We start from the raw sequence: 57,671 nt of genomic DNA on the forward strand, positions 1-57,671 counted from the left end.
CAATCTAGATCACTTAAATTTGCTTGATAACTCTATCTTATCTGCTCTTTTGGTTAAATTTAAACCGGACACTAGTGAAGTGACGGATAAATATTGGAGTGTTGGAGCTGAATTAAGATGGGATCAAAGAGGTTATTTTGCTTTTCCCGATCGTAAAGTTATGCTTAAGTTGGACAGAAGCCAGTAAAAGGATGGGTCAGGGGAAAAAGATTATTCTGGTAGGGATAGATTTTGATAAAGAAAATAGGTAAGTGAAGGAAATGTTAAGTTTTTGCAAATATCCAAACTATATAACTCTTCTCTAATATCAAAGGTCTGGCTTTGTTCGGGCCTTTCTTTTTTTAAAACAAAAAACATGCCACTTTCTTGACTAGCTGTTTTTTGTACTTATTTTTTTAGAGCTTTTAAACAAAATCTCAAAGGAGAGCCGCTGAAAATGGAATATAAGGACTATTACAAGATTTTAGGTGTAGATAAAAATGCTTCCAAAGAAGAGATCTCAAAGGCCTTTAAAAAGCTGGCCAAAAAATATCATCCGGATTTAAACCCCGATAATCCTGAAGCGGAAAGCAAATTCAAAGAAATCAATGAAGCCTACGAGGTATTGAAGGATCCTGAAAAAAGAAAACTCTATGATTCTTTAGGTCCAAACTGGCAACATGGTCAGAATTTTCAGCCGCCACCAGGCTATGAAAATATTCGTTTTGAGTTTGGCGGACAAGGAGCTGATTTTGATCTGGGAGGATTTAGCGAATTCTTCAAGGCCTTTTTTGGTGGCGCGGGAGCGGATTTTGGAAGTGGTTCCGGGTTCAGGCAAACCTCATTTACAGGTGGTGGATTCGCGGCAAGAGGTCAGGATGCAGAGGCGACCATTGAACTGACACTGGAAGAGGCCTATCGCGGCGGTCAAAAGAGTATTTCCTTGCAGGAGCAGGTTGTGGGACCGGATGGTGTACCAAGACTGCAGAGAAAGACCTTGCAGGTAAATATTCCTGCTGGAATAAAAGACGGGAGTAAAATAAGACTGGCTGGTCAGGGTAGTCCAGGACTAGGTGGAGGACCGGCCGGAGATTTATATCTGAAAGTTAAAATTTTGCCCCATACTCAGTTCAAGTTAGATGGAAATAATGTTATCTATGATCTGCCCCTTGCCCCGTGGGAGGCTGTTCTGGGAGCCAGAGTCAGGGTCCCGACTCTGGAGGGGCAAGTAGAGCTGCGTATTCCCCCGGGAATAAGTAGCGGACAGAAACTACGCATCAAGGGGAAAGGATTGGGTCGTGGAGCACGAAAAGGTGATCAATTGGTGCGGATAGTGATTAAATCACCAAAAAGTTTGTCGCCCCGAGAAAAAGAGTTGTGGGAGAAGTTGGCCAGGGAGTCGAACTTTAATCCCCGCCAATAATTTTGAGCAAATCAGGATTCATGTGTAATAAATCGTTTTTACACAGAATCTTGGTTTTTTGGTTAGCCAACTAGAAGGGGAGGTTTTCAAAAAAAATGACAAAAATTAAGGTAAAAGAAGAGTCTTCACCGGTTTGCTCGAACCTGATCCATTGGAGTCAATTTGTGCACAAAACCGGAATCAGTCCATATAGACTTGCTGAACTGGTAGATATGGGGTGGGTGCATTATGTTTGCACACAAAACGATAATTATCTGTTTCCCCACAGTGAAATTTTTCGGGTACAAAAACTGGTGCGTATTTGTAAAGATTTTGAATTGTCAACCTTAGCCGGAATGATCATAGTAGATTTGGTGGACAGGGTTGAGCAGTTAGAGAAAAAAATCAAACAGTTACAAGCTCTTACTTAATAACTTGCCGCTCGATTCCAGGTAGAGCTTGGGAACGAGCGATTTACGAATCACGAAACAAAGGAGGAATGTTTTATGGATATAAGTAAATTTACCCAAAAGTCGCAGGAAGCAATCTCTGATGCTCAAAATATAGCTTTAAGACACGGGCATCAGCAGATTGATGCAGAACATTTATTTAAGGCCCTGGTTGACCAGGAAAACGGTCTGGTTCCCAGGATTCTGGAACGGGCCGGTTACGATATATCAGCTATCAGCCAGGATATTGAGCGCCAGCTTGAGAAATTGCCCAAGGTAAGTGGGCCCGGTGCGCAGCCCGGCCAGATTTATGTCACCGGAAGGGTGAATAACATCCTGTTGAAGGCCCAGGACTTGGCCAAAAACATGCAGGATGAATATGTCAGTGTAGAACATATTTTTTTAACTCTTCTGGACGAGTCTCCGTCCACTGGCGTGGGCAAAGTTTGTCAGGCCTTTAAGCTGGATAAGGATAAGATATTGTCTGTCCTAACAGAAATACGGGGTAATCAGAGAGTGACCTCGGCTAATCCTGAAGATACCTATGATGCCCTGAAGAAGTATGGTCGCGACCTGGTGGAAGAAGCCAGGCAGGGTAAACTGGACCCGGTAATCGGTCGGGACAGTGAGATTAGGCGGTGTATTCGTATTTTGTCCAGACGGACAAAAAATAACCCGGTTTTAATAGGTGAGGCCGGTGTAGGTAAGACCGCCATTGTTGAAGGACTGGCCCAGAGAATTCTGAAACAGGATGTCCCTGAAGGGTTAAAAGACAAAACCATCTTTGCCCTGGATATGGGGGCTTTGATTGCCGGAGCTAAGTATCGGGGTGAATTTGAAGAGCGCCTTAAAGCCGTTTTAAAAGAGGTTCAGAAATCGGAAGGCAGAATCATTCTTTTTATCGACGAGATTCACACCATTGTTGGCGCAGGCAAAACCGAAGGGGCTATGGATGCGGGCAATCTGCTCAAGCCCATGCTGGCCAGGGGAGAGTTGCACTGTATTGGCGCTACAACCATTGATGAATACCGCAAATATATTGAAAAGGATCCGGCCCTGGAAAGACGTTTTCAGCCGGTTCTGGTGGAAGAACCCAGTGTTGAGGACACTATTTCCATTTTACGCGGCCTTAGAGAGCGCTTTGAAGTGCACCATGGTGTGCGCATAAGCGACAGTGCCCTGGTTACGGCAGCAATGCTTTCTCATCGTTATATTACGGACAGGCAACTGCCAGATAAGGCTATTGACCTTATTGATGAAGCAGCAGCCAAGATTCGCACGGAAATCGATTCCATGCCTACAGAGCTGGATGAGATCAACCGCAAGGTCATGCAGTTAGAAATTGAACAGGAGGCTCTCAAGAGAGAAAAAGATCCGGCATCTAAGGAACGCCTTGAAAAGCTGGCCAAAGAACTGGCTGACCTGAAAGAACAACAGGCAGCGCTCATGGCCCAGTGGGAGAAGGAAAAACATGCTATCAATTCCTTGCGCAGCCTAAAAGAGGAGATAGAAAAGACAAGGCTGGAAATTGAGGCTGCTGAAAGGGCCTATGATCTCAACAAGGCTGCAGAACTACGTTATGGGAAACTGGCGCAGCTTGAGCAGGAACTGACCGAGAAAGAGGCCAAGCTTGTTGAGGCCAGTTCAGGCAAAACCCTGGTCAAGGAAGAGGTCGGCCCGGATGATGTTGCAGAAATAGTCTCCAAGTGGACTGGCATCCCTGTTGCCAAGCTCATGGAAGGAGAACGTGAAAAGCTGTTAAAACTATCCGAGGTGTTGCATGAGAGGGTTATTGGTCAGGACGAGGCTGTGGACGCTGTTGCCAATGCAGTCATAAGAGCCAGAGCCGGTCTCAAGGATCCTAACCGGCCCATTGGCTCCTTTTTGTTCCTTGGTCCAACCGGTGTGGGAAAAACAGAATTATGCAAGACCCTGGCCCGGACCCTTTTTGACACAGAAGAGAACATGATCCGCATTGATATGTCTGAATACATGGAAAAGCATACCGTAGCCAGGCTTATTGGTGCTCCTCCGGGATATGTGGGCTATGATGAGGGTGGACAGCTTACCGAGGCTGTGCGACGCAAACCGTATTCGGTTATCCTCTTTGATGAGGTCGAAAAGGCTCATCCGGATGTGTTCAACATCCTGTTGCAGATTATGGATGATGGTCGCCTTACAGACAGTCATGGCCGCACTGTTGATTTTAAAAATACCATTATCATTATGACTTCAAACCTCGGTTCACAATATCTGCTTGAAGGGATCACAGAAGCAGGCGAGTTAAAGCCTGGTGTGCGTGAACAGGTAATGAGTGTTGTGCGCGGTCATTTCAGGCCGGAGTTCCTGAACCGGATTGACGAGATAGTCCTGTTTAAACCTCTGCTTCTTGAGGAGATCAAAAAGATTATCGACCTGTTGCTTAATGATTTAAGAAAACGTCTTGAAGAGCGCAAAATCAAACTTGAGTTAACACCACAGGCCAGGGAATTCATTGCAAGAGAAGCCTATGATCCCGTCTATGGAGCAAGACCTTTGCGCAGGTACCTGCAGCATAACATAGAGACCAGACTGGCCAAGGAACTCATTGCCGGACGTTTGAATGACGGCCAGAAAGTGGTTGTGGATGTAGTTGATGGCAGCCTGGGATTTAACATAGATTAAGGTATAGACAAAATAGGCATAAAAAGGGCAGGATTAATCCTGCCCTTTTTATATGTAAGGGTAAAAGCTGGATTCGACAAATGTGGCTGGCGGGATAGTGATTTTTCAAAAGATTAACCGCAAAAAAGGAATTTGAAGGAAACAGCTATGCAAAAAGTGTTATGCCTGGATATAGGCAGTGGTACTCAGGACGTCTTGTATTATATTCCTGATCGGGAGATTGAGAACTGCCCGAAATTTATTCTTCCCTCGCCTGCTGTTATTGTTGGTCAGAGGATTGCACAACTGACAAAACAGGGAAAAAATATCTATCTTTATGGTCAAAACATGGGTGGAGGATTCAAGTTTGCTTTGAAAGGCCATTTAAAAAAGGGCCTGGAAGTAGCAGCACATCCACAGGCGGCCCTGGCCATTTCTGATGATATGCGAAAGGTGAAAGGTATGGGTATTAATATAACTGAAAACTGTCCGCCCGGGTTTTGCCCTGTGTATTTGACTGATTTTGATCCGGGGTTCTGGCAGTCTTTTTTAGCCTTGAGCGGGCTTGATTATCCTGATTTTGTCCTGGCCTGTGTCCAGGATCATGGTTTTCACCCAGGAACAAGCAACCGCCGCGGACGGTTTGAACTTTGGGAAGACTTTTTGCGTAACTCGCAAGGACGCTTAGAAGAGCTTATATTTTCTGAACCACCACAGCAGCTTACTCGCTTAAAAAGTTTAAAAAATATGATTGGAGCTGGCATGGTCGCAGATACGGGGTCTGCTGCCATACTGGGGGCCTTGTTCGTCCCGGAAGTAGAGGAAATGACTTCCTCTCAGGGTATTTGTGTGGTTAATGTCGGTAACAGTCATACCATTGCTTTTTTAGTCTATAAGCAAAAGGTATGGGGGATCTATGAACATCATACCGGGTTATTAGATGGGCAAAAGCTTATGCAGCAACTAGAACGGTTCCGACAGGGCAGCCTGACCAATGACCAGGTTTTTGCAGACAATGGGCATGGCTGTCTGGTTCTTGACTTGCCGACTGAAGCCAAAGGGTTCGAGCCTATTTTTGTCCTCGGGCCTAAACGGAAAATGCTTAAGGGTTTTGATGTCCATTTTTTGAGCCCCGGCGGAGATATGATGTTGGCAGGCTGTTTCGGGCTGCTTAAGGGAATGAACTACAGAGCCTGTGGCCAAACCCAATTTTAAGCGCTGATTGAAAGCCTTGGTTTCTGAAATGCATTACAAATGGCTTGGGTAACCCATCTTAGAGAAGCTTGCGGAAAAACAGAGCATCGTGATGGATGGGCTACACATTTTGCGATGTTGACCATAACTATCGATAATAAAAAGAATGTTTGTTTACCCAAAATATCCCATTATGCTCTGTCCGCAAGCAAGTTTTAGATGTGTCCAAGTCTTTGTACCAGCATGAAAGAAATCAAGACTGGAATAAACCATGGAAACTATGTCGATAAAAAGGTTTGCCCACAGGCTCTATAAATAAGATGAAATGGTGAAGCTGAGAAATGGGAAAGCGTGAAAGCGGTGATTAGGAGAAATGGGAGAAGAAACCAAGCTAGTGTTTTTGTATGATAGAAGGGAAGTAAAAATATGTCTCAAAAAATAGGTTTGGCTTTGGGTAGTGGGTCAGCCAGGGGTTGGGCCCATATTGGAGTTATAGAGGCCTTGCATGAAGATGGTATAGATATTGATGTTGTGGCTGGCACGAGTATTGGTGCCCTGGTTGGAGCAGTGTTTGCCGCTGGCAAGATCATGGAATTCAAAGAAGTTATCCTGGATTTGGACTGGAAAAAAATACTGTCCATGCTCGATGTGGTCTTCCCCAAGACAGGACTTTTAGATGGGAAGAAGGTAGCTGAATTTGTTCAGAACTATGTTCAAGACAGGGAAATAGACGATTTTTTATTGCCTTTTTGTGCGGTATGCACTGATTTAAAGACCGGAGAGGAGGTGCGCATTTTTCAGGGTGGAGTGATTGAGGCTGTAAGGGCAAGCATTGCTGTGCCGGGAATTTTTACCCCCGTAATGATGGGAAAGAGATGCTTGGTCGATGGGGGGTTGGTTAATCCTGTGCCCGTAAGTGTGGTCAGGAAAATGGGAGCGGACCTGGTTATTGCCGTGGACTTAAACCATGATATTGTTGGTAGAAATTTAAATATAGGTTCCAAAGAGAGAGATAAATCCTGCCACAAGAAAGAGAAGCCCAGGAATAAGGTTTCAGTAAAGGACAGGGTCTTTCAGGAGCTAAAGGAAAAGATAAAAAATATAGATGTACCTTTGTTTGACTCCATGAGACAATGGATGGTCAGAGAACATATGCCTAATATTTTTGATATTATACTGACATCCATAAACATTATGGAAAACCAGATTACCCAGGCTAACTTGCGACTTGAACCGCCAGACATCTTAATTCGGCCCAGCCTAGGCCATATCAAGTTCATGGACTTTCATCGCGCAGAAGAGGCTATTTATGAAGGGTATCAGGCAGCAAAAAAAGAACTTTCTAACTGGAAAAGGTTGAAAGAAGTGTAACAGTGTTTGCTGATTTTTTTATGGTTGGTAATAGCTCTTTAATGATGATAATTTTTGTCTAAGATTTTAGAATGTAGTATAAAAAATAGTTAAAATTTTATTTCTCCTTTCAACTCGGTGTTGTCCGGAATTGCCACCTGTTTTTGCTTTTCATTAACCAGACTCGTCTCACCTTTGACCACTATGTTTGCCCCAAATTTTATATCGCCCTGAACTTCAAAGAGAAGGCATTCGGACAATTTGGGTGAACCATAGGGAAAGCGTTCTTCATAATCATCAATTTTTTTATAAAAATTTTCATCGAGATTAACCTGAGGTTGGTGGTTTTTTAGACTCGGGTTGGGAATAATCGTACTTTCATCACTGGTAATGAAACAATCAGACTGGACCAGTAATAGATCGTTGGTGGTCTTGACCGGTGCAAAACGCTCTCTGGGCACGATTAGGGCTTCAGCTCTATCAAACGCTGAAATAGCAGAGCCCATTGCGGTTTCCAACTGGTAAACTTTTGGGGAAGAAGGAACGCGTGGGTCAAGGTGTTTGGGATTGATAATAAGATCCAGGGGCATCATTTTGTGGCGTAGAAAGACTTTTTCCAATGCCTCAAGGTTTAGCCAGATGGAGTTTGTGTTGAAAAAATTATACTTATTATAATCCATGAACTCATTCAGTTCGTTATCAGGGCACTGGGCGATTTCCCGCAAAGCCAGACGATTGTTTTTGAGCAGACGACATAAATGGCCGCCTTTGCGGTCCGACTTGGTTCTGGGGGTTACTTCCATTAAGAAAGTCAGATTTTTCTTGACCAGGTAGCCCAAGATGCGTTTATCAATTGTTGCCCCTAAATTGTCTGAGTTGGAGATAAAACCGTATTTATAACCTTTATCAAGCAATGTTTTTAGAATTCCGGAAGTAATCAGGGCGGTATAAAAGTCTCCATGCCCTGGCGGGTTCCATTCCAACTCAGGATTTTGGGGCCATTTGGCAGGACTTAAGTCATTGACCATAACTTTGGGAAATTTGTGTTGCACAAAAGCCAGGGGTATATGATCTGGATTTTCAAAATCCTGTACATGGAGCATGGTGTCCAAGTGGGTTTTGAAACTGTTCATCAGGACCAGGGGTAAGGGACAATTATATTTTTGGCGCAGCTTAGTGGTTTGCTCCAAAATCAGGTCTAAAAAGGTCTTATCTTCTTTAATTTTTATTAAAGACTTGGCTTTTTCAAGGCCCATACTTGTGCCCAGACCGCCATTTAATTTGAAATAAACCAGTTTGGGGATAGCTTTTTGCCCGACCGGAGCAAAGCTAGCCAAATCTTCCAGGCGACGTAGCTCAGATTGATCGACAGGCAAAATTTCCTTTTTAGACAGTTTACCCTGATTATTATAGACAAGCTGGGAGAAATAACATTTGAATAGGTTTATAATAATAGGAGGCAGTACTTGTTCTTCCATTTTCAGGGCAAAGGGACGAAACAAGTCGATCAGGTCAGAGTCACTTATTGAAACGCAACTTAAGGATTTAGCTCTCATCTCTTTTTCCCTCCAGCCTTTGAGCTTGAAGATAGAATTAGATACTTTGCCCGGTTGAGGCCAAAACAGCACACCAATAATTTGATTTAGGATTTAGTTTGCGCCGTTTTTTGGTCACTAGATTTAAAGGTACATAAACGAATTTGTCCTGTAACATACTGACCAGCATATTTGTTTTACCGGCTATTCCTGCGTGCACTGCATGCTGTCCCAGAAATCCGCAATAGACTCGGTCGTTGGCATTGGCCGGTATGGAGCGGATAATATAGCTGGGGTCAATGAATTTCATGGTATATGGAAAATTTTTGGCCTGAAAATATTTTTTTATTTCCTCGCGCAGAACCCCACAAATATCACCCAGGATTTTATTTCCTGAAGCGTCTGTTCCCTGGTGGTCAAAAAGTTCTTGTCCGGCACCTTCGGCGACAACAATGACAGCATGTCCGCGCTTTCGCAGTCTATTTTCCAAATGAACAAGAAGTCCGTTTTCGCCGTGCAGTTTAAAGGGAACTTCTGGAATGAGTAGAAAATTGACTTCCTTAAGGGCTAGAGTGGCCTGAGCAGCAATAAAACCTGACTCGCGGCCCATAAGCTTGACCATGCCAATGCCGTTGGGAGCCCCGATGGCTTCTGTATGCGCACAACGGATGGCTTCCGTAGCCTTTTCAACAGCCGTATCAAAGCCAAAAGTCTTGGAGATCAGATAGATGTCGTTATCAATAGTTTTTGGTATGCCAATCACACTGATTTTAAGTCCGCGTTTAGTTATCTCTTGACCAATGGCCTGGGCCGCTTTCATTGTACCGTCGCCGCCAATCATAAATAAGATGTTCACATTTAGTCTTTCCAGCGCGTCAACGAGCTCATCGGGTGGTTGTGGGCCGCGTGACGAGCCCAGGATAGTCCCTCCGAATTCGTAAATATTACTCACTTTTGCCGGGGTTAATTCCCATATCTCGTGGCCATACTTGGGGATAAGCCCTTGTAAACCATAGCGGATACCAATGACTGAGGAGATATGGTAGTTATGATAGGCTTCCATAACAATAGATCGGATGACATCGTTAATACCAGGACAGAGGCCTCCACAGGTCACGATGGCGCACTTGGTTTTGGGAGGATCAAAATAGATATTTTTTCGCGGTCCTGCTTCTTCAAAGTCCAGATAAAAGGGATGTTGTGCTTCATCTTCTAACAATATTTCCGGCGAGATATGTAAGTGTAATCGCTCTTGTTCATTAATAAAACGGCAAAGGTTTAAAGGCGACTTGATTTTGGCTGGCCCAAGGGTTTGGATTTTAGTATCAATGTCCAACGCGGGCATGAGTCCTCCATTTGGTGGGGAATTTTGGATTATAAAAGAATGTTAGGTTATTTTGCTTGTTGGCTTAGTGTTGATAAAAGTTAATTTGCTTTTGCAGTCAATTTTTATACACTTAGCTTATTATACAATTTAATGCAAGAATTTGATGGAACTTTTGGGGCTAGTTGATTAGCAGTTGACTTGATGCAACTTATGGTTATTAGTTAAACGCAAATTTATAAAGTAAAAGGAGAAGAGAATGGGCAAGTATTCCATTAACCCCTGGTTAGAGATTCAGAATATGCGCGAGGAAATTAGCAAAATGATGGACGAGGCTCTGAACTGGGGACAGGGGAAGTTGAAGCAGAATGAGAGAGTGGCCTTGTGGCAACCATTGGCTGACGTTTATGAAACCCAAGAGCAATTTGTCATAGAGATAGAACTGCCTGGGATCGATAGGGACAAGGTTAACCTGGAAATTAAGGGCCATCAGCTTTTGGTATATGGAGAGCGAAGACTGGAAAAGGATGCAACAGGAAGCGTGTATCAGATGTTGGAACGCTCTTACGGACCTTTTGCCAGGAATTTTTTTCTGCCCGAAAACGTGGATACTTCTGGTATCAGAGCCATGTTTAAAAATGGGGTATTGACGATTACTATCCCGAAAAAGAGGGTCCAGTCATCAGGAGTGCGTATAGAAATTAGTTAATGGGAGTTTTTGACTTATTGCCTGCGTATTTATATGTCCTTAATTTTTGATCTCGGTAGTATTGTACTTGTTGATGTTTTTTTTCGATCTAGGCAGAAAGTTCTTCCTAAAAATTTCCTGCCGTTGGTGGCCAGATCGGTTAATAGAAGGTTGAATTTTTGGAAAAAATCAGTTATTTTAATTGGTTGCAATGATAACAATTTAATGTGCCGTTAACTGGGAAAGTTGAGTAAGACACTATATACTTACTCAACATGATGTTAAATAAATTTAACAATTGATATCCAGTATTCAAAATTTTATTCGAAAAGAAGGAGTCAAAAGTTATGAGCAGTCAAATCAAGACTGGTCTTTTACTAGGACTTTTAACCGTAATAATTCTTTTATTTGGACGTATGATAGGCGGTCATAGCGGGCTGGTGGTAGCTTTTGTCCTGGCTCTGGTTATGAATGTGGGCAGCTATTGGTTTTCTGATCGTATTATTTTGGCCATGTACAGGGCCCAGGAGATAAGCCCTGACGATGCCCCTTATTTGCATGGTATCGTTTCTGAGTTGGCCAGGAAAGCCAACATACCCAAACCAAGGATATATCTTATCCCTCAGGATACTCCAAATGCCTTTGCCACGGGTCGAAATCCCAATCATGGTGTCGTGGCTGTGACTCACGGCATTTTAAATCTGCTTTCACCTGAAGAGTTAAAAGGAGTTTTGGCTCATGAAATAGGCCATATCCGCAATCGTGACATACTAATCCAGACTGTGGCTGCAACTCTGGCAGGAGCCATAATGTTTGTAGCCGATATGGTTAAGTGGACGGCTATTTTTGGTTTAGGTCGGAGCGATGATGAAGAGGGTGGAAATCCCATTGTGGCCTTGGTCATGGCTATTGTTGCTCCTATTGCGGCTATGCTTATTCAAATGGCCATTTCTCGCTCCAGAGAGTATCTGGCTGATGAAACCGGAGCTTATCTGGCAGGCAATCCTGAATTTTTGGCCAGTGCTTTAGAAAAGCTAGAGGCTTATGCCCGCAGCATGCCCATTTATGGAGCGAATCCTGCCACAGCCCACATGTTTATTGTTAACCCCTTGACAGGAGAGTCTCTACTTAGCTTATTTAGCACGCATCCGCCTACTTCTGAGAGGGTGCGGCGGCTTAGAGAAATGGCTTACACTATACGCTCTTGATGCTTGAGTATTGCTAAAATTAACGCTAGAAATTCAGGTGACAATTAGAGAGTAGTAGAATAATAGCGCCAAAGGCGTCGAAGCTTAATGTTCACAGCAACTATCTTTAGCCACTGGACTTTCATTACCTTTCAGCTCTGAGCTGACTAACTTAAAACTTAAGATGTAATAAAAATGAGATTATCGAGAGCCTTACTTCTTCTTTGTTTTTTTTGTTGCCCTCATTTGCTCTGGGCTGGTGGTACGGACAATGCTTTGCGTTACACACCTGTTGTTCGAGCTGTGCAAAAAGTAGCTCCTGCTGTAGTCAATATTCACACCAAAAGGATAGTAGAGCAGAAAGTTAATCCTTTTCGTTCTTTTTTTGGCGAAAGTTTTCCATTATGGGAGGAATTTTTGGGACCTGGATTTACCAGGCGTTATGTACAGAAAAGCTTGGGGTCAGGAGTCATAATTGACCATAAAGAGCGTCTTATTTTAACCAATGCGCATGTTATAGAGGGAGCGTCAAGCATAACGGCTCGCCTTCTGGATGGGAGGGAGTTCAAGGCCGAACTTGTAGGCTCTGACCCGGATTTTGACTTGGCTATCTTGCGTCTGGACGGCAAATCAGACTTACCCCAGGTGGAAATGGGTAACTCAGATGGTCTCATGATAGGTGAAACCGTCATTGCCATAGGCAATCCTTTCGGCTTCAGCCATACCGTAACCACGGGAGTTATCTCTGCCCTACATAGAAGTATTAAGACCAAACATGGTTTGTTTACCGACTTCATCCAAACCGACGCAGCTATTAATCCCGGCAATAGCGGGGGGCCATTGTTAAATATTCTTGGTCAATTAATTGGGCTGAATACAGCTATCTATGCCGAGGCCCAGGGCATTGGTTTTGCCATCCCCATAAACAAGGCCAAAAGGGTTAAAGATGAGTTGATCCACTTTGGGCGCATTCAACCCGTCTGGTTGGGTCTGTGTGCTCAAAGTATGGACCAGCAAATGGCCAGTTATTTTGGACTGGATCGGATCCATGGGTTGGTCATAACTGAAGTTTTTGCCAACACTCCTGCACAGGAGGCAGGGTTAAAGCCAGGCGATGTGTTGCTTAAATTGGATGAGTATCCGGTTGAGGATAAGGATCAATATTTACAACTGCTCAAAAATTATACTCAGGGTCAAAAGATCGCTTTGACAATTTTGCGTCAGGGCAAGGAACTGATTGTCTCGGTTAAAACGAGCAGGTTTTTGGATAAACAGGCACTTGAGCTGGCTTACTTGCGTTGGGGTATAAAGGGCGTAAAAGATTATTCCGGCCATGGAATCAGAGTGCAAGAAATTCGACCCAGAAGTCCTGCAGCCAAACTAGGGTTGGCTCCTGGAGATATTCTGGTCAAGATTGGGGGGGTGGCCGTGAAAAATGTTCAAGACTTGGCTAGAGCTTTCAAGCGTTATCGTCTAAAAAATACAATTTTGCTTTTAGTTATAAGAGCAGGGCAAGGATATTATGTCCGTTTGCGCGTTTAATTTATTATTGTTTACTGTAATAGAAGATTGAGATTTGCAATGTTGACATAATATTATTTTATTCAATCGACTTAAAAAATCAGAATTAAAATCTCCAGTATCTCTTTTTAGCGGTATTGTAGCCGCGCTCTTTTGTCTTTTCTCAACCCTAATCGCCTTTTTCCTATTCATTACTCATTTATGCTGTTGTTAAGTTTTTCTTAAATTATCTTGACGATAAATTTATGCTAGTTTAATAAGGCTCAAATTCAAGTGGCCATAATTTACGTCAACTAACAGCTAACTTTTTGGGTTTATTATGTCTTTAGAACAATTACTTAGGGAAAAAAGGACTCAGATCATCAATGCTTGGTTCAATAAACTATTAGATACCTATCCGGAGCAGTCAGCCAAATTTTTCGGCCAGAAAAAAAATCAATTCTCCAACCCCGTAGGTCATACCTTTAGAACCAATTTGGAGAAGATTTTTGATGAAATTTTAAAGGAGAAGTGCTCTGAGGATATCAAGGACTATGTTGATGCCATTACCAGGATCAGGGCTGTCCAGGGTTTTCTGCCATCAGAGGCAGTGGCTTATGTGTATCTCTTAAAGGACTCAATTTTGGAAGTCTTAAACAAGGAGATAAATGAAAGGGGATTGTACCAGAAATTGGCTCAATTTCAGTATAAATTGGATCAGCTTACCGCTTTGACCTTTGATATTTATATGCAATGCCGTGAGCAACTCTGGGAGCAGCGGGCAAATTTTTTAAATTCTAGGACCCACAAGCTCTTAGAAAGGGCTAATCTTATTAAAGAGGTGGAGGAGTAATTTTTTAAAAGTTCAAGTTTAAGTGAGGTAACGGTACATGAAAGCGATTTACTCTCTTTTTCTGGTCTTTGCCTTGGTTCTGGTCGCCTTGCTAGGAGCAGGCGCGGGAGGGATGCATTACCTTTTTGGGGTAATCATTCCTTATGTGGCAGTGGTTTTATTTGTGGTCGGTTTTGTCTTACGGGTCATCAGGTGGGGGAAATCCCCTGTACCATTTAGGATTCCGACAACTTGTGGTCAGGAATTCTCCCTGCCCTGGATCAAGCAGAACAAAATCGATAACCCTTCAACAACATGGGGTGTTATCTTACGCATGTTCTTCGAAGTGGTGTTGTTTCGTTCTCTTTTTCGAAACACCAAGGTGGAACTGCACGATGGCCCCAAACTGGCTTATGCATCCAACAAGTGGTTATGGCTCTTTGCCTTGCTCTTCCATTACTCTTTTTTGACTATCTTTTTGAGACATATGCGTTTTTTTACTGAGCCTGTCCCGGGATTTTTTCAGATGTTGGACAGTATTGATGGCATGTTGCAAATTGGAGCACCTACCCTATATCTGACCGATGTCGTTATCGTGGTTGCGGTAACTTATCTGTTCATGAGAAGAGTTGTTAACCCTCAGGTCAGGTACGTTTCCCTGCCTGCTGATTATTTCCCCTTGTTCCTGATTTTAGGTATAGTTCTTTCTGGAATTTTCATGCGCTATTTTATCAAAACAGATATAGTTGCTGTAAAAGAATTGACCATGGGCCTGGTTACCTTCAATCCCAAGGTACCTGAAGGTGTGGGAACTATTTTTTACATCCATGTCTTTTTAGTTTCTGTGCTCCTCATTTACTTCCCTCTGAGTAAGCTTATGCACATGGGGGGAGTATTTTTAAGTCCAACCAGAAATCTAGCTAATAATAGCAGGATGAAAACACATGTTAATCCGTGGAATTATCCTGTAAAGATTCATACTTACGAGGCCTATGAGGATGAGTTTAGAGAAAGAATGGTAGAGGCAGGATTACCAGTGGAAAAGCCTTTAGAACAGCCAGTTGAGAATAAGGAGTAGAGAGTATGGCTACACCAAAACCACAAGAATTATTCGCAAGTATAAACCACAGGCCGCCCAAAAAGGACTGGATGGATGTGCCTGTGGAGATTAAGCCTGGTAGGTACTGTTATGCCGCCAACCCCAAGAGCCTGGAGGCGGTTGGTATGCCACATGCCAGGCAGTGGAATCCTTTAGATGATGACTGGAAGCTTCCTGAAAATTGGAAGGAAATTATAATCCAGGGAATCAGAGAGCGGCTTGAGAAGTTTAGGTCATTTAAAGTTTTCATGGACATTTGCGTACGTTGTGGCGCGTGTGCTGATAAATGTCATTATTTCATTGGTTCTGGTGACCCAAAGAATATGCCTGTTTTACGCGCTGAATTATTACGCTCCATTTATCGTGGTGAGTTTACCAAAGCAGGCAAGATTCTGGGCAGGTTTGCTGGTGCTCGCAAGCTTACTCCCGAAGTAATCAAAGAATGGTGGTATTACTTTTTTCAATGTTCTGAGTGTCGCCGTTGCTCTGTCTTCTGTCCTTACGGTATTGATACGGCTGAAATAACAATTTTAGGCCGCGAGTTGCTTAACCTTTTAGGCCTAAATATCGACTGGATTGCAACTCCTGTGGCCAATTGTTACAGGACAGGTAACCACCTGGGTATTCAGCCACACGCCTTTAAAGACATGATAGATTTTTTCTGTGATGACATTGAAGAAATCACAGGTATCCGTCCAGAGCCTTCCTTCAATAAGAAGGGAGCAGATATTTTGTTTATCACGCCTTCTGGTGATGTCTTTGCCGATCCAGGTACATACACCTGTATGGGTTACCTGATGCTTTTCCATTATTTGAAGGAAGAGTATGGGTTAGAAGTTACCTGGAGCACCTATGCTTCTGAGGGAGGTAACTTTGGCTTCTTTACATCCCATGAAATGATGAAAAGGCTTAATGCCAAGATGTATTTAGAGGCCAAGAGGTTGGGCGTGAAATGGATCCTTGGTGGTGAGTGCGGCCATATGTGGCGTGTCATTCATCAGTACATGGCTACCATGCAACAGGATATGGTGGGCGATCTAGATTTTCTAGAAGAGCCCGTATCTCCTATCACTGGCACCAAGTTTGAGAATGCCAAAGCAACCAAGATGGTCCATATTGTTGAGTTTACAGCTGATCTTATCAAGCACGGCAAACTTAAATTGGATAAGAGCCGCAATGACAATCTGATCATGACCTTTCATGATTCCTGTAATCCTTCTCGCGGGATGGGTTTTCATGAAGAGCCAAGATATATCATAAAAAATACCTGTAACCACTTCTATGACATGCCCGAAAATACAATTCGCGAGCAGACTTTCTGCTGTGGTGGCGGAGCAGGTCTCAATGCGGGTGAAAATGAAGAATTGAGGATGATGGGAGGACTGCCAAGGGCGAACGCAGTCAAGTATGTCCATGAGAAGTACGGTGTGAATATGCTTGGATGTATTTGCGCTATTGATAGGGCCGTACTTCCTAACTCGATGAATTACTGGGTTCCTGGTGTGCAGGTAACCGGTCTTCATGAATTAGTTGGTAATGCCCTTGTCTTGCCTGGGGAACAGGAGAGGGAGACCAACTTGCGCGGTGAACCCTTACCAGGAAAGGAGGATATATAAATGTACGATGGCGGTAAGATCATTGCAGGGCTGGCCGTGTTTGTGCTCCTGTTTACCTTTCCATTTTGGTATAATATAGGAAATGCTGCTTATACCAGGCCAAAATTGGAACTGCCCAAGGAAGCTAAAGAGTGTGTGGAAAAGACTGAATGGATGCGGGCTGAGCATATGCAGCTCTTAAATCACTGGCGAGATGAAGTGGTACGTGAAGGGCATCGGGAATACAAAAGTATGGTCGCTGGGAAGACTTTTAATAAGAGCCTGACCAAGACCTGCATGAAGTGTCACGACAATAAGGAGAAGTTTTGCGATAGGTGTCATAACTCATTGGCAGTTAAACCCTATTGTTGGGACTGCCATGTGGCTCCAAAGGGGGAAAAGTAATGAAAAGCAGTAGAAGAAAATTTTTACAGATAGCTGGCCTTTCTGCCCTGGGTTGGAGCATATGTCCTTCACTTTTACAGGCATCCGGCCATGGAGGCGGAGAAGGAGGGAATGGTCAAGGTGTTCGCTGGGCAATGGCTATTGATACTCGTAAGTTGGATGACAAATTGATGGAAGAGTGTGTCCATGCCTGTCATAGCATTCACAACGTGCCCAAGATAAATTCCAAACAGAACATAAAATGGATTTGGAGTGCTCCATTTGAAAAACTGTTTCCGGGTCAGATGCACAAGTTTTTGAAAGAAGTCCCTGAGGAACATACCCTTGCATTATGTAACCATTGTGGGAACCCATCATGCGTGCGCGTATGTCCTACCAAGGCCACATTTAAGCGTCCTGATGGAATTGTAATGATGGATTTCCATAGGTGTATAGGTTGCCGTTACTGCATGGCAGCATGTCCATACGGGTCCAGGAGTTTTAACTTTGCTGACCCCAGAAGGTTCTTAAAAGAACAGAATCCAGACTTTCCTACCCGCACCAAGGGTGTGGTTGAAAAGTGTACCTTCTGTGCAGAAAGGTTGGACGAGGGTAAAAGACCTGCATGTGTAGAGGCGGCTAAGGGAGCAATTTACTTTGGGGATCTTAATGATCCACATTCCGAGGTAAGGCAGGTCTTGAAAGAAAGGTATTCGATCCGCCGTAAACCTGGCCTGGGAACTGATCCCAGCGTGTATTACTTAATCTAAGGGGTGGAAAATGCTGGAAAAGGCAATAAAAGGAAGCAAGATATATTGGGGATGGCTGGGCCTTCTCCTAGCCATAATAGGTGTTGGCTTTGGAGCGTATATGGTCCAGCTCAATCAAGGTCTGAGCATCACCGGCATGAGTCGTGATGTCTCTTGGGGATTTTATATCGCCCAGTTTACTTTTTTAGTCGGTGTGGCAGCATCTGCTGTAATGATGGTTATTCCTAAATACCTACATCATTACCAGGCCTTTGGCAGAGTCTTGATTCTGGGTGAATTTTTGGCAGTTGCGGCAGTCTCTATGTGCCTGCTTTTTATCGTGGTTGATTTGGGCCAGCCGCAAAGACTTTTTAATGTTCTTTTACACCCAACTCCGAATTCAATCCTCTTCTGGGATATGGTGGTCCTAAATGGTTATTTGTTTTTAAATATTTTAATAGGGTGGGTTACACTTCAAGCAGAGCGCAAACAGGTTCCCCCACCAAGCTGGATTAAGCCTTTTATTTACCTGTCTATTCCATGGGCAGTGAGTATTCACACTGTTACAGCCTTTCTTTATTGTGGCCTGCCAGGTCGCGGTTTCTGGTTGACAGCTATCTTGGCACCAAGATTTCTGGCCTCAGCCTTTGCATCAGGGCCTGCTTTTCTTATCCTGTTATGTTATATTGTAAAAATATTCACCAAATGGGATCCAGGCAAAGAGGCCATTCAGAGTTTGGCCAAGATCGTTACCTACGCCATTATCACCAACCTATTTTTCCTAGGATTGGAAGTCTTTACTGTTGGCTATAGCCAGATACCAGATCATTTGTTGCACTTTAAATACCTCTTTTTTGGCTTACACGGCTATAGTACTTATGTTCCCTGGATGTGGGCTTCTGTTATAGCTGGACTTGCTGCCGTGGCTATCCTTTTAAATCCGAAAAACAGGCAAGCGGACAATGTCCTGGCTTTTGCCTGTGTGTTGGTATTTTTGAGTTGTTGGATTGACAAGGGCCTGGGTATGATTTCAGGTGGTTTTGTCCCCAATCCTTTAGAGGAAATTACTGAATATATACCAACAAAACTTGAGTTGATGGTAACACTTGGAGTCTATGCAGCTGGATTCTTTATTTTAACTATCCTATACAAAGTTGCTGTTGGTGTTAAAAAAGAGGTGGATGCCTAATGAACAAAAGCCTCGTCTACTGGCGAGGCTTTTTATATTGTTTTTGCGAAATTTTTTTTTAAAAGACTAGATCTTTCAAGAAATGTTATTTTATATTAAACTGACTGATTATTCTATCTGTATTGTAAAATTTAATAATTTTAATAGGTTACAAATTAGACCTGTTGTTTAAAGTCTCAATTTTTTTGTCTCGTATCTTGACAATGATTACTTATTATGACTAATGCGCTTAACACAAATTATTTTTAGGCAAAAACTGACCAAGTTTTTGTAACTAAATTTTTTAACCTATTAATTTTTTTGGAGGTTTGCTATGGCTTATAAAATTACAGTTGATGTGGATAAGTGTACAGGTGATGGTGAGTGCGTAGATGTTTGCCCTGTCGAAGTTTATGAACTTCAAGATGGCAAAGCCGTACCTGTTAATGAAGAAGAATGCCTTGGTTGTGAGTCCTGTATTGAAGTTTGCGAACAGGATGCCATCACTTTAGAAGAGATTTAGCTTAAAATAAGGGGGGCAATAACCTTGCCCCCTTATCACTTTGTACCCCCATCTTACAATCCTCTCAATAAACTTTATCCAAAATAGTTTTGGTAAAATGATCTATATTCTAAGGTATTAATCTTAGAATATGGATCATAGTGCCAAATAAAAGGAGTTAATGAATGGATTTAGATTTTAGCTATTATTTTAAACAATACGAACAGCTTTTAAAAAATGTAGACAATATATTTTCAAAGGTTAAAGAAGAGTATCCTGATAGGGTCAAATGTACCCTTGGTTGCAGCGATTGCTGTTATGCACTATTTGATTTGCCCCTCATTGAGGCTCTGTACTTAAATCATCATTTTAAAGAATTAGATAAAGAAAGGCGCAATGAAATCCTGGTTCGTGCTGATAAAGCAGATCGACAAATATATAAGATTAAGAGACAAGCTTTCAAGGCACAACAAAAAGGTGAGGAAGAAGAAAAAATTTTAGCTGAAATAGCCAAAAAAAGAGTCCGTTGTCCTTTACTTGGAGAAGATAATAAATGTGAGTTGTATGATGTTAGGCCCGTTACATGCCGTTTATATGGTGTGCCTATGGCTATTCATCAAAAGAGCCGTTCTTGTGGCCTGTCTGGGTTTGAGCCTGGTCGCTCTTATCCTACTGTAAATATGGATAAGATTTATGAGAAGTTATTTTTGATAAGCTATGATCTGGTCCAGAGTTTAAATACTAAATATGTTCAACTACATACAGTTTTGGTGCCGGTCTCAATGGCTTTGCTTACAGAATATGATCATGAATATCTTGGCATAAGAGAGAATCTGCCTGTGTCTGATGAAGAAAAAAAAGTTACGAATGAATGGGTGTTAGGTGAGGGGGACTAAATGAAAATTCTCCTTGATGAACAGGAAAGGCAAAAAAGAGCGATTTATGACTCTCTGTCTCCAAGACGGAAGAAGTTTATTGACCGCATAGGTTATGAAAAATGGGATCCTTTTCAAGAGCCTAATGATCCTCGCAAGATAAAAACTGATACAACAAACCGAACAACAAAGCAGTTAGTGAGGGATTTTTTATCTGAGTGTCAGCCAGAAGATTATAGTAATGCCTATGGACAGGGAGTGTTAGAGATTTGCTTAGGGATTGTTAATGGCGATGATCGGTATCGGGCCATGTATGAGTTTTCATTATGGTATCATGAGTTATTAAAAAGAGAAAATAAAGAGTTTAAAAAAAGTTTATAAGTAAGGCAACAGAAGTTTTTAATAGGGTGATCATATCAGTGCTAAGGATTGCAAAAAAATAATTTATGAAAGACTTTTAATTTTATATAATTTTATACTTTAACCATCTATCCTATTATTAACGCTTTAAACTCTAAACATAGAGAAGGAAGGAATATGACCCAAGAACAGCAAAAAAAGACTATTGATGAACAAATTGAAGAGTTAAAGTCCAAATTAGCAGCAAATCCTGAATGCGGAATAACTCAATATAACTTGGGAGTTGCTTATCTGGCTAAACGGGAATTTGAAAAGGCAAAAGATGCCTTCAAAAAAGCAGTGCAATGCTCTCCTGATCTTGCTGAAGCCTATGTCCAACTGGGTGGAATAGCTATGTACGAAGGAGATATAGATGCCTGCTTCAGCTATAATCAGATGGCCTCCAAAATACGGCCTCGTTTTGCAGTGCCTCATGGGAATATGGGGTTTGTTTATTTACAGAAAAATGAAGTAGATAAAGCCATTGCAAGTTTAAGAAGGGCCATTTCTTTTGATCCAAAGTTTGTTCAAGCTCATGCTACCTTAGGTAGTGCCTATCTTATGGAAGGAGATTTAGATGGGTGCATTGAGCAATCAAAGAAAGCCATTGAACTGGAACCCAAATTTGGACCAGCTTATAATAACATGGGCTTAGCTTACTTAGAAAAGGGAGAGTATAAGAAGGCGGTTGAGTGCTTTGATAAAGCAATAGAAACTGGGTATGAGGTTGCCCCGGAGATACTTCAGGAAATTGAAAAATATCGCTAATCATCATTTGTATCTTGATACATATCCAGCTGACTGATTGATCGGATGAATATGAGTAATGGCACCTCCTTTCCGTGGCCAGTCTGCTATAGAGAATTAAGAGGAGTAAAAGCTATTTGAGTTCTCTATTCATAACAGAACTTCTCTGATCCTCTAGCCATCAAAAGCAAATCATGGGCCATGGGTTTTGGTTAAGAAAGAGAGATGTAAAAATTTAATTTTCGGTTGACAAGAACTTTTTGTTGTGTGAAAATTCACAAAAGAAGCTAACATGCGGTAAATTTGTGGTTTAAACCGTTTGCCTACTTGTATGGTTTTGGGTAGGACGGTTTTTTTTAAAATAAGGGCGTAACTATTATTTAAGGAGGAATTGCAATGCCTAAACATGAAACCCCTTTGTTGGACCAGCTTGAAAGTGGTCCATGGCCAAGTTTCGTGTCTGAGATTAAGAGGCAGTCTGAGGCCAGGCATCAAAAGCAGAATGAAGTGGAATATCAAATTCCTGTTGATGTCTGTGATGACGTGTTGGGAGTCTTGGAGATGTCCTACAATGATGGCACATGTCATTGGAAGCACGGTGGGATAGTTGGAGTTTTCGGTTATGGTGGTGGTGTAATTGGTCGTTATTGTGACCAGCCAGATAAATTTCCTGGCGTTGCTCATTTTCACACCGTTCGCGTTAACCAGCCTGCTGGTAAGTACTATACTACTGAATATCTGCGCCAACTTTGCGATCTTTGGGATTTTCGCGGTTCTGGTTTAACCAATATGCATGGGTCTACTGGAGATATCGTACTTTTGGGTACCAGGACCGAGCAGTTGGAAGAAATTTTCGGCGTATTGACCCATGAAATGAATCAGGACTTGGGTGGTTCTGGCTCCAACCTGCGTACACCTGCCTGTTGCTTGGGTGAATCTCGCTGTGAGTTTGCCTGTTATGACACTCAAGAGCTTTGCTACCAATTGACCATGGAATACCAGGATGAGTTGCACAGGCCAGCCTTCCCCTATAAATTTAAATTTAAATTTGACGGTTGTCCGAATGGCTGCGTAGCATCAATAGCCCGTTCTGATATGTCTTTTATCGGAACCTGGCGTGATGAGATCCGCATTGATCAGGAAGCAGTTGCTGCCTATATTGGTGGAGAACTGAAACCGAATGCTGGCGCTCACGCTGATGGTGAATGGGGCCCATTCGATATCCAGAAAGAAGTTATTGATCTTTGTCCTTCACAGTGCATGAGCTTGGAGGATGGAAAGTTAGTTATTGATAATAAAGAGTGTGTACGCTGTATGCATTGTATCAATACAATGCCAAGGGCTTTGCGTATTGGTAATGATCGTGGTTTGTCCATTCTGGTTGGCGCTAAGGCCCCAATCCTTGACGGTGCTCAGATGAGTTCTCTGCTTGTACCTTTCATTAAGGTTGAGCCTCCTTATGATGAAATTAAGGAAGTTATTGAAAATGTTTGGGATTGGTGGATGGAAGAAGGTAAAAACCGTGAGCGTTTGGGTGAGACAATCAAGCGCTTGAGTTTTCAGAAGCTTTTGGAAGTTACTGGCATCAAGCCAATGCCTCAGCATGTACAGGAACCAAGACACAATCCTTATATTTTCTGGAAAGAGGAAGAGGTTCCTGGCGGATGGCAGCGTGATATTAAAGAATTCAGAAAACTCCATCAGAGATAGGGGAGGTAAAAAATGGCTTTTATTCCTTCTGGATATTACAATCCTGACAAACCAATGGAAAACAGGATTACTGATATTGGCCCTAGGTATTATGAAGAATTTCTTCCACCTGTTATTAAGAATAACAAAGGTAAGTGGCTCTGGCATGAAATTTTGGACCCAGGCGTATTAATGCACAAGGCTGAGAGCGGCGACGAAGTTTACACTGTACGTTGCGGTTCTCCAAGGCTCTTGAGTGTTGAGACCATTCGTGAGATCTGCGAAATTGCCGATAAGCATTGCGATGGTTACGTCCGTTTTACCACCAGAAATAACATTGAGTTCATGGTGGATAGCAAAGACAAGTTGGATGCTCTGAAAGAAGACCTGTCCAGCCGCAAGCATCCTGGCGGAAGTTACAAGTTCCCCATCGGTGGAACTGGTGCAGGTATAACCAACATAGTTCATACTCAGGGTTGGATCCACTGTCACACTCCTGCATCTGATGCTTCTGGTACTGTTAAGGTCGTTATGGATGAGCTTTTTGAAGAGTTCCAGCAGATGAAGATGCCTGCCAAGTTAAGAATCGCAATGGCATGCTGCTTGAACATGTGCGGTGCTGTACATTGTTCTGATATTGCTATCCTTGGTTATCACCGCAAGCCTCCAATTATTGACCATGAATGGCTGGAAAACTTGTGTGAAATTCCATTGGCTGTAGCAGCTTGTCCTACAGGCGCTATTCGTCCGACTAAGACAAAGATTACCACCGAGTCTGGAGAGGAAAAAGAGGTAAAGACTGTGGCCATCAAGCAGGAAAGGTGTATGTTCTGCGGTAACTGTTACACCATGTGTCCTGCATTGCCCTTGGCAGATAAAGAAGGTGATGGCTTGGTAATTATGGCCGGTGGTAAGATTTCAAACCGTATTAGCCAGCCTAAGTTCTCCAAAGTAGTAGTTGCCTTTATTCCTAATGAGCCTCCACGTTGGCCAACACTGGCTAAAGTAATGCGTAAAATCGTTGAGGCTTACGCTAAAAACGCACGTAAATACGAACGTCTTGGCGATTGGGCAGAGCGTATTGGCTGGGAGCGCTTCTTTGAGATTTGTGACCTCGAATTCACCCACCACCTCATCGATGACTTCCGTGATCCTGCTTACTACACATGGAGACAAACCACACAATTTAAGTTTTAGGATTAAACAATAGAAATAGAGGGCGCATGAACTTCTTGCGCCCTCAAACTTTTAGAGAGGTTTTAGACATGGATAAAGAAGCTGCAAAACAAGCAATTATTGACTTTATCAACTCAAAATCAAAGAGCAAAAGTAAATTTTATTTCAATGATTTCACTAAGCTTTTGCCAGATATGAAAACCAGAGAAGTTAAGAAACTTTTGACTCAGCTGATTAACGAAGGCGTGTTGGAGTTCTGGTCCAGCGGTAGCACCACCATGTATGGTTTGGCTGGAGCTGGAAAGCAGCATGCCACTGAGGGTGAGGAGTAATTTGATGATTGTGCCTAAAGTGCACTAAAGTTGAAAGAGCCTAAAGTTTCTTGACAAATGAGAGAAGAAAGTTTTTTTTAGCCTTTCGGCCTTTTTGAACCTTAGACACTTTAGTGCATTTTAAATAAAGCACTTTAGGCGCTATCTCATAGTGGTTAGAAACCAAAAATTTTCCTTTCCTCGAGTTATTCTTGCCGGCCTCAAAGGAGGCTCAGGCAAGACTTTAGTTAGTTTAGGCCTGACTAGGGCTTATAGAGATCAAGAACTCAAAATCAAGCCTTTCAAAAAGGGCCCAGATTATATAGATGCCAAATGGCTGAGCCTGGCCGCGGGTCAGGCGGCATCAAATCTGGACCCTTTTATTTTTCCCTCATCTAAAGTTCAGTCACTTTTCTGGTCTTATTCTTCCGACTTTGATTTGGCTTTGATAGAAGGTAATCGTGGCCTATTTGACGGCAAAGATGTTGCCGGCTCATATTCTACGGCTGAGCTTGCACGCTTGTTAGAAGCGCCCATTATACTGGTAGCAGATTGCACTAAAGTGACCAGAACCATGGCGGCCATTGTCATGGGGTGCAAACTGTTTGAGCCGGATTTGAATTTGGCTGGAATTATCTTAAATCAGACCGCTGGAGATAGGCACCGCAAAATTTTATGCCAGTCGATTGAAAAGTATACTGACATTCCCGTTCTTGGGGCTTTGCCAAGGATGCGTCAGAATCCTATCCCTGAGCGACACATGGGGCTGATTTCTGACCAAGAGTATCAAGATTTAGATACAATATTAAATAGGCTAGCCAAGATAGTAAAAGATTATGTTGATATAGATAAAATATTAAAAATTGCTCGTGATGCAAAAGAAGTAGAGATATCATCATTTGATCCAGTCTGGCCAGAAACGAGCTCTAGTGATGTTGTTATTGGGGTAGTTAGGGATGCCTCCCTTTGGTTTTATTATGAAGAAAATATCAAGGCCTTGGAGGTACAAGGAGCGAAGGTTGTAAGCTTGAGTATTTTAGATGATTCTGATTGGCCAGAAATACATGCTCTGTATCTTGGAGGTGGCTTCCCGGAGACCATGGCCGGGCAGCTTGAAGCTAACACTAGAAAGAGAGCCTTGGTCAAGAATCTGGCAGAAAAGGGTATGCCCATTTATGCAGAATGTGGTGGCTTCATGTATCTATGCCAAAATTTATTTTATGATGGGCTGAATTACACCATGACCGGTGTTTTGCCTGTTCAGACCAAGGTCCATAAAAAACCTCAAGGTCATGGATATGTACAGGCAGAAATTATTTTGCCCAATCCGTTTTATAAAAAAGGTCAAAAGATAGTTGGTCATGAGTTTCATTACTCAGATTGTCCGAACATTAACAAGGACTTGGACTTTGCTTTGCATTTAAATCGTGGTGTTGGTATGTGTGATGGTATGGATGGACTACTCCATAAAAATGTTTTGGCCAGTTATGCGCATATTCATGCACTAGGAACGCCTGATTGGGCTAAAAATTTTGTCTTGGCTGCGGAAAAATTTAAACAGGCCATGGACTCAGGTTTTAAAGAATGTCCCAGGATTGTTGTTGAATAGCTTTTTTGGTGATCACTCGCCATTTTCGTGCCTGTTTGCTATCCTGTGACTGGATACTTTGAACAGTGAACAGAAAAAAATGTCGAATTTCGAACCTCGAACTTCGAACTAAAAAAGATAGTTTAATTCAATTAACCTGGCCAGGTAAAAAAACTCATACAGCTAGCCAAGATCAAAATGAATCTTTTGACTCATCCTGGCAGGTGCGAGAACGTTTTTATCCTGCCCAAAGTTTTCCTTCCTGTGTTAGCTTAACTACTAAACCATCCATCAAAGAATCTTCCAACACCAATTGGTTTAATAAACTTTTTTGGGGAGAAAATCTTCTGCTCCTACATGCTCTGGCGGACAAATTCGCTGGAAAAATTGATTTCATTTACATTGATCCCCCCTTTGCTACCGGCTCTAACTTTTCCTTTCAAAGACCAATCGGAGAAAAGACTTATCGGGATAAACATTACCAAATCGTCGATACAGCCTATCGAGATTCCTGGGACAAGGGACTTCCTTCTTATTTGAGTATGATCCAGGAACGCTTAAGACTAATGTACAAGCTTTTAAGTGATAGAGGGAGTCTCTATGTGCATGTAGATTATCGTGTAAGTGCTTATTTGCGCCTCATTCTGGATGAAATCTTTGGACCTGAGAATTTTGTCAATGAGGTTATCTGGTTTTATAAGACCGGTGGCATGCCTGAAAAGCTAGGCTTTGGCCGCAAGCATGACAATATTTTATTTTATGTTAAAGATAAAGCCAAGGCCACTTGGAATCCGCAGAAGGAAAAGTCTTATCTCATGCACAAATATGGTTTTGCAAATATAAAGGTTTTTAAAGATGAGCGAGGGAAATATACTCTCGTCAATTGCCGGGATGTATTTGATATTTCTGCCTTGAGAGGCAATCAGCCTGAAAGAGTTGATTATCCTACCCAGAAGCCAGAAGCCTTGTTGGAAAGAATTATAAAGGCGTCGACTAATCCAGGAGATCTGGTAGCTGATTTTTTCTGTGGATCCGGGACAACACTTTGTGTGGCGGAAAAGTTAGGACGGCGCTGGCTTGGCAGTGACCTTGGGCGATGGGCCGTTCATGTAACAAAAAAAAGGTTACTTCAGATAGAGGGGTGTGCTCCTTTTGAGGTCTTGAGTTTTGGAAGCTTAGAGAGAAGTTTTTGGCAAAAGAACAAGTTAGCAGAAACAGAAGGGAAGAAAAAAAACGTCGTTAATGCTCGAAAGGCAAGAGTCGATAGTCAAAGGTCAGTGAATTTTGTATCTTCAGATCTACGACAAATTTTAGATTGTCTTGGTATAGAAGAATTTCAAGATATCTCCCAGGTAATTTCTTCATTACCATTAAGTGGAAGTTTAATGTTAGTCCCGGAAAAATATTTTGAACACTCTAAGAGCTCCTTGGAACAAGTCCGAAAAGCTTTAATATATGTGTCTGCGATCCATGAAGTAATATCTTTTAATGAGGTTAAATTACTTATAGATATCTGTAGAAGGGTCGGGGAAAGGGTTTTGCATGTTCTGGCCTGGGAGTGGACTAACGATGTTTTTTTATCCAGAGATTGCGCCGTGAAGAAGAAAGTGGAACTCTATTTAAGAACCATTCCCAGGGAAATCATGGAAAATGCGGCTTTGAAAAATAAGGATATCCATTTTTATGAGTTGCCAGTTGTTGATGTTCGGGTGGTTAAGAAAAGCGATATGAGTATTGAACTTGAATTAAAAAATTTCTTTTATCCGCATCCAGAATTAATTCCTGAAGCTATAAAAACGAAAATAGAAAAATGGTCTGATTATATAGATTATTGGGCAGTGAGCCTGGATTATAAGCAGGAGACATTTTTTCCCTTCTGGGCAGGGTTTAGGACCCGGAATGAGCGTAGGTTACCTTTGATTACTCAGCCGTGTACACTTAAGGACGCCCATGCCTATAATGTTCGAGTGAAGGTGGTGGATATTTTTGGTCAGGAAACAGAGTTTTTTTGCCCGAACCCCGATGTCCACCCTGTTGAAAACTGCTAGGGGCAGCACTACAATGCGGGATTCAACAGGCCAGAGTGTTATGTTGCTATTAATGTGATTTGCTGACCGTGGCCGATACCCTGCACACTGACTTCGCCTGTGTTCGAGTCAAGGTGAAAATGCACGGGTAAAAACTGCTCAACGACCCGGATATTGGTCTCCAGGTGGCTGGTGAACTTTTCAGTAATAATACATGAGTTTCCCTTGGCCAAGGCCATATAGGGGATAAGTTGGTCGGCAAGATGCGAATCAACAGTAGCTGGACTTGACTTAAAATCAAACCAGTCTTGACAGACCTCATCGGCTACCTGTTCGACCGGTTTACCCCTGCGTCCCAGAGCGCTGAAACCGGCAATGGTTCGCTCAAAAATAGCGTATAAGAACACTATTACACCGGGACCGGTTGATTGCGCTGTCACGATCCGGGTTTCAACCTTGCAGTCCTCGCCCGACAGTCTTTCAGCGACATGCGTTGCCGCTCTTTCGGCAATATGCATCGGTAGTTCTGTCAAGCCCACCGTCAAATGCAGTCCCAATAATCGGCCTCGCCGGCGTAACTCAACAGGGTGCAAGCAGGCGCAGGGGTCGATTTTGGCTGTGATCTCTCCGCATCCTTTCGGGTACCAGCCCCAGCGAAGCAAAGAGAGCTCCACATGGCCTTCCATCTTTTTTAGAGCAGGCAGGAAAACACTTTCCAGGTAATGGAACGGTGGGCTGAAAGGAACATGTGTGCCGCCGGTAATGTTCACTTCTGAGGGCGTGGAGGCAAAGAGTAAGGGTAGCAAGACAGCGGCCAGCACCAGCCCGGTGGAGCCGGCCGTTCTTATCTTGAAACGGTAGTTTCCGCCTTTTATGGTCTGCGGCGCAAAATACAGGCGGGTTGAATTTTCATGGGCATCCCTTAGCTCGCCCCCGGTGATGGCGGTTAGGGCCTGTACCGCCACCAAGTGCTGAGGGCGTAGCCCTGGTTTTCTTCGATTCGCCCGTATATTATAGATTTCTACCGGTTGCCGCAGCAAGGCGGCTAAGGCAAGGGATGTACGCAGGATCTGGCCGCCTCCTTCGCCCCGGCTTCCGTCTATGCGGAGAGTCTTGACCATATTTTGTTATTTATGCCCGGACCCTACCTTCAGGCTAGGCTCTGGCCTCTCGTTCCCGCTTTTGGCCGCGAAGGTGTACCATGCAGAGCGAGCTTAGTTCCTCGGACAGCAATTCAAGTAAATCATCTGCTGTTATGATGCCTTCCAGACCGCCTTCTTCATTGACTATCGGCATCCGGCGGACTCCTTTGGCGCGCATGCGCTGCAACATCGTCCATATGCCATCTTGCTCTTTGGCCACCAGTAGTTCGCGAGACATTATGTCGTCCGCTGTGATGGAGTCGACCTGCTTTCCCTTGGCAATAACCTCCATCACGATGTCGCGGTCAGTGACGATACCGATCGGTTCCGAAAATCCGTTCTTTGATTCGACGATCACGACGTCACCTACGTGGTATTGCCGCATGAGTTGCGCCAGTCCAGTAATGCTGGTTTCTTTGTTTGCGATCACTACTTCACGGTTGCAGAATTCTTTGACAGCCATAAGAACCTCCTGTTTGTTGTCTTCTCTGTTGGAAAATGGAAAATGCGCGGCAATACGTTCTTTTCCTTCTTCTCCAATTTCATGTTGATCATGCCTCAGAATTAGTGTTCTAACCTTGTTTTCATGGAGTTTGGAAGTTTTTTGGGAAAGACAAGAATTTAATGCGCCCACGGCAAATTCGGAATTTAACTCATGTTTTTTTCACGAAGTTTTCATGGTTTTCCCGTTTATTTCAATCAACATAAAAATCCTCCAGTTTATTAAATATAGTCATCATTGCGTTAGGGTTCAAGGCCTGGAAATAAAATACTTTACGCCTTTTTCAAATTTCTTCATAATGTTTTTTAGATTTCTGATCTCTAAAGTATGTTTACCCAAACGATAGAGTTGCAGATAATTTGAATAACTCAACTTCTGAGTTAATTTGCGAGCGCATTTTCTTCAATGCTAACAAAGAGTTGGACACATCTAAGGCTTGCTTGCGGGCTGTGCATAATGGGGTTAGTCAATAGAATGTTACTTAATGCCTTTTCTGTTGTTATGATGGGTTTCGAAAGTTCGATGGAATAACCTCCCTATGCACAGCACTTCCGCAATCTTCGCCAAGATGTGTTTGTTACCCAACCCGTTTGTAATGCATTTCAGAAAATGCACTCTTCAATTGTGTAGTAATTTGAGGATGTTAATCATGTCAGAAAGTTGAGTTAAATAAGATTCTTTAAGGAACGACAACTAAATGAACACTTTCATAATACTCAGGATGATGTCATGGCAAATGTAAAAAAGGTTTTTCAGGTTAAAGGGATGAGCTGTGCGGCATGTGTAGCTCGGGTGGAAAGGGCTGTGCGCAATCTGGATGGGGTTGAAGATGTCAGTGTCAACCTGGCTACTGGTAAGATGTATGTTGAGCTTGTCGATGAAGGGGCAGGGCAAAAAATTAAAGAGGTCGTGCGGAAAGCCGGATTTGACTTGGAGGAAGCTAGCTTACAAAAGGTTCGTTTACGAATCAAAGGTATGACCTGTGCTGCCTGTGTAGGCCGGGTGGAAAGGGCTTTACAAAAAGTTGAGGGTGTCAAGGCCGCGAATGTAAATTTAGCTTCGGAACTAGCGCACATTGAGTATGATCCTGAGCTTGTTAATGTTGTAGATTTAATCAAGAACGTAGAAAATGCAGGTTATGCCGCAGAACTTTATTCACCTGAAAAAAGACAAGATGTTGATGCAGAAAAGAGCAAATTGATCCGGATGCGCAAGAAGGTAATCGTGGCTATTTGTTTTGCCCTGCCACTGCTTGTTATTTCTATGGGCGAAATGGTGGGACTCACTTTACCTTCTTTTTTAAGCCCTGATCAAAATCCACTAAACTTTGCCTTGGTCCAATTTTTCTTGACTCTACCTATACTCTGGTCCGGAAGAAATTTTTACCTGCATGGTTTCCCCAATTTATACCGTCTGGCTCCTAATATGGACTCGTTGATTGCCGTGGGTACTGGCGCTGCTTTTCTCTATAGTACATGGAATTTATTGGAAATCATGTTTGGCCATTCTCCGTATATTAAAGCTAAGGATCTTTATTTCGAGTCTGCAGCAGTGATAATTGCTCTGGTTTCTTTAGGGAAATTTTTGGAAGCCAGGGCTAAGGTCAAAACATCAGATGCCATCCGCCAGCTGATAAAACTTCGTCCGGACAAAACCACTTTGGTAAAAGGAGATGAGTTTACAGAAGTCCCGGTGGACATGGTTCAAAAAGGGGATGTTTTGCTGGTTAGACCGGGCGAAAGAATACCGGTCGATGGCATAGTCATCAAAGGCGAATCTTTCGTGGATGAATCAATGCTCACAGGCGAGAGTCTGCCGAGGGCCAAGAATATCGGGGATAAAGTTTTTGCCGGTACTCTAAATACAACTGGCTCGATTCAGTTTAGGGCTGAAAACGTGGGCAAGGATACTGCTTTGGCGAGGATCATTACCCTGATTGAAGAGGCGCAAGGATCAAAAGCTCCCATCGCTAATCTGGCCGACAGTGTAAGTCGTTATTTTGTGCCGGTGGTCATGGGAATTGCTCTTGTCTCTGGTGTGAGCTGGTATTTAGCCGGGGCTGAGTTTAGTTTTGCACTGAGAATTTTTGTTGCTGTTATGGTCATCGCCTGCCCTTGTGCTCTTGGTCTGGCTACGCCCACGGCTATAATGGTCGCTACGGGGCGTGGTGCAAGGTTGGGAGTACTCATTAAAGGGGGTGAAACCCTTGAAAAGGCCAAGGATGTCCAAGTTATTGTCTTTGATAAAACAGGGACACTAACAAAAGGTAAACCCGAGCTGACAGATCTGCATATTCTTGACCAGGAAATGGACCGGGAGAACACTCTGTCCCTTTTGGGCGGGGTGGAAAACGAGTCCGAGCATCCCTTGGCCAAGGCTGTTGTCAATGGCTTAAAAACGCAAGTTGATGAGTTTATTTATCCTGATGAATTTAAATCCATACCAGGCAAGGGTATTTGGGCTAAAAAAGATGCTGGTATTATTTTAGTGGGCTCACTTTCCTTAATGCAGGAGAATTTGGTTTCAGGGCTGGATGAACCTCAGATAAAATTACTAATAGACAAGTTAAGTGGGCAAGGAAAGAGCTTACTGTTTATGGCCGTAGACGGGAAAGCAGTTCTGGTCATGGGATTGGCTGACAAATTAAAGCCAGAAGCGCCTGAAGTTGTGCGCAAACTTAAATCCATGGGCATTAAAATAATTATGATTACAGGAGATAACTGGAACACGGCCAAGGCTATTGCCGGTCAGGCCGGAATTGAAGAAATAATGGCCCAGGTTTTGCCAGAGTACAAAGCTTTAAAAATCGAAGAACTACAAAGACAGGGTTTTCAGGTGGCTATGGTTGGTGACGGTATAAATGATGCCCCGGCCTTAGCCAAGGCGGATATTGGCATATCTATGGGTACGGGTATTGATGTGGCTGTAGAGTCAGCAGATATAGTACTCATGCATGGACATTTGAGAGGAGTGGTTACCGCTATTGAGCTGAGCAGGGCTACGGTTAAAAATATAAAACAGAATTTGTTCTGGGCCTTTTTTTACAATGTCTTGGGTATTCCTATAGCAGCAGGTTTACTCAAGGTTTTTGGTGGCCCGGTTTTAAATCCCATGATAGCCGGAGCGGCCATGGCCATGAGCTCGGTTTCTGTTGTTTCCAATGCTTTAAGGCTTAAGCGTTTCAAGCCAAGGATATGAGATTGAGAGAAGCTGGTTGGGAAGATGGTAAAGGTGAGACGAGCGAGACGGATTGTAATATGCTGTAAATGTTCTGGTAGGGGCGAACCTTTGTGTTCGCCCCGGAAATTAATGGCCGGATGAAAAGGAGCTTAAGGAAGGTGTGAAGATGGGAAAAATTAATGACTCCAAAAAAGCAGAATCAGTGGAGCCAGGCACAAGCGGTAATATGCAAAAGGTTTTAGGGTAACTTTACCTAAAAGGTGAATAAAAAATTTTACTGCTGCCCAGGCAGACAAAAAAGAAACTACAAAACCTACTGCCAGAATCTGAATATCTGAGCTGTTTAAATTGTCCCAGCTTTTTAACAGGTCAAAGCCGGTGGCCGCGAACATAATGGGCACCGCGGCAATAAATGAGTATTCAGCAGCAAGCTTGCGTTTTGCGCCTAAAATCATTCCTCCCATAATTGTTGAGGCGGACCTGGAAAATCCAGGCCACAGGGCCAGGCATTGAAACAGGCCAATGCCCAAGGCAGTCATCGGAGTCAACTCATCAAGATGAAAGTATTTTTTTCTCCTGTTGAATTTTTCTACTAAAATAATGGCTACAGCCCCGATCCCTAAAGCCCAAGCCACAGTAATGGGATTGAACAAATAGGTCTTGATTTGTTTATGGACCAGAAGCCCAAGGATTGAGGCTGGAAGAGATGTGAGAAATAAAAGCCACAGGCCATAAATGCCGGTAAATTTTTTCTGTTTGTCTGGCTTAACCAATCCCCAAAAGATTGGCCAGTAAAGGACCACTACGGCCAAAATTGCTCCCAGTTGAATGACAACTTCAAACGTTTCAGCCTTTTCACCGGTAAAAGAGAGTAAATGGCCGGTAATAATCAAGTGGCCGGTCGATGAGACTGGAAGGAATTCGGTTAGGCCTTCAACAACACCTAAGATAATAGCTGTTATGATTTCATGCATGACAAAGTTAAACCTCAATCAAGAATTTTTTCCAAAAAAGAGCGGATACGTTCGTTATTTAGTTGATCCAGGAAGAATTCGTCTGCTGTACCCTGAGCAATAAATTCACCGTGCTCCATAAATATAACTCGGTCGGCCATTTCTCGGGCAAAGCCCATTTGATGGGTAACAATGATCATGGTCATTCCGTCTTTGGCCAATGAACGGATGGCCTCGAAGACTTCGCCGACCAATTCTGGATCCAAGGCCGAAGTTGGTTCATCAAAAAGCATGAGTTTGGGACGCATGGCCAAAGCCCTGGCAATGGCAACCCTCTGTTTTTGTCCACCGGAAAGGCGGGCCGGATAAACATCTTTTTTATCAATAAGCCCGACTTTCTGGAGCATGTCCATGGCGATTTCCCTGGCCTCAGATTTAGTCTTTTTCTGAACGGTAAATGGGCCTTCCATGACATTTTCTAGTACAGTCATATGTGGGAAAAGATGGAAATGTTGAAAAACCATGCCGATTTCTGAACGCAGGGCACAGATATTTTTGGGTTTGTCTAGAACCCGTCGTCCCCTTTTGTATACATAGCCAACTTCCTTGCCTTCAAAAAATATTTGCCCTTCGTCTATCTCTTCCAAAAAATTAATGGCTCTAAGTAAAGTTGACTTGCCTGATCCAGAGGGACCAATAATGGCAACTTTTTCCCCTTTGCGGATTGTTAAACTCACATTATTTATGGCTACAAGTTTGCCGTAAGTTTTACGAATATTTTTTAACTCAATTAGATGGTGCATAGCTATCTATTCTCATATGCTCCGACTTTTTTCTCAATTTTTTCAAAGGTTATTGTGAAAATAGAGGTAAGGAAGAGATAAATAATCGCTGCAAGAATAAGGACACTCACATTGAAATAGGTATTGAATAATTGGTCCGCAGCCCGCATGAGTTCCACCATGGCAATTGTTGAGACTAGTGCTGTATCCTTGATCAAGGCGATAAACTCATTGCCGATTGGGGGCATAAGCCTTTTGTAAGTTTGAGGGATGATGACCCTGCGCATGGCTTGAGCATAGGTCATCCCCAGAGCTTTAGCGGCTTCCATTTGTCCGGGCTCGATACTTTGGATTCCTCCGCGGATAATTTCAGCAAGATAAGCAGAATAATTTAAGCCGAGACCTAAAAAGGCAGCGGTGATTGGTTTGAAGGTGATGCCCAATGCTGGTAACCCGTAATAGATAAAAAATAGTTGTAATAGCAATGGCGTGCCTCTAAATATCCAGATGAAAAACCAGCACAGGGCCGAGATGGGTAAAAACCGACTTATCCTGCCCAGTGCGACAATTAATCCGCCAAGAGGAGAGACAAGCATGGTAAATATGACCAGGGTCAAAGTCATTAAGCATCCTTTAAGCAGGGCGGGCAAAAAACGAACGCAGTCAGTAAGAAATTGGACGTAGGCTGGTTTTTGCAACCTTTTTATGGAGTCAAGAAAGTTTTGCGCTTCTGTATTTTGTGGATAAATGCGCAAGATTTCCTCGCACATTTTTTGGGCCTGGTCATACTTTTTTTGCCCATAATATAAGCGAGCCAAAGTCATTCTACTTTTAACGAATGTGCCGTCGTCTTTGGAAATATTTTCAGGTTCTGGAATGGCGAGGAAAAGCTCTTCAGCCTTTTTTAAGTCTCCCAGGGCCAAGGCGTTTTGGGCCTGAGTAAATAACTGGCTGTTAGTCGCGGCAAAGACAAGGTTGATTTTGAGAAAAAATAAGCAAAGCAGGGCTAAAACCAGGGCCCTGCTTTGCAATTTATGAGTTTTTTTGTTCGACAAACTATAATCCATTACCATTTATTTGGATCGGTGATATCTTCACCAAACCATTTTTTAGAAATTTCACCCAAAGTTCCATCAGCAACCATCAAGTCGATACCTTTTTGGATAACCTCCAATAATTTTTTATCTTCTTTACGAAAAGCTACCCCAAATGGTTCTTTAGTGATGAATCCGGGCAAGATTTTATACTTTCCGGGCCGAACTGAAATATAATAGCGTCCTGAAACGTTATCGACAACCATGGCATCAAGTCTGCCAGCCTCCAGATCCAAGAAGGCTTTGGGGTTGTTCTCATATTCTTTAACTAAGCCTGGCTTTACTGGTAGCTTTTTAACAGCTTCAAGGGCGGAAGAGCCTTTTTGTACCCCGATGGTTTTCCCTTTTAGATCTTTAAAAGTTTTGATTTTATCTTCATTGATACGGACTACAACAACCTGACCGTCCATAATATATGGTTTAGTGAAGTTAACTTTTTTGGCCCGCTCGGTTGTGATTGTCATTCCATTCCAGATGCAGTCAAACTTTTTGGCGTACAGGGAGTGAATAACTCCGTCCCAGGCAGTGGGCTGCCACACAATTTTGATGCCCAGCCTACGCCCAAGTTCCTCTGCCGCATCAATGTCGAAACCAGTCAGCGTGCCATCATCTTTGCGAAATCCCATAGGGGGAAACGCATCATCTAAACCGATTACCAACTTTCCTTTGGTTTTGACCCGTTGCCATGAATTGTCTTCAGCAAAAGCTGAACTAGCCATGCCCAAAATCAAGATCATGGCCAAGAATTTAAAGAGACTTTTCACGAACATAACCTCCTAAAGTTACATGCTTTAATGTTAGAAAACTAAACAAAAGAAGTTTTTTAGTCCAACCCAGCTTAAGTTGCAAGTGTGAAATGGATGGTGTAACATTTTTTTGAACGAGAGCGGGGAAGAGTAAGAAGAGTAAAAGGAACGTTGACTATATTTAAACTTTACACTTTAATCTAAAGAGGGAGATATGACTACAATTATTCCGGATAAGAAGAAAGTAGAGCGAGCCATTAAATGGATAGACAGTGGCCTAAAAGAAGGAAAAGACATAGAACAGTTGTTGAGAGAGGTGGGTATGCATTTTAATTTGGGGCCAAAAGACGAGCAGTTTCTGTATGATTTTTATAAAAAAGAGAACAAAAGTAGATAAATCTTATGAAAATCTTGATAAGAGAAAATACAAAAGAAATTTTTGTTATCTTTTGTATCTGTATCTTTTCCATTTTGTCTCTTCTGCTCATAGGCAGGATTTTACAGCTCAAAGATCTTTTTATTGGTCAGAGCGTAACGATCTTTGATTTGCTAAAAATATTTATTTTCTTGAGCCCGGCTTTTTTGATTTTACTTATTCCCATTTCCTGCATGTTGAGCATTTTTCTCTGTTATTTACGCATGGCCACAGACAGAGAACTTATTGCCCTCCAGAGTGCAGGCCTTTCAATAAAAGAGTTTATATTGTCTCCGTTATGCTTTTCGGTTTTTTGTGCCGGTTTAACGGCCTTTGTCTCGTTTTATGCCCTGCCAACTGGAATGGATAAGTTCCGCCAGGTAACCATGGAGATTATTAGAACCAAAACTCAGCTTGTTCTAAAGCCCGGGGTTTTTAACAGGGATTTCCCCGGGCTCACTTTTTTTGCCCAAAAGGTTGATCCTAGGCAGGGAAAACTAACAAATGTTTTTGTAGAAGATGCCACTAAAAAAGAGGCTGTTGTCAATATCTTGGCCCCAGAAGGAAGCTTGGTTACTGACTCTCAAAAAGGAGAAATGTATTTTACTCTATACAACGGACAAATCTACCAGCAAACCAGAGAGGATTTTTCAGTAATTAGTTTTTCCAAATATAATCTCCGTCTTAATCTGTCTAAGATTTTGGGGGGCTTTAAGCTTGATGATAAAAGGCCTGGGGAGATGTCTTGGCAAGAACTAAAACAGGCCCGGAAAAAATTTGCCCATAAAAAAAAGGATTATCGAAGAATTATAATGGAAATGCATAAGAGATTTGTCTTACCATTAGCCTGCCTTGTTTTAGGTCTGTTTGCCCTGCCACTTGGTATGTCTCTGGAAGGAGTTGGGCGTCAATATGGGGTTGTACTGGCTTTGGTTTTTTTTCTGGTTTATTATGCTATGTTTTCCATTGCTTTTAGTTTAGGGGAGACAGGAAAACTTCCTGCCCAGATCTGTCTCTGGATTCCCAATTTCATTTTTACCTTTTTTGCTATCCTTGGATATTATCTTTGTTGCAAGGGGCGGGAGATGGCACTTTTGCAAAAATTTCGTTTTTGTATAAAGCTTAAAATATAGAGTATTGTCTTGCAGTAAAATTAGAAGAGTGGATGATTAGATTTTGAACCAGCGATTTTCACCCAAAGGGCGAGATTGCCACGAGCAGCCTCACTGCCTTCGCAATGACAATCCTGCCCCTGTCATTGCGACCTTAAGCTTTGCGGAACGAAGCAATCTCAAAGTTTAAGCTGCAAAAAAATCGCTCAATTTAGGCTTCAAAAAGTAAACCGGACTTTTTACATAGGCATTTCTATGGTTAAGACTTTACATAAATACCTTTTTCGCCAAAATATTTATTATAACTTTGTTATTTTATTTTCCGGTATTTCTATTTATCTTTTAATTGATGTCCTGGATAGGATTGATGATTTTATTGATGCCAAGGTAGGCTTCGGTGTTGTTTTAAAATACTATATTTTAAAACTTCCACTGATTATTTCTCAGATTCTGCCAGCTGTGTTTTTGTTAGCCTTGCTACTACAACTGGCTCTTATGCATCGAAATAGAGAGATCCTGGCCCTGGAAGCATGTTCTATTTCTTTGAAAGAACTATTAGTTTTTTTTCTCGCCTACGCTTTGATTGTGTGCTTTTTTCAACTTTTTTTTGCTGAAGGAGTGGGGGTCAAAGGTCTTAGATCTACAAGTCTAATATGGAAAGAACAGGTACGTAAAAAACAGATAGCCAAAAGAAGTCTAAATGATTTATGGTTTAAAGATGGAGCCTATTTTATTCATGCGGGCAAATCCTGGCCAGCTCAAGGAAGAGGTGAGCACGTTAAAATATATGAAGTGGATCTTGAAGCGAATAAAATAAAATCAATAATCAAGGCCAAGACCTTCACTGTTCAAAACGGACAATGGGTGCTGGAGGATGTAGAGTTAATAAAACCGGAAACATTTACCAGAGCAAAAAAAGAGCGATTACAACTTGCTATTAAAGCGGATATGAAAGCCTTTTTGGCTACCAGTACAGGTCTGCCACCCGAATCCCTATCCTTGTGGGAATTGAAGGCCTTGATAAACAAGCTTAAACAAAGTGGTTCCAATGTTGAAGTTTTGCAGACAACACTCTACAGTAAATGGTCGTATGCCTTTTCTATTTTGGTCATGACCATTTTAGCTTTGGCCCTGTCCACATTTATCAAAAATATTTATTTGTTAATTCTTTCAGGACTCGTCATAACTTTTTTTTACTATGCGCTATTTGTTCTGGGAATAAGCCTTGCTCAAAAGGGGATATTACCCCCATTCGCAGGTGCTTGGTTGGGTAATATCCTTTTTATTTTTCTTGGGTCTTTAAAGATTGTTTGGCGAAAGTGAGGCCTGAGTTTAGGATTGAACGGAGAGAGTTCTGTCTGCTTTAGCAGAATTTGTTTTGGGTTCAGAGAATCCTATAAGCGTTGCAGGGCAGTAGATTTTAAGGTTTGCCACAATTTGTTTTTGCCTTGCCCGGTTTTGCTGGAAAAGAGTAAAGGAGGATCTGCCAGGCCAAGTAATTCCTGCCAGGTTTTCTGGATGCTGTTTTTTTGTTTTTGTTTGCACTTATCAGCCTTGGTTAAAACAGGGATAAGTTTAAAGCCTATATTTTGAACATAAGAGGCAAGTTCCATGTCCATGGCTTGTGGACTAAGCCTGGCATCAATAATAATTACAACAGCCTTAAGCCACTCATTATTTTTGAAGTATTGCTCAATTAATCTGGCCCATTTTTCTCGCTCTTTTTTTGAGCAGCGAGCGTAACCATATCCAGGTAAATCTACTAGATAGAACTCTTCGGGTTGGACCAGATAAAAATTTAAACTGCGCGTTTTCCCCGGGGTGGAGCTGGTTTTGGCCAATCCTTTTCTGCCAGCGAGGCAATTGATTAAGGATGATTTGCCCACGTTAGACCTTCCAGCCAGGGCAATTTGGGGCTTAGGCATGACTTCAAGCTGATCAAGAGTATAAATGGTTTTTATGAGACTAAGTTGACTGTGCATTGTTTTGAGTTTTAAGTGTTGTAAGTTATTGTAAAAAAAATGTCTCTTGCTTTCTTGAGATGATTGAGGTTTGAGTTTATATGTGTAAATACAAAGTGTAAAGTGTAAGCGAGTGGACCCGCCCAGAAAAATGTACTTTCTGTTTTTTGGTTTGCAGCGATACTTTGCGCTATAATTTAAACCTTTAATTTTTAAACGGAGAGGGCCATGTTTAGGTATTTATGTGTATCAACATGTCTTTTTTTTCTTATTTCCTGTATTCAGGTCAAGCCTGTTGGTAATTTTTTTGATCCAAACCTTGGATCTAATCCTATAATTGAGAAGGTTAATTTCGAAGTCACTCTTACAGAGCAGGAAATTGCCACTTACGAGGATGTGAAAACTGCTTTTTGGGATAAAGCCACTCACAAAGGCATCGAATTGCTTATGCGTAAGCTTATACAAAAACATATCCTGGTCAAAGGGTCAATCGGACAGGTGCCCCCTCCGGAGGATATTCATTTTTTTCAGAAAATAGGACAGGTTTCTCCTTCCAAGCTGCCTGTAACAAACGATTTAGTCCAAAACTTTAGCTTTGAGCTTTCTTTTATTCCTGACTGGAAATTGGGCGGTCAGATCAAGAAAATAGAAGAAGATAGATATATTGCCGGAAGTTCGGACAGAGTTTTGGTGGTTTTGTTTGACTATTATCCTTTAAAAACCCCGGCCTATTTTTTAATTGGTAAGAGGGTTGAAGAAGAGAATAACCATTTGGTCAGCATTATTGGGACGGGCAAACTGATTCAGGCCTTGGGGCCTGTGGCCAGAGCCAAAATAGATGATAAACATAGTGGAACTTTGGCCCAGGGGAAAATCTTGGAGACAACTCAAGAAGTTTTACCGGGGGATTTGATATTTTTAGTTACGGTCAAGGCTTGGGCTAAACCTGAACCTCAGACAAAAAAACAGATAAAAAGTGATACTAATGAGGTTGTGGTTGAGCCTAAGTTCATTGAAGAGGAACCTCTGCCACTTGAGAGTAAGTAGCTTGAAATCGTATACTATAAGGAGAGGTTATGCCCGAATTTAAATTTTTGATCGTCAACGGCCCAAATCTTGGTTACCTGGGGCAAAGACAACCTGAGATCTATGGGTCTCAAGGCATGTCTTCATTGGAAGCGATGCTTGAGGAAAAACACCCGGACTTTAAACAGTTGGTTGAGTTAAGCATATTTCAGGCTAATGGCGAAGGACAGATTATTGACCGCCTGGAACAGGCATGGAAAGATAAGGTGGACGGGTTGGTGGTCAATGCCGGGGCCTATACACATACCAGCCTGGCCATTGCTGATTGTCTGGCCTGGATCAAAATTCCTTACGTGGAGGTGCATTTAAGTAATATTCTGGCTCGCGAGAGTTTTAGACATCAGAGTTTACTCGCCCAGAACAGTCTTGGGGTTATTGCTGGTTTTGGACTTATGAGCTATGTTCTTGCCATTGAGGCTTTGTTGGATCATTTACAAAAAAAATAGATGGTTGTGTAAAAAAACAGAATTTGCAATTTTCTCGATGAGGTATTTGGTCCAATTTGTTGAAATAAGATTTAAAACTGAAAACGTCTTGTAATCTCGCCCGAGCGTGATTCCAAGGCTATAAGGGAGGTTAGATGCTTTCCACAACAGATTTTCGTCGAGGATTAAAAATTGAAATTGATGGTACCCCTTATGAAATTGTTGATTTTCTCCACGTCAAACCCGGTAAAGGTGGTGCGTTTGTTCGTACCAAGCTTAAAAATTTGCTTACCGGGGGAGTAGTTGACCAGACATTTCGCTCCGGAGAAAAAGTAGGCAAGCCAGATTTGGAAACCAGAGAAATGCAGTATCTTTATCATGATGGTTCTGGTTATGTGTTTATGGATCTTACTACCTATGAGCAAATAAATGTTCCTGATGAAACCTTAAAGGAGAAAGGTGGATTTTTAAAGGATGGTCAGGAAGTAAGAGTCCTGGTTTATAATGGTCAACCCATTGATATGGATTTGCCGGCAGCGGTTATCTTGGAGGTAACAGAGACCGAACCAGGATTAAAAGGCGATACAGTGTCAGGAGCGACTAAGCCGGCTACCCTTGAGACAGGTCTTGTGGTCAATGTGCCACTTTTTATAAATACTGGTGATAAAATAAAGGTAGACACACGAACTAAAGAATATCTTGGAAGAGAGAGCTAGGTTGAAAGAAGATTGGAAGACAAGAAAATAAGAGGATAAGAAGAGAAGCAGAAAACATTGAACATTTTACGAGATATAAATTGAACGGTAACAAATTATTCCGAGAAATCCTGGCCTTTTTTTTTCTGTTTCTTACCCTCCTTTTAAGTATCAGTCTGTTTACTTTTTGGCCCAGTGATCCAGGGTTTAACAGCTTTCCTGGTCCTGGGGCAGAGGTCCATAACCAGGCTGGCCTGATCGGAGCTTATCTGGCCGGCCTCTTTGTGGACCTTTTTGGTTTGGGCGCCTTTTTATGGATTTTTCTTTTTTTATATCTGGCTCTTATCTTGTTCAGGTCAAGGCCCAAGCTTAAGTGGTGGAACTGGCTGGGAATAATTTTACTCTATCTTTCTCTTCTGACCTGGCTGGAGTTTCCCTGGTTTAAGCAGGTTAGTTTTTTAAAAGTTTCTGGGGGTGGATTTCTAGGAAAAACAATATTTAATTTAACCTATAAATATCTGCGTTTATGGGGAACAATCCTGGTCACCCTTTTTACCTCTTTACTCAGTTTTCAGTTGATTTTTGCCTTTTCTTGGGAAGCTGTGGGCCAAAAATTGCTTTTTAAGTGCGCAGATTTTTGGACCAAGATTAAAGAAAGACGGCCTAGAAAAAAGAAAATCAAATCGGTTTTTCGAAAACGTAAAGTGGATAAAGAACAAAATGACTCCTCTGCGGTGGAAGTGAAAGAAAAAGAGACTAGAGCAAAGGTTAAGCAAAAAAAAGTCTATTCAAGCAAAAAATCTTCATCTAAATCAAAAGATTTTAAAGGTCACTACTTGCCTCCTGTTGATCTGCTCAGTTTACCTGAGGAGCAAGAAATCAAGGTTGATGAGTCTTATCTGAAAGAACTCGCAGAGAAGGTTCAGTCCTGCTTAGCTGACTTCTCTATCCAGGGAGAGGTGCAAAAAGTTCAACCCGGGCCCGTGATTACCATGCTCGAGTTTAAACCGGCTCCCGGGATAAAAATAAGTAGAATTGCCAGCCTAAATGACGATTTGGCTCTGGCCCTTAAGGCATCATCGGTCCGTATTGTTGCTCCTTTGCCGGGTAGAGATACTGTGGGAATAGAAATCCCCAATGTTCATCGTCAAACTGTTTTTTTACGCGAAATCATTGAGTCAAAGGTTTATACCCAGGGCAGAGCCAAGCTCCCTCTGGCTCTTGGTAAGGATATTCAGGGACAGCCCAGGGTTGCGGATCTGGCCAAGATGCCCCACCTTTTAGTTGCCGGTGCAACCGGGGCTGGAAAAAGCGTTTGCCTGAACAGCCTGATTTTAAGCCTGCTATTTAAATATGCTCCTGACGAAGTCCAATTATTGTTGGTTGATCCTAAACGGATAGAGCTATCAGTGTATAATGATCTGCCTCACCTGGTGCACCCTGTGGTCACAGACATGAGTTTGGCCAAAACCGCTCTGGACTGGGCTGTATATGAAATGGAGAGGCGTTATGAGGCCATGGCTACTTTAGGAGTGCGTAATATCGAAGGATATAACCAGAAGCTGGCTTCATTTGGGCAAGATCTGCCCGAGCAATTCAAGGATCTTAAACCAATACCGTACCTGGTAGTAATTATTGATGAACTGGCTGATCTGATGCTTACCGCAGCCAAAGAGGTAGAAGTAAGTATTGTTCGTCTGGCCCAGTTGGCCAGAGCTGCTGGCGTTCATCTTATTTTAGCTACTCAAAGACCTTCCGTGGATGTGGTTACAGGCATTATTAAAGCTAACTTTCCTTCCAGGATAGCTTTTCAGGTTAGTTCCAAACACGATTCCCGGACTATTCTGGATGCGATAGGAGCAGAGTATCTCCTGGGCCAGGGCGACATGCTTTTTAAAGCCAGCGGAGGTCAGCTAATGCGCATACACGGTGCGTATGTTGGTGACCAGGAGATATCGGATGTAGTTGAATTTTGGAAATCCAGATCAACTCCCAGCTTTGAACTGGATTTTTCCGAGTGGAAATCACAGAAAGAAAAAAGTTCAGGCCCTGGAAACGGGGATGATCCAATTATCGATGACCCCAAATATGCTCAGGCAGTTGAATTTGTCCTTGAACAAGGCAAAGCTTCTATTTCCATGATCCAGCGCAGATTCCGTATTGGTTATAACAAAGCGGCCTTGTTTGTTGAACAGATGGAGCGCGATGGGATTTTGGGGCCGGCAGAGGGCAGCAAGCCAAGGCGGGTCTTAAGAAAGGGGTAGAAGGTAAAGAGGTAAAAGAGTCTGTGGCCAAACCCTTACTTAAGTAGACAATTTTTCATAATTTTTTCCAAGCCTGATTTCTTTCATGCTGGTGCAAATGCCTGGACCCAGCCCTTTGCAAGGCATTCAAGAAACCAGAATCTTTAATCTGGTGGTCAAAATGGGGTTTGGCCACAGACTCAAAAAGGCTAAAAGGATTAACTGGTTTTTATCTCTTTACAACCTTCTTAAAATTTTTGCCTTTTAATCTGTTTTAGCTCAAACCCTAAATCTTAAACAAGATGTGTGAAACAGGAAACACCACTTTTATTCTGGCAAAGATGCCTTCTGGCCCTTGTTCTGGGACTATGGTCTTATAAATTTTTTGTTCCCGGCCTGAGTACTTTTTGCCTCGCATTTATCTTTTTAGCCCCCAGAAAGTTATTTAACAGCTTTCTTTTAATATTATTTTTTCTCTCAGGACTCGGTATCGGGTCTATTTTTACTCCCCATCTATCTCCTTCAAAAGTTCCCCGGCCTGTTTCACATGCGCACAAGGTCGATTTTCACGGAAAAATTGAGAAGATAAGAACTGCTCCTGATCATAAACTAAAATTGTTTATTGAAAATGTTCAGATTGAGGATAAAGGCAGGACCTGGACTTTGCCCGGGTATCTGCTCTTGACCTGGGAGAATCCCCCGGCCATACCTTGGCCCGAGCAGCACATTAAAGGCAAATTAAGAATTAAACCCGTGCACGGGACAGTTAATGAGGGGGGCTGGGATAGCGAGTTTTACTGGCATAGGCAAAAAGTGTTTTTTCGTGCCTATGCTCGGGGCAGGCAGTTAACCATGGACCCTTACCCACGGAATTTTCTGGTTCATCTACGTCTTAACTTGCGGCAGAAAGTTATCCAGGTTCTGGACAAATATTTTGTAGATGAGCCCCGGATTAAAGGGCTTGGCCTGGCCCTGCTCATGAATGACAGGTATTTTTTAAACAGCGAATTTGTAGATAAAATTCGGTTAAGTTCCTTGGGACATACCCTTGCCCTTTCTGGTTTGCATCTTGGTCTGGTTGTTTTTTTGGGTTGGGTTTTGAGTTATGCGGCAGGTTTTGTCTGTCCCAATATTTATCTTTATATTCCTCGGCCAAAGCTAAGTATAATTTTATCTATACCTCTGGTCATCATCTATCTTTGGCTTGGTCAGGCTCCGGTCTCGCTCGTGCGAGCCTCCATAATGTTTTTTTGTTGGGCCTTTCTATACCTAAAGAATAGAAGCCGCTTCATTATTGATGGCCTTTTTTACGCCTTGTTGGTTATCCTCCTTGTAGACCCACTATCCATATTCGATCTAAGCTTGCAGCTTTCTTTTTTAGCTGTCCTAGGCCTTGGCCTGACATATCCTTATTTAAAAACTATTTTTGAGAGACCTTCTCTATCTACAGGCAGGATGAAAATAGTTAAATATTTTCTAATGTTAACCGCAGTAACCTTGATAGCCAATCTAACCTTGCTCCCAGCGCAAACTTGGGCCTTTGGTTATCTTACCCCGCATATTTATCTGAATTTGCTCTGGTTGCCTGTCTTAGGCTTTTTAGTTTTGCCTTTGGGGTTTGTTGGAGTTTTATTTTTATTCTTTCCCTTGCTGGAAAACTTGGGACCATATTTATTTTATTTAATGGGCCTTGTTTTAAAAGGGCTGATTGTTGTCTTGGATTTTCTTGATGCTCACGATTTACTCCATCCAATAGTTACTTTCAGGCCTGGATGGGAGCATATGCTCACCTACTGGTTTGTTTTTCTGGCTTTTATTTACTGGACTAAGCTTTGGCAGCGCAGGATGAATCTTTACCTGGGGCTGGCTTTAATTTTCACCATCAATTTTTCCCCTGTGACCTTTAATAATTTTAACGGGGTAAAGTTGAGGTTGCTGGATGTGGGCCAGGGACAGAGCATACTGTGTGAATTGCCCGGGGGTAAGCGTGTTTTGATTGATGGGGGAGGATCGTGGAGTCTCAGGTTTGATCTGGGAAAATATATCACTTCTCCGGCCATAACCTGGAAAGCATGGCCGCAGATCGACAAGGTATTTCTGACCCATTCGGATGCAGATCATTTGCGTGGCCTTTATTATCCGCTTAGCAATTTAAAGGTGGGTGAGTTTATTTTTAACGGCGTATGGCCTGGAGGGCAGGATAAAGAGCTTTTGACTAGGGCTTTAGACCTTGGAGGAGAAAAGGTTAGGGTGACAGCCCGTGGTGATGTCTGGGATTTGGGCCGTGATATAAAATTACATATCTTGCATCCGACTGAAGGTTTTGTTGACTCCAAAAACAATAATCGTTCTTTGGTTTTGCTTCTAACCTGGAAAAATAGGAGGTTGGCCTTGATTCCGGGAGATATTGAGCGGAAAGGCATTAAGCACCTGTTACGCTATAATGACGCATTACGGTCAGAGGTGCTGATTTGGCCTCATCATGGCAGCCGAGCCAGTTTTTCAGCGGAATTTTACAGGCGGGTCAATCCTGAGATTGTCCTGGTTTCGGCTGGTTTTTTGAATAGGTTTCACCTGCCGCATAAAAAGGTGGTCAACTATTTAAAAAGAATGGGTTGCCGCGTTTTGAATACGGCAACGCATGGTGAAATCCAGATTTCATGGTCAGGCTGGAATAAACCGGCGCAAGTCTCCTGGTTGCGTTTGGCTAAATAGTTAAATGGTTGATTGGTAAAGACCGTAGGGGCACGATGCATCGTGCCCCTACAATGCTGGATATAACAAAAAAGAGGAATTGATGTCTATCCACATCACAAAAATAATCCGTAGCCGACGAAAAACCATTGCCCTGCAAGTAACAGAGGATGCAACTCTGATAGTGAGGGCTCCTTATAGAGTAGGGGGAGAGGTACTCCAAAAGGTAGTAGAAAAGCATAAAAAATGGATTGAGAAGAAGAAAAAAGAAATTCAGGCCAGGAATCTTAAGTTCACTCCCAAAGAATTTGTCGACGGGGAGGAATTCTTCTATCTGGGGCGATCTTATAAATTAACGATAGTTGATGAACCCTATCCTCCGCTCGTGTTCAAAAGCGGATTTTTTCTGTCCGGAAAGTACCTGCCAGTTGCCAGAAAGGTATTTATCGACTGGTATAAACAGCAAGCATATCAGAAAATCAGTGAACGAGTTGAATGGTATGCTCCAAAGCAAGGGTTCAAATATAATAAAGTAAACATCACCAATGCTCAACAAAGGTGGGGGTCATGTAGTTCTATAGGGAATTTAAATTTTTCATGGCGGTTGGTCATGGCTCCGCTTCCTGTTATTGATTATGTAGTGGTGCATGAGTTGGTTCATTTGGAGGAGAGAAATCATTCAAAGAAATTTTGGGATAAAGTAAAAGTTATCATGCCAGGTTATGAGAAATATAAAGACTGGCTAAAGAAAAATTCTTATCTTTTGAGGTTGTGACTGTTTTGACTTTTGAGCATACAAATTTAGGTACAGAGATTGTTCAGATGGCTTTTTTATTATATCTTGCCCGTTTGCCACGACACCAGAGGTGCAGAGAAATCTTTTTTCTGCCAACGAGTTCCTGGCAGGTAAAATCCTTAGACCTTATGGGCTAGTTCAAATAAAAAATTTATATTTCCCTGAGCGAAGCGAAGGGATGAATATTTGTCCCAGGCCCGAGTCGGGACCGGGAAAATACCTTCTCCGTGCCTCTGTGGCTCAAGCGACCAGCGGGAGCGGGCGAGAGTTTAAAAACAGAATAACTATCAGATACATCCCCAGGACAGGCTCTAAACCGTCCGTTTAGAGCCTGTCCATTGATACGGAGCTTAATTTTCAGAGCGGGTGAAATTGCTGTTAAGAAAAAAGATGAGCGGGTTAATAATTGAGGTTTAATTTTTCTCGAATAAGGCCTATATTTTCCTGAGCGGCCATTTTAGCCTGGGCATAGCCCTTGTCTAAAATTTCAGTGACCATTTCCGGGTTTTTATCCAGTTCCTGTCTGCGTTTTTGAATGGGTTCCAGAAACTCATGCAGATATTTTAAAAGAACCTTTTTACAGTCGACACAACCCCACAAGGCTTTGGAGCAATTTTCCTTGATTTCCGCACGTGTATCTTCCGGTGTCATTAATCGGTGGTAAGGATAGAGGTTGCATACATTAGGATCGCCGGGATCTTTTTTGCGCTTGCGGTTGGTGTCTGTAAGCATGGACATGACTTTTTTGGTGATAGAGTCCATATCTTCACTTAAATAGATAGAATTCCCATAACTTTTACTCATCTTGCGACCGTCTAGTCCTGGCAGTTTGGCAGCTTCGGTCAATTTGGCCTGGGGTTCGGGGAAAAAGTCACCGTAGAGAAAATTGAACCTGCGGGCAATTTCCCTTGTTAACTCCAGGTGTGGTAGCTGATCTTGACCGACAGGGACAAAATGTGGTCTGTACATGAGTATGTCTGCGGCCATGAGAACAGGATAACCTAAGAACCCATAGGTATTTAGATCCTTACTAATCAATTCTTGTTTTACTTCTTTATAAGTGGGGTTTCTCTCAAGCCAGCCCAGGGGAGTGATCATGGAGAGGATCAGGTGCAGCTCGGCATGCTCTTTGACTTGAGACTGAAGAAATATGGTACATTTATCAGGATCGAGTCCGGAAGCAAACCAGTCTTTGATTAATTCCGGGACAAATCCTTTAATTTTTTTCGGATCAGCATATTCGCTGGTCAGGGCATGCCAGTCGGCTACGAAAAAGTAACAATGAAACTCTTCTTGCAACTTGACCCAATTTTTGAGCACCCCAAAATAATGTCCCAGGTGTAAAGGCCCTGTGGGTCGCATTCCTGAAACTATTCTTTTCTTTTCCATAGTACTTTGTCCTTACCTTGTTTGAGTGGCTCAGAAGTAAATGGTTGAATAGGCTGTTTCAACCGATCACAGCTCATAACTCAAAGAATCAAACTTTATGAAAAAATCAGGTTGTAAACGAAGGTGACGATTACACTGAACATTTTTTGGAAAACACCTGTGAAAACCAGGATAATTAAAATGAGAAAACCAAATTTTTCCAAACTCATATATTTATCTGCAAAGGATGAGGGAAGAAATGAAGCTATAATTTTACTTCCATCTAACGGAGGAATAGGAATAAGATTAAAGACGGCCAGGATAACATTTACCAGAGTACCAGCGCTGAAAATAAATCCCATGGGAGCAAATACAACTTGATTAAGCTGTGTAGAAAAGAATGGGGACAGAAAGTTGACCAGTTTGAATAAAAGAAAAAATATTAGGGCTAAAACAAGGTTGGCCGCCGGTCCGGCCAGGGAGACTAAAAGAATATCCCGTCGAAGATTTTTGAAGTAAGCAGGATTTATAGGCACTGGCTTGGCCCAACCGATTCTTCTGGTCAAAATCAAAACTAGTGTCCCAATGGGGTCCAGATGCTTTAAGGGATTGAGAGTGAGCCTTCCGGCATTTTTAGCTGTAGGGTCACCTAGTAGATAAGCCACGTACCCATGAGCCACTTCATGGCACGTTATCCCCAAAAGCAATGGGACAGAGAAAATCGCTAATTCTTTAATTATAATAGATATATCAAACATGATTTACGGAGCTATCATCATCCTTTGATTTGGGCAAGAAAATTTGTTGACTTTTAATTTTTATGCGTCCATCCTTGTTCAAGCTGAGGCAACTTTGGATACCAAAAGACTAAATCCTGTTGCAGGGGATATTGGCCAGATATTCTTCAAAAAAATCATCCAGTTCATCACTGTACTCCTGGAGGGAAAATTTTTTATTGCATGACCTGCAATAGAGAATTATTTCCTGTCAGGTATGGTGGACGATTAGGGGCTGCTGACAGGCTTTACATTTTATCTTTGTTTGTGGACTTAAAAAAGATGACTTAAACATTGGCTTGTACTTCAAAATTTTATGTCGTTTAGTATTCTGGTTGTGACTGGCAAGAAGTTTTTGGGCCAATTTTTCTTTAAAGATTGTGTGCTGGATATCACGGCACTTGGCTTGTCCCCTGACTTATTTTTACTTATTTTTGTAGATACACTTGCTCAGGCAATGTCATTAACAAAGAACACGTGTCAAACATGAATAGCCTTAATTTTCAACCCCTGTAATTTTATGAAAAAAATCAGTCGGTTAGCAGACGAACTTATTGAAGATACCTTAAAGGAAGCCGCAGATACCTTTTTTGGGCGTAGAAAAGGTATAGAGCATGAGATCAGTCTATTTGAACAAAAGGTCCGTGAGCTAAGGCCGTTGGCTCAAAGAATTGAGCAGGCAGCCAAGAGTTTAAACTTCCTTCTTTTAAAAGGAAAAGAAGTAGAAAATTTTTGGAGGTATTTAAACGTTGAATTCCCTTTGGACTTTGACCCGGACTGGCGACTAGGGATTACCATTCCTGCCGGTCTGACCATCAAGTCCAGATATGCAAAACTTTTGGTGTACGTGTACCAAACTTTGGCGAAGGCGATTGAAGAGTACACATATGGAAAGCATGTGGAAGATACAGTTATTAAAGGCCGAAAATTGGTGACCGTCAATTATAATTTTTTACAAAGATGGGCCAGTGAAATAAATGAAAAGATAGAGAAAATTAATTATTATCAAAAGCCCAGTGATGTGTTGCAATTTGTCAAGAGAATGAATGTAGAGGAAATAGAAAAGGAAAGGATTGCCGGGGCCCCAATGAAATACAGTCTTGATAAAGACCTGCTCTTAGACAAACTGATTTTTTCAGATTATAAACTAAAAAGATATCCGGATCTCGCACGTGATGATAAAACTATTAAGCTGGTAAAGAGATTTGCCCGTGGTCTGGTTAAAAGGAATAAACAGGAAATAAAGAGGATATTAGAAGAAATAAGCAAATATGCCAGAGAGTTTTCAAAATAAAGATTTTCCCACCTGTCCGGGTGTCTATTTTATGAAGGATGCCCGGAACAAAATTATCTATGTAGGCAAGGCCAAAAATATACGTAAAAGATTGAGTTCATATTTTAGAGACCCTGAGCAATTGCCTATTAAGACCAGGGTCATGATGACCAAGGTCAAAGACATTGATTTTTTATGTACCAATACGGAAAAGGAGGCCCTGCTGCTTGAGGCAAGCCTTATCAAAAAGCATCGGCCTCGGTACAATATTGTTTTACGTGACGACAAGCAATATATCCTCTTTAAACTGGATAAAGAACACGCTTTTCCCACCCTCAGGTTGACGCGCAAGGTGGGCCGGGATGGTGCAACATACTTTGGTCCGTTTACTTCAGCCCGTTCAGCCCGCCAGACCCTAAATGTTATCAATAAATTGTTTAAGCTGCGCAAATGCGCGGACAGGACATTCAAAAACAGGGTTAGACCTTGTCTGCAATATCACATCAGCCGTTGTTTGGCCCCTTGTTGTTTGCCAGTATCTCCTGAAAAATATGCCCGGGCTGTTCGTCAGGTAGAACTATTTTTATTTGGAAAGTCACATGACTTACTTAAGAATCTGGAATCGGAGATGCACAAGGCGGCTGAAGAGTTAAATTTTGAGAAGGCAGCTGAGCTTCGAGACCAGATTCGCGCTGTTCAGAAGACTATTGAGCAGCAGGCGGTCGTTCTGCCCGAGGGAGGAGATTTTGATGTTTTTGCCTTGGTCCCTCATGAAACAGGCCTGGGGATAGGCGTGCTGTTTGTTCGTCAGGGCCGGGTTTTGGACAGCAGAAGTTTTTATTGGCCGGATTTTCAGTTTGAGCAGGAGGAAACAGAGGCCGTTTTGACTAGTTTTTTAATCCAGTTTTACGGGCCCACAAGGTTTATTCCCGATAAAATTGTTTTGCCTGTAGTAGCTAAGGATAAATCCATAAAAAAACTGTTGACTGAACTTAAAGGGAAAGAAGTACGCCTAGTAAGTGCTAAAGATAAAAAGCTTAAACAACTTATAAACATGGCCAGGCAGAATTGTATCGAGGCCGTGGAGAGGAAAAAAGCAGCTGACTTATCTCTTCGGCTGGCCGAAATATTTGGGTTAAGATTTGAGCCTGAACGTATAGAATGCATTGATGCATCTCATCTATCCGGGCAGGGCATGCGCGTCGGTATGGTTGTCTTTGAATATGGTCGCCCCAAAAGAGATGAATACCTAGTATACAAATTTACGGAACTGGAAGGGACCAGTGATGACTATCTCGCCCTGGCCAAATTTATTGAGCGAAGAGTAAGATCCGGACCTCCCTGGCCTGATCTTTTGCTTATTGATGGGGGGAAAGGACAATTAAATGCAGTGCTTACAGCCTTGAAAAGACATGACTGTGATGGATTGTTTATTGTTGCTGCTATTGCCAAAGGACCGACCCGAAGAGCAGGGGAACTCTTTGACCAGGTTTTTGTTCCTGGTCGAAAAAATCCTTTGGCTCTTTCTCCGGGAAGTAGAGAGCTGTTGTTTTTACAACAAATCAGAGATGAAGCACACCGTTTTGTTTTGTTCAGCTTACGGCGGGCGGGTAAAAAAAATATGCTTAAAAGCGAGCTGGAAAATTTGCCAGGTATTGGCCCTAAAACAGCTAAACTGTTATGGACCCATTTTCAGAGTCTGGAGGCTATTTATGCAGCCAGTGAGGATGAGCTAGCCAAGTTGCCTGGGTTTGGTCCAAAAAAGGCCCGGAAAATATTTTCAGCACTTCAGAGTCATGTTTCGTGAATTTAAGATTCGTGTAAAATGAGTTTTTAGATTTATCAGACCTCCTTATCCTTAGCTTCTTCAAGCCCTGTATCCTGTTATATTTTAAAAAAAATCGTCTATACGTCGAAATTTTTTTTCTGAAGCAAGTATGGAATGCACCCCGCCAGTTATTCTAATTAGGGTGCACTCGCAGTCTGCACCGCCACCAAATTTTCTCCCACATGAGCCTTATTATTTTTTGATAGATGAGCCCGGATTACCTTTTTATGCTAAAATTTTATCATATTATTTCACAATTTTTCCACATTTGACGTGGTTGGTGCAGCTAGCGAATGCGCCCCTCTAATTACGTCATTCTGAGCGAAGCGAAGAATCTGGTTCGCTACGTTGGAGATTCTTCGGTCGTTTCGCTCCCTCAGAATGACGAGTAGTGAAAAATATTTTTGGATCGGAGTATTTAGCAGAAAAAAATCTCCCAGGTTTTCAATAAATATGAACAAGGGGCTCATCCGCTATTTGTACTGATTTTTGAGAAGCCTAAATTTTGGCATTGTATCTGCTTTATTTTTTGTTCATATTTAGCACTGTCGTAATTAAGCAATCAAACCTGTGCAGCTCCTCTTTGCTGTGGTAATAATCAAGAATCTGGCGGTAATCAGAGGAAAATTCTACTGCGGAATTCCATATCCACTGAGCTTCCTGCCTAGTCAACCTCTCAATTGCTCAACAACTCAACCCAAGTGCAGCCATCGGATGCACCACCAGGCATTTGCACCAGCATGAAAGAAATTAGGGTTGAAAAAAATTATTAAAATTTGTCCTCAGAGTAAGGTTCAGCCACAGACTCTAGTATATAAAGTTAGTACATACCCTTCCCTTTTTAAGGTAACCGTTTGAAATTTTAGGCTTTTTTACCTTAAAATACTTCAAATGAGTATAGGTAATTTATTTTTAATGCATAGTAAAATATTTTTAAATTTAATTCTTGCATAAAAGTCGATATAGTAATTTATTTTTAAATAAAAAGTTTTAAACAATACTCTTAAATTAACAATATCTAATACATTTATTGCATAAAATGAAGGCGACTTGACAATGTTTATTGTTTGTGGAATATAGTTTCCCTCCTCAAAAAGAGAAAGATGCTGATTTTTTAAAAAAAAATCAAAAAAATAAGACTATATAAACTGATAATGAAATTTAGATTGTACTTTTTATTATCTAAAATATTTTTTGTTTTGTGATTTTTATATTAAGAATATTAATATTTTAAGGTTAGATAGAAAATGCCGTTAATAGCTTTGGTTTTGCTTTTTTGTTTTTAAAGATATTAGTTTGAGTTTAGTTTTGCTTTTGGGTGAATATTTTAAAGTAGTGTTGTCTGTGTTTGATGGCGTGGAAGCTAATATTTGTCCTAAAAAACAATAAGTTGACTCTGATTTTTTACAGGCATGACCTTTCTCAGGTCGTCAAGCTAAATGAGCGTCCTTGTAAGGCAGGCAGTAAAAATATTATAGTTGCTTGCTGTTATCTTTATAATAATGTGTTTGTTCCTGTAAAAAGGGAGGTGATACCTATTGGAGTGGTGTAAACCAAAACCATGAAGTTTTTTTGTGGATGCTGACATGATATAGTCGTGATTTATTTTTTGAATAGAGATAGTAAAATTATTTATTTTAAATAAATTTGAAATAGAAAAAGGATGTACTATGAATAAAATTATTCAGAATAAATTGGTTTATTTGTTGCTAGCTTCATTTCTTGTTTCGATTTTCTTTTTTTATGGTTGTGCAGAAAAGAAGCAGGAAAACTCGCTAAGTCGTGTTAAGGAAAAAGGAGAAATTAGTTTTGCAATGAGTGGCGGATATCCACCATTTAATTTTTTTAACGATAAAGACGAGCTGGTTGGTTTTGATGTTGATGTAGCTAGAGAAGTTGCTAACCGTTTAGGAGTAAAGTTAAAGCCAGTCACTACTGACTGGAGCGGAATTATAGAAGGTCTTCGTGCTGGTGCTTTTGATGGTATTCTTGGAAGTATGGCTGTTACAGAGGAACGTTTAAAAGTAGTAAATTTTTCAACTCCATATTATTATTCCGGAGCACAGCTTTTGGTAAGAAAAGAATCTCCGTATACTTCTCCGCAGGAATTGAAAGGGAAGATTATAGGAGTGGTCACCGGGACTACATTCGAGAACGATGCCAAAAAGTTAGGAGCTAAAGATATCAAGCTTTACAAGGATGACACTCAGACACTGTTAGAGTTGAATAACGGTGTTATCGATGCAGTTATAACTGACAGAGTTGTTGGGGTTACGGCCATGAATAGTGGAAAATTCAATATTAGGCTTTTGGGAAGTCCATTGCGCAGCGAAGATATTGCGGTAGCTTTTCGTAAAGATGATAAAGCGCTCCTGTCGGCCGTTGATGAAATTATTTCAGAAATGCATAAAGATGGTACATTGTCCAAAATAAGTAAAAAATGGCTTAATGTTGATGTTACTACCAAGTAAAGTTTTTGAGCTGACCATGTCGCCCAGCGGCATGGTCAGGTAACAGCTAGTAATGAAAACCGAGTTTGTTCGGCATACACGCCGCTATAGGCCCCTTCAGGGCCCTCTAAAGCCTTCGCCTCAATGCGAGGTTCCCCCCATACCCCGAAGGGGTCTCATCTTGGCGTATTTTTTAAGCCAAACCGCTTGTCCATCCTTGTAAGAATATATTTATTCGTCTTTCAATCTGTAAAAATTATCAAAATAAAGGCTAGTCATTATGTATTTTGACTTTTCAGTATTCTTTAAATACTTTCCTTATTTTTTACCTGCAGCACTAATGACTCTTGAAGTGACTGTACTAGGTATTTTACTTGGTTTAATTCTTGGACTTGGTACTGCATTTGCCCGTATATCAAAGAGCATAATTTTCAGCATGCCCGCCAAAGCATACATTTACCTTATTCGAGGTACTCCTCTTTTACTTCAATTATTGTTTATATATTATGGAATGAGAAGAGTACTTGGTCTTGAAGCGATTACTTCTGCAGTTCTCGCTTTAGGTGTTCACAACGGGGCTTATATTGCAGAGATTTTTCGGGGTGCCATCCTATCCATTTCAAATGGACAAATGGAAGCAGCTCGTTCTTTAGGTATGACTCACGCCAGGGCGATGGTGCGTATAATTTTACCTCAAGCCTTTAAAAGGGCCGTACCTCCGCTTGGAAATCAATTCATTATCGCTTTGAAAGATTCCTCTTTGGCCAGTACAATCACCATCAATGAACTTTTGCTCAAATCACAGCAGTTGGCATCATCGAATTTCATGATGATGGAAATGTTGTCCATAGCTGCATTCTTTTATCTCTTGTACACTGGACTTTTTTCTTGGCTTTTTCACAAGATAGAAACTCGTCTGAACGTAAGTAACTAAATCATGATGACTATGCAAAAAGTAATTTTTTTATGAATAGACGCTCCTATTATTACATGCTTTGAGACCCATCTTAGTTGGGACTCGTTATGTCATCTTTAGTGAAAATCCAGGAAATAATATAGTCAGAAAGTTAGAATGCGATTTTTTACGTTCGCATCAAGTCTAGGAGGAAGAAAATGATTAGGGTACAAAATTTACATAAATGGTTTGGAAAACACCATGTATTAAAAGGCTTAGACCTGGAGGTCGAGAAGTCTGATGTTGTGGTTATAATCGGTCCTAGTGGCTCTGGAAAAAGCACTTTTTTGCGTTGCATTAATTTTTTGGAGCCTTTCCAAAAAGGTATAGTTGAAATAAATGGTCAGGTCATCGAGAATGATGAGAAAATGATTAATGCCATGCGTACAAAAGTCGGAATGGTTTTTCAGCATTTTAATCTTTTCCCTCACATGACCGTAATTGGTAATGTTATAGAAGGGCCTACGCAAGTGAAGAAAATACCTAAGGCCCAGGCCATAGAGTTAGGGAGGTATTATTTAGATAAAGTTGGCCTGAGCGAGAAGGAAAATGTATATCCAAGTAGGCTTTCTGGCGGACAGAAGCAGCGAGTAGCCATAGCAAGATCCTTAGCCATGGAGCCTGATGTCATGCTTTTTGATGAACCCACATCCGCTTTGGACCCGGAACTTGTGGGCGAGGTGTTGAAGGTTATGCGTGATCTTGCTGATGAGGGAATGACAATGGTCGTGGTAACACATGAAATGGGTTTTGCTCGGGAAGTAGCTGATACAGTGATCTTTATCGACGAAGGTGAAATTGTG

The 57,671-nt window shown here is 42.0% G+C and carries 52 protein-coding genes (1 of these 52 running past the window's edge); 40 read left to right on the plus strand and 12 right to left on the minus strand.

The features are described from left to right. The 6 genes from KFV02_RS00005 to KFV02_RS00030 all read left to right on the plus strand — a co-directional run. Positions 1-187, plus strand: a 187-nt coding sequence (locus tag KFV02_RS00005; RefSeq protein WP_252379478.1) for a hypothetical protein, incomplete at its 5' end; no start/stop codon positions are given. Between the two features lie 249 nt (positions 188-436). Then, entirely contained in the window at positions 437-1,402 is a 966-nt protein-coding gene (locus KFV02_RS00010; protein ID WP_252379479.1) for a DnaJ C-terminal domain-containing protein, read from the plus strand. A 95-nt stretch (positions 1,403-1,497) separates the two neighbouring features. After that, the gene (locus KFV02_RS00015; protein ID WP_252379480.1) at positions 1,498-1,812 is read left to right on the plus strand and encodes a chaperone modulator CbpM; all 315 of its coding nucleotides are present in this window, start codon (positions 1,498-1,500) and stop codon (positions 1,810-1,812) included. Between the two features lie 75 nt (positions 1,813-1,887). After that, positions 1,888-4,494, plus strand: a complete 2,607-nt coding sequence (gene clpB, locus KFV02_RS00020; protein ID WP_252379481.1) for an ATP-dependent chaperone ClpB — start codon at positions 1,888-1,890, stop codon at positions 4,492-4,494. Positions 4,495-4,641: 147 nt separating this feature from the next. After that, positions 4,642-5,688 carry a DUF1786 domain-containing protein gene (locus KFV02_RS00025; RefSeq protein ID WP_252379482.1) on the plus strand — a complete coding sequence of 349 codons (1,047 nt, stop codon included), beginning with the start codon at positions 4,642-4,644 and terminating at the stop codon, positions 5,686-5,688. 405 nt (positions 5,689-6,093) lie between these two features. Then, positions 6,094-7,038 (plus strand): patatin-like phospholipase family protein, encoded by a 945-nt coding sequence (locus KFV02_RS00030; RefSeq protein ID WP_252379483.1) that lies wholly within the window; start codon positions 6,094-6,096, stop codon positions 7,036-7,038. An 89-nt stretch (positions 7,039-7,127) separates the two neighbouring features. Here KFV02_RS00030 and KFV02_RS00035 read toward each other — a convergent pair whose 3' ends face one another. Together KFV02_RS00035 and KFV02_RS00040 are read right to left on the minus strand one after the other, a co-directional pair. Continuing rightward, a complete protein-coding gene (locus KFV02_RS00035) occupies positions 7,128-8,573 on the minus strand; it encodes a UTP--glucose-1-phosphate uridylyltransferase (protein WP_252379484.1) in 1,446 nt (481 codons plus the stop codon). 37 nt (positions 8,574-8,610) lie between these two features. Beyond that, positions 8,611-9,897 (minus strand): ATP-dependent 6-phosphofructokinase, encoded by a 1,287-nt coding sequence (locus KFV02_RS00040; protein ID WP_252379485.1) that lies wholly within the window; start codon positions 9,895-9,897, stop codon positions 8,611-8,613. A 238-nt stretch (positions 9,898-10,135) separates the two neighbouring features. Between KFV02_RS00040 and KFV02_RS00045 the strand changes: the two genes are divergently transcribed. The 18 genes from KFV02_RS00045 to KFV02_RS00130 all read left to right on the plus strand — a co-directional run bounded on the left by KFV02_RS00045 (position 10,136) and on the right by KFV02_RS00130 (position 28,413). Next, on the plus strand, positions 10,136-10,585 hold the full coding sequence (locus tag KFV02_RS00045) for an Hsp20/alpha crystallin family protein (RefSeq protein ID WP_252379486.1): 450 nt from the start codon (positions 10,136-10,138) through the stop codon (positions 10,583-10,585). Positions 10,586-10,911: 326 nt separating this feature from the next. Continuing rightward, positions 10,912-11,772 (plus strand): zinc metalloprotease HtpX, encoded by an 861-nt coding sequence (gene htpX, locus KFV02_RS00050; protein ID WP_252379487.1) that lies wholly within the window; start codon positions 10,912-10,914, stop codon positions 11,770-11,772. A 174-nt stretch (positions 11,773-11,946) separates the two neighbouring features. Then, entirely contained in the window at positions 11,947-13,293 is a 1,347-nt protein-coding gene (locus KFV02_RS00055) for a trypsin-like peptidase domain-containing protein (protein WP_252379488.1), read from the plus strand. A 298-nt stretch (positions 13,294-13,591) separates the two neighbouring features. Beyond that, positions 13,592-14,104, plus strand: coding sequence for an RsbRD N-terminal domain-containing protein (locus tag KFV02_RS00060; RefSeq protein WP_252379489.1), 513 nt, complete (start codon positions 13,592-13,594; stop codon positions 14,102-14,104). Between the two features lie 37 nt (positions 14,105-14,141). Further along, positions 14,142-15,161 (plus strand): sulfate reduction electron transfer complex DsrMKJOP subunit DsrM, encoded by a 1,020-nt coding sequence (gene dsrM / locus KFV02_RS00065; RefSeq protein ID WP_252379490.1) that lies wholly within the window; start codon positions 14,142-14,144, stop codon positions 15,159-15,161. A 5-nt stretch (positions 15,162-15,166) separates the two neighbouring features. Beyond that, positions 15,167-16,798, plus strand: coding sequence for a sulfate reduction electron transfer complex DsrMKJOP subunit DsrK (gene dsrK, locus KFV02_RS00070; RefSeq protein WP_252379491.1), 1,632 nt, complete (start codon positions 15,167-15,169; stop codon positions 16,796-16,798). Then, complete coding sequence (gene dsrJ / locus KFV02_RS00075; protein WP_252379492.1) at positions 16,799-17,182, plus strand: sulfate reduction electron transfer complex DsrMKJOP subunit DsrJ; 384 nt, start codon at positions 16,799-16,801, stop codon at positions 17,180-17,182. Beyond that, the gene (gene dsrO, locus KFV02_RS00080; RefSeq protein ID WP_252379493.1) at positions 17,182-17,931 is read left to right on the plus strand and encodes a sulfate reduction electron transfer complex DsrMKJOP subunit DsrO; all 750 of its coding nucleotides are present in this window, start codon (positions 17,182-17,184) and stop codon (positions 17,929-17,931) included. Before dsrJ ends, dsrO begins: the two co-directional genes overlap by 1 nt. Before the next feature lie 10 nt (positions 17,932-17,941). Beyond that, positions 17,942-19,099 carry a sulfate reduction electron transfer complex DsrMKJOP subunit DsrP gene (dsrP, locus tag KFV02_RS00085; protein ID WP_252379494.1) on the plus strand — a complete coding sequence of 386 codons (1,158 nt, stop codon included), beginning with the start codon at positions 17,942-17,944 and terminating at the stop codon, positions 19,097-19,099. 313 nt (positions 19,100-19,412) lie between these two features. Further along, positions 19,413-19,601 carry a ferredoxin gene (locus tag KFV02_RS00090; RefSeq protein WP_252379495.1) on the plus strand — a complete coding sequence of 63 codons (189 nt, stop codon included), beginning with the start codon at positions 19,413-19,415 and terminating at the stop codon, positions 19,599-19,601. A gap of 164 nt (positions 19,602-19,765) precedes the next feature. Then, positions 19,766-20,476, plus strand: a complete 711-nt coding sequence (locus KFV02_RS00095; RefSeq protein ID WP_252379496.1) for a YkgJ family cysteine cluster protein — start codon at positions 19,766-19,768, stop codon at positions 20,474-20,476. Continuing rightward, positions 20,477-20,836 carry a hypothetical protein gene (locus KFV02_RS00100; RefSeq protein WP_252379497.1) on the plus strand — a complete coding sequence of 120 codons (360 nt, stop codon included), beginning with the start codon at positions 20,477-20,479 and terminating at the stop codon, positions 20,834-20,836. Between the two features lie 156 nt (positions 20,837-20,992). Beyond that, the gene (locus KFV02_RS00105; protein WP_252379498.1) at positions 20,993-21,622 is read left to right on the plus strand and encodes a tetratricopeptide repeat protein; all 630 of its coding nucleotides are present in this window, start codon (positions 20,993-20,995) and stop codon (positions 21,620-21,622) included. A gap of 375 nt (positions 21,623-21,997) precedes the next feature. After that, the gene (gene dsrA / locus KFV02_RS00110; protein WP_252379499.1) at positions 21,998-23,311 is read left to right on the plus strand and encodes a dissimilatory-type sulfite reductase subunit alpha; all 1,314 of its coding nucleotides are present in this window, start codon (positions 21,998-22,000) and stop codon (positions 23,309-23,311) included. Positions 23,312-23,323: 12 nt separating this feature from the next. Next, on the plus strand, positions 23,324-24,487 hold the full coding sequence (gene dsrB / locus KFV02_RS00115; RefSeq protein ID WP_252379500.1) for a dissimilatory-type sulfite reductase subunit beta: 1,164 nt from the start codon (positions 23,324-23,326) through the stop codon (positions 24,485-24,487). Positions 24,488-24,555: 68 nt separating this feature from the next. Further along, the gene (locus KFV02_RS00120) at positions 24,556-24,798 is read left to right on the plus strand and encodes a dissimilatory sulfite reductase D family protein (protein ID WP_252379501.1); all 243 of its coding nucleotides are present in this window, start codon (positions 24,556-24,558) and stop codon (positions 24,796-24,798) included. Positions 24,799-24,949: 151 nt separating this feature from the next. Further along, positions 24,950-26,386, plus strand: coding sequence for a cobyrinic acid a,c-diamide synthase CobB (locus KFV02_RS00125; protein ID WP_252379502.1), 1,437 nt, complete (start codon positions 24,950-24,952; stop codon positions 26,384-26,386). 65 nt (positions 26,387-26,451) lie between these two features. Then, the gene (locus KFV02_RS00130) at positions 26,452-28,413 is read left to right on the plus strand and encodes a site-specific DNA-methyltransferase (RefSeq protein WP_252379503.1); all 1,962 of its coding nucleotides are present in this window, start codon (positions 26,452-26,454) and stop codon (positions 28,411-28,413) included. A 38-nt stretch (positions 28,414-28,451) separates the two neighbouring features. Here KFV02_RS00130 and rtcA read toward each other — a convergent pair whose 3' ends face one another. Together rtcA and KFV02_RS00140 are read right to left on the minus strand one after the other, a co-directional pair. Next, positions 28,452-29,513, minus strand: coding sequence for an RNA 3'-terminal phosphate cyclase (rtcA, locus tag KFV02_RS00135; RefSeq protein WP_252379504.1), 1,062 nt, complete (start codon positions 29,511-29,513; stop codon positions 28,452-28,454). 34 nt (positions 29,514-29,547) lie between these two features. Then, positions 29,548-29,997 carry a CBS domain-containing protein gene (locus KFV02_RS00140; RefSeq protein ID WP_252379505.1) on the minus strand — a complete coding sequence of 150 codons (450 nt, stop codon included), beginning with the start codon at positions 29,995-29,997 and terminating at the stop codon, positions 29,548-29,550. Between the two features lie 768 nt (positions 29,998-30,765). Here KFV02_RS00140 and KFV02_RS00145 point away from each other — a divergent pair. Next, the gene (locus KFV02_RS00145; RefSeq protein ID WP_252379506.1) at positions 30,766-33,234 is read left to right on the plus strand and encodes a heavy metal translocating P-type ATPase; all 2,469 of its coding nucleotides are present in this window, start codon (positions 30,766-30,768) and stop codon (positions 33,232-33,234) included. Between the two features lie 158 nt (positions 33,235-33,392). Here the strand turns inward: KFV02_RS00145 and KFV02_RS00150 are convergent, their stop codons facing one another. The 4 genes from KFV02_RS00150 to KFV02_RS00165 are packed head-to-tail and all read right to left on the minus strand — an operon-like array spanning position 33,393 to position 36,815. Continuing rightward, the gene (locus KFV02_RS00150; protein WP_252379507.1) at positions 33,393-34,190 is read right to left on the minus strand and encodes an undecaprenyl-diphosphate phosphatase; all 798 of its coding nucleotides are present in this window, start codon (positions 34,188-34,190) and stop codon (positions 33,393-33,395) included. 14 nt (positions 34,191-34,204) lie between these two features. Further along, entirely contained in the window at positions 34,205-34,972 is a 768-nt protein-coding gene (locus KFV02_RS00155) for an amino acid ABC transporter ATP-binding protein (protein ID WP_252379508.1), read from the minus strand. 2 nt (positions 34,973-34,974) lie between these two features. Beyond that, a complete protein-coding gene (locus tag KFV02_RS00160; protein WP_252379509.1) occupies positions 34,975-36,006 on the minus strand; it encodes an ABC transporter permease subunit in 1,032 nt (343 codons plus the stop codon). An 11-nt stretch (positions 36,007-36,017) separates the two neighbouring features. After that, positions 36,018-36,815 carry an amino acid ABC transporter substrate-binding protein gene (locus KFV02_RS00165; protein ID WP_252379510.1) on the minus strand — a complete coding sequence of 266 codons (798 nt, stop codon included), beginning with the start codon at positions 36,813-36,815 and terminating at the stop codon, positions 36,018-36,020. A 190-nt stretch (positions 36,816-37,005) separates the two neighbouring features. Between KFV02_RS00165 and KFV02_RS00170 the strand changes: the two genes are divergently transcribed. From KFV02_RS00170 to KFV02_RS00180, 3 genes are all read left to right on the plus strand, one after another. Next, entirely contained in the window at positions 37,006-37,188 is a 183-nt protein-coding gene (locus KFV02_RS00170; protein ID WP_252379511.1) for a hypothetical protein, read from the plus strand. 5 nt (positions 37,189-37,193) lie between these two features. Next, on the plus strand, positions 37,194-38,339 hold the full coding sequence (lptF, locus tag KFV02_RS00175) for an LPS export ABC transporter permease LptF (RefSeq protein WP_252379512.1): 1,146 nt from the start codon (positions 37,194-37,196) through the stop codon (positions 38,337-38,339). A gap of 234 nt (positions 38,340-38,573) precedes the next feature. Further along, the gene (locus tag KFV02_RS00180) at positions 38,574-39,641 is read left to right on the plus strand and encodes an LptF/LptG family permease (RefSeq protein WP_252379513.1); all 1,068 of its coding nucleotides are present in this window, start codon (positions 38,574-38,576) and stop codon (positions 39,639-39,641) included. 71 nt (positions 39,642-39,712) lie between these two features. Here the strand turns inward: KFV02_RS00180 and yihA are convergent, their stop codons facing one another. Next, complete coding sequence (gene yihA, locus KFV02_RS00185) at positions 39,713-40,300, minus strand: ribosome biogenesis GTP-binding protein YihA/YsxC (RefSeq protein WP_252379514.1); 588 nt, start codon at positions 40,298-40,300, stop codon at positions 39,713-39,715. Between the two features lie 207 nt (positions 40,301-40,507). On the opposite strand from yihA, the gene KFV02_RS00190 reads away from it, so the two are divergent. The 7 genes from KFV02_RS00190 to KFV02_RS00220 all read left to right on the plus strand — a co-directional run bounded on the left by KFV02_RS00190 (position 40,508) and on the right by KFV02_RS00220 (position 48,546). Beyond that, positions 40,508-41,326, plus strand: a complete 819-nt coding sequence (locus tag KFV02_RS00190; RefSeq protein ID WP_252379515.1) for a hypothetical protein — start codon at positions 40,508-40,510, stop codon at positions 41,324-41,326. 29 nt (positions 41,327-41,355) lie between these two features. Next, the gene (locus tag KFV02_RS00195) at positions 41,356-41,811 is read left to right on the plus strand and encodes a type II 3-dehydroquinate dehydratase (protein ID WP_252379516.1); all 456 of its coding nucleotides are present in this window, start codon (positions 41,356-41,358) and stop codon (positions 41,809-41,811) included. Positions 41,812-41,945: 134 nt separating this feature from the next. Then, positions 41,946-42,506, plus strand: coding sequence for an elongation factor P (efp, locus tag KFV02_RS00200; RefSeq protein ID WP_252379517.1), 561 nt, complete (start codon positions 41,946-41,948; stop codon positions 42,504-42,506). Between the two features lie 80 nt (positions 42,507-42,586). Then, complete coding sequence (locus tag KFV02_RS00205) at positions 42,587-44,749, plus strand: DNA translocase FtsK (protein ID WP_252379518.1); 2,163 nt, start codon at positions 42,587-42,589, stop codon at positions 44,747-44,749. 285 nt (positions 44,750-45,034) lie between these two features. Next, positions 45,035-47,443 carry a DNA internalization-related competence protein ComEC/Rec2 gene (locus tag KFV02_RS00210; RefSeq protein ID WP_252379519.1) on the plus strand — a complete coding sequence of 803 codons (2,409 nt, stop codon included), beginning with the start codon at positions 45,035-45,037 and terminating at the stop codon, positions 47,441-47,443. A gap of 82 nt (positions 47,444-47,525) precedes the next feature. Then, a complete protein-coding gene (locus tag KFV02_RS00215; protein WP_252379520.1) occupies positions 47,526-48,197 on the plus strand; it encodes a M48 family metallopeptidase in 672 nt (223 codons plus the stop codon). Positions 48,198-48,288: 91 nt separating this feature from the next. Continuing rightward, the gene (locus tag KFV02_RS00220) at positions 48,289-48,546 is read left to right on the plus strand and encodes a hypothetical protein (protein ID WP_252379521.1); all 258 of its coding nucleotides are present in this window, start codon (positions 48,289-48,291) and stop codon (positions 48,544-48,546) included. A 71-nt stretch (positions 48,547-48,617) separates the two neighbouring features. On the opposite strand, the gene trpS is transcribed toward KFV02_RS00220, so the two are convergent. The 3 genes from trpS to KFV02_RS11470 form a co-directional block, all read right to left on the minus strand. Continuing rightward, entirely contained in the window at positions 48,618-49,607 is a 990-nt protein-coding gene (gene trpS / locus KFV02_RS00225) for a tryptophan--tRNA ligase (protein WP_252379522.1), read from the minus strand. A 95-nt stretch (positions 49,608-49,702) separates the two neighbouring features. Beyond that, positions 49,703-50,344, minus strand: coding sequence for a site-2 protease family protein (locus KFV02_RS00230; protein ID WP_252379523.1), 642 nt, complete (start codon positions 50,342-50,344; stop codon positions 49,703-49,705). 109 nt (positions 50,345-50,453) lie between these two features. Next, positions 50,454-50,567, minus strand: a complete 114-nt coding sequence (locus tag KFV02_RS11470; protein WP_353617277.1) for a dual CXXC motif small (seleno)protein — start codon at positions 50,565-50,567, stop codon at positions 50,454-50,456. A gap of 315 nt (positions 50,568-50,882) precedes the next feature. Between KFV02_RS11470 and KFV02_RS00235 the strand changes: the two genes are divergently transcribed. From KFV02_RS00235 to KFV02_RS00255, 5 genes are all read left to right on the plus strand, one after another. Continuing rightward, positions 50,883-51,656 (plus strand): hypothetical protein, encoded by a 774-nt coding sequence (locus tag KFV02_RS00235; protein ID WP_252379524.1) that lies wholly within the window; start codon positions 50,883-50,885, stop codon positions 51,654-51,656. After that, positions 51,634-53,442 (plus strand): excinuclease ABC subunit UvrC, encoded by a 1,809-nt coding sequence (gene uvrC, locus KFV02_RS00240; RefSeq protein ID WP_252379525.1) that lies wholly within the window; start codon positions 51,634-51,636, stop codon positions 53,440-53,442. The genes KFV02_RS00235 and uvrC overlap by 23 nt, the downstream gene beginning before the upstream one ends. A gap of 1,691 nt (positions 53,443-55,133) precedes the next feature. Further along, positions 55,134-55,934, plus strand: a complete 801-nt coding sequence (locus KFV02_RS00245) for an ABC transporter substrate-binding protein (protein WP_252379526.1) — start codon at positions 55,134-55,136, stop codon at positions 55,932-55,934. A gap of 259 nt (positions 55,935-56,193) precedes the next feature. Further along, on the plus strand, positions 56,194-56,847 hold the full coding sequence (locus KFV02_RS00250) for an amino acid ABC transporter permease (RefSeq protein WP_252379527.1): 654 nt from the start codon (positions 56,194-56,196) through the stop codon (positions 56,845-56,847). A gap of 179 nt (positions 56,848-57,026) precedes the next feature. Next, a protein-coding gene (locus KFV02_RS00255) for an amino acid ABC transporter ATP-binding protein (RefSeq protein WP_252379528.1) crosses the window boundary here: on the plus strand, positions 57,027-57,671 show its 5' portion. It continues 78 nt past the right edge of the window; the window shows 645 of its 723 coding nt (coding positions 1-645); the start codon lies at positions 57,027-57,029; its stop codon lies beyond the right edge, outside the window.

Origin of the sequence: Desulfovulcanus ferrireducens (genome assembly GCF_018704065.1) — a bacterium.
Lineage (GTDB): Bacteria > Desulfobacterota > Desulfovibrionia > Desulfovibrionales > Desulfonatronovibrionaceae > Desulfovulcanus > Desulfovulcanus ferrireducens.

What these genes read in the sequence shown, in the direction of transcription:
- KFV02_RS00025 (WP_252379482.1), top strand. Translation starts at nt 4,642, where the DNA reads ATGCAAAAAGTGTTATGCCTGGATATAGGCAGTGGTACTCAGGACGTC.
- KFV02_RS00190 (WP_252379515.1), top strand. Translation starts at nt 40,508, where the DNA reads ATGTTTAGGTATTTATGTGTATCAACATGTCTTTTTTTTCTTATTTCC.
- KFV02_RS00060 (WP_252379489.1), top strand. Translation starts at nt 13,592, where the DNA reads ATGTCTTTAGAACAATTACTTAGGGAAAAAAGGACTCAGATCATCAAT.
- KFV02_RS00055 (WP_252379488.1), top strand. Translation starts at nt 11,947, where the DNA reads ATGAGATTATCGAGAGCCTTACTTCTTCTTTGTTTTTTTTGTTGCCCT.
- yihA (WP_252379514.1), bottom strand. Translation starts at nt 40,300, where the DNA reads ATGCACAGTCAACTTAGTCTCATAAAAACCATTTATACTCTTGATCAG.
- KFV02_RS00150 (WP_252379507.1), bottom strand. Translation starts at nt 34,190, where the DNA reads ATGCATGAAATCATAACAGCTATTATCTTAGGTGTTGTTGAAGGCCTA.
- KFV02_RS00250 (WP_252379527.1), top strand. Translation starts at nt 56,194, where the DNA reads ATGTATTTTGACTTTTCAGTATTCTTTAAATACTTTCCTTATTTTTTA.
- KFV02_RS00120 (WP_252379501.1), top strand. Translation starts at nt 24,556, where the DNA reads ATGGATAAAGAAGCTGCAAAACAAGCAATTATTGACTTTATCAACTCA.
- KFV02_RS00180 (WP_252379513.1), top strand. Translation starts at nt 38,574, where the DNA reads ATGGTTAAGACTTTACATAAATACCTTTTTCGCCAAAATATTTATTAT.
- KFV02_RS00030 (WP_252379483.1), top strand. Translation starts at nt 6,094, where the DNA reads ATGTCTCAAAAAATAGGTTTGGCTTTGGGTAGTGGGTCAGCCAGGGGT.
- KFV02_RS00170 (WP_252379511.1), top strand. Translation starts at nt 37,006, where the DNA reads ATGACTACAATTATTCCGGATAAGAAGAAAGTAGAGCGAGCCATTAAA.
- KFV02_RS00090 (WP_252379495.1), top strand. Translation starts at nt 19,413, where the DNA reads ATGGCTTATAAAATTACAGTTGATGTGGATAAGTGTACAGGTGATGGT.
- dsrJ (WP_252379492.1), top strand. Translation starts at nt 16,799, where the DNA reads ATGTACGATGGCGGTAAGATCATTGCAGGGCTGGCCGTGTTTGTGCTC.
- KFV02_RS00040 (WP_252379485.1), bottom strand. Translation starts at nt 9,897, where the DNA reads ATGCCCGCGTTGGACATTGATACTAAAATCCAAACCCTTGGGCCAGCC.
- KFV02_RS00235 (WP_252379524.1), top strand. Translation starts at nt 50,883, where the DNA reads ATGAAAAAAATCAGTCGGTTAGCAGACGAACTTATTGAAGATACCTTA.
- KFV02_RS00095 (WP_252379496.1), top strand. Translation starts at nt 19,766, where the DNA reads ATGGATTTAGATTTTAGCTATTATTTTAAACAATACGAACAGCTTTTA.
- KFV02_RS00105 (WP_252379498.1), top strand. Translation starts at nt 20,993, where the DNA reads ATGACCCAAGAACAGCAAAAAAAGACTATTGATGAACAAATTGAAGAG.
- lptF (WP_252379512.1), top strand. Translation starts at nt 37,194, where the DNA reads ATGAAAATCTTGATAAGAGAAAATACAAAAGAAATTTTTGTTATCTTT.
- dsrA (WP_252379499.1), top strand. Translation starts at nt 21,998, where the DNA reads ATGCCTAAACATGAAACCCCTTTGTTGGACCAGCTTGAAAGTGGTCCA.
- uvrC (WP_252379525.1), top strand. Translation starts at nt 51,634, where the DNA reads ATGCCAGAGAGTTTTCAAAATAAAGATTTTCCCACCTGTCCGGGTGTC.
- htpX (WP_252379487.1), top strand. Translation starts at nt 10,912, where the DNA reads ATGAGCAGTCAAATCAAGACTGGTCTTTTACTAGGACTTTTAACCGTA.
- KFV02_RS00010 (WP_252379479.1), top strand. Translation starts at nt 437, where the DNA reads ATGGAATATAAGGACTATTACAAGATTTTAGGTGTAGATAAAAATGCT.
- dsrP (WP_252379494.1), top strand. Translation starts at nt 17,942, where the DNA reads ATGCTGGAAAAGGCAATAAAAGGAAGCAAGATATATTGGGGATGGCTG.
- dsrB (WP_252379500.1), top strand. Translation starts at nt 23,324, where the DNA reads ATGGCTTTTATTCCTTCTGGATATTACAATCCTGACAAACCAATGGAA.
- clpB (WP_252379481.1), top strand. Translation starts at nt 1,888, where the DNA reads ATGGATATAAGTAAATTTACCCAAAAGTCGCAGGAAGCAATCTCTGAT.
- KFV02_RS00015 (WP_252379480.1), top strand. Translation starts at nt 1,498, where the DNA reads ATGACAAAAATTAAGGTAAAAGAAGAGTCTTCACCGGTTTGCTCGAAC.
- rtcA (WP_252379504.1), bottom strand. Translation starts at nt 29,513, where the DNA reads ATGGTCAAGACTCTCCGCATAGACGGAAGCCGGGGCGAAGGAGGCGGC.
- KFV02_RS00195 (WP_252379516.1), top strand. Translation starts at nt 41,356, where the DNA reads ATGCCCGAATTTAAATTTTTGATCGTCAACGGCCCAAATCTTGGTTAC.
- dsrK (WP_252379491.1), top strand. Translation starts at nt 15,167, where the DNA reads ATGGCTACACCAAAACCACAAGAATTATTCGCAAGTATAAACCACAGG.
- KFV02_RS00140 (WP_252379505.1), bottom strand. Translation starts at nt 29,997, where the DNA reads ATGGCTGTCAAAGAATTCTGCAACCGTGAAGTAGTGATCGCAAACAAA.
- KFV02_RS00100 (WP_252379497.1), top strand. Translation starts at nt 20,477, where the DNA reads ATGAAAATTCTCCTTGATGAACAGGAAAGGCAAAAAAGAGCGATTTAT.
- KFV02_RS00230 (WP_252379523.1), bottom strand. Translation starts at nt 50,344, where the DNA reads ATGTTTGATATATCTATTATAATTAAAGAATTAGCGATTTTCTCTGTC.
- KFV02_RS00165 (WP_252379510.1), bottom strand. Translation starts at nt 36,815, where the DNA reads ATGTTCGTGAAAAGTCTCTTTAAATTCTTGGCCATGATCTTGATTTTG.
- dsrM (WP_252379490.1), top strand. Translation starts at nt 14,142, where the DNA reads ATGAAAGCGATTTACTCTCTTTTTCTGGTCTTTGCCTTGGTTCTGGTC.
- KFV02_RS00155 (WP_252379508.1), bottom strand. Translation starts at nt 34,972, where the DNA reads ATGCACCATCTAATTGAGTTAAAAAATATTCGTAAAACTTACGGCAAA.
- KFV02_RS00215 (WP_252379520.1), top strand. Translation starts at nt 47,526, where the DNA reads ATGTCTATCCACATCACAAAAATAATCCGTAGCCGACGAAAAACCATT.
- dsrO (WP_252379493.1), top strand. Translation starts at nt 17,182, where the DNA reads ATGAAAAGCAGTAGAAGAAAATTTTTACAGATAGCTGGCCTTTCTGCC.
- KFV02_RS00145 (WP_252379506.1), top strand. Translation starts at nt 30,766, where the DNA reads ATGGCAAATGTAAAAAAGGTTTTTCAGGTTAAAGGGATGAGCTGTGCG.
- KFV02_RS00245 (WP_252379526.1), top strand. Translation starts at nt 55,134, where the DNA reads ATGAATAAAATTATTCAGAATAAATTGGTTTATTTGTTGCTAGCTTCA.
- KFV02_RS00035 (WP_252379484.1), bottom strand. Translation starts at nt 8,573, where the DNA reads ATGAGAGCTAAATCCTTAAGTTGCGTTTCAATAAGTGACTCTGACCTG.
- trpS (WP_252379522.1), bottom strand. Translation starts at nt 49,607, where the DNA reads ATGGAAAAGAAAAGAATAGTTTCAGGAATGCGACCCACAGGGCCTTTA.
- efp (WP_252379517.1), top strand. Translation starts at nt 41,946, where the DNA reads ATGCTTTCCACAACAGATTTTCGTCGAGGATTAAAAATTGAAATTGAT.
- KFV02_RS00045 (WP_252379486.1), top strand. Translation starts at nt 10,136, where the DNA reads ATGGGCAAGTATTCCATTAACCCCTGGTTAGAGATTCAGAATATGCGC.